The organism is Arthrobacter rhombi, assembly GCF_039526245.1.
GTDB classification, from domain to species: Bacteria; Actinomycetota; Actinomycetes; order Actinomycetales; family Micrococcaceae; genus Arthrobacter_H; species Arthrobacter_H rhombi.
This window is the reverse complement of record NZ_BAAAIV010000007.1, coordinates 37,020-87,231: the sequence shown is the minus strand read 5'-3', so window position 1 is coordinate 87,231 and position 50,212 is coordinate 37,020. Positions and strand designations below refer to the sequence as shown.

Sequence of the window (50,212 nt, the reverse complement as noted above, 5' to 3'; positions counted from 1 at the left end):
TCACCAATTCATAAAAAATCGGTGTCAACAAACATGGCACACTATTGAGTTCTCAAACAACAGACAACTAACGATTCCGAGCAAATCTTCTGATTTCAGATCAGATTTGTTTTTGCTTTTCTCTCGTTGTTACTAAACTAATTTATTGGATTGTTTTCACGTTGTCAAATCGATGTTTTCGATTTGATGACGAGCATCCAGGTCTTCCCCCGCCTTCAAAGTCGTGTTCAAGGCGTAAGAATACGCTCGAGATTATCGATTATTTGAAGGGGTTCGGTCGCTTGCCGGGAAACTTTCGCTTCCCTTGTCCGCTGCAGTAGCGGCGGCGACAAGAGAAAACATTACACGTGGAGCCGGGGCTCCGCAAATCGGCGCTGCCTTGACCCGTCGGCGGGCGCCAGGGACCATCGATCCGCGCCAGATCGGGGCAATCGGGGCGTTTCGGCCCTGCGTTTCACCCTGCCGCGCGGACAAAGAAACGGCTGGCCCCGACGTGATTCACGTCTCGGGCCAGCCGGTCTTGGGTCTTCTAGTTACCTCGAGCAGGTCACCGCCTGCTGTATTGAACCGTTCTAGTCGGATACCTCGACCATCGCGAGGTTCTTCTTACCCCGGCGAATCAAAAGATAACGTCCGTGCAGCAAAACTGAAGGATCGATCACCGCATCTGCGCCGGCCACCTTCGTGTTGTTGACGTAGGCTCCGCCTTCCCCTGCTGTTCGGCGTGCTGCCGATTTGGATTCCGATAGGCCAGTGGCGACGAGGAGCTCCACTATGGAGAGTTCGTTGGCGGCGACCTTCACACTGGGCAATTCGGCAGTAGCCGCGACCAATAGGTCTTCGTCCAGTTCTTCCAGGGCGCCTTGGCCAAATAGTGCTGCGGATGCGGCAATGACCTTTTCCGTGGCGTCCACGCCGTGGACCAGCGAAGTCACGTCATAGGCAAGCTGTCGTTGCCCTGCCCGCGCGAAGGGGCGTTCCGACAGCTCGACTTCGATGGCTTCGATTTCCTGCCGCGTTCGGAAAGTGAAGACCTTGAAGCGGTTCACGACATCGGCGTCAGCAGTGTTGAGCCAGAATTGGTAGAAGGCATACGGGCTGCACATCTCCGCGTCGAGCCAAATGGCGTTGCCCTCGCTCTTGCCGAACTTGGTGCCATCCGAATTGGTGATCAGGGGCGTGCCGTAGGCGTGGACGGTGGCCCCTTCGACCTTGCGGATCAGCTCGGTTCCGCTCGTGAGGTTGCCCCACTGGTCCGATCCCCCAGTCTGCAGGCGGCATTCGTAGGCGCGGTACAGCTCGAGGTAGTCCATGCCCTGCAGGATCTGGTAGCTGAACTCCGTGTAGCTGATGCCCTCGTCGCTGTTCAGCCGCGAGGCAACGATGTCCTTCTTGACCATCGTTCCCACCCGGAAGTGCTTACCGATCTCGCGGAGGAAGTCGATGGCACTCATCGGCGCCGTCCAGTCGAGGTTGTTCACGATCTGCATCGCGTTGGCCCCGTCGGAGGCCAGGAACCAGCTGACCTGGCGTTGCAGGCGCCCCACCCACTCGTTCACCGTTTCCTTGGTATTCAATACCCGCTCGGCGGTTTGCCGGGGGTCGCCGATCAGTCCGGTGGAACCTCCCACCAAGCCCAGCGGCCGGTGGCCGGCCAACTGGAGACGACGCATGTTCAGGAGTTGGACCAGATTGCCCAGATGCAGCGAGGGGGCTGTGGGGTCGAAGCCACAGTAATAGGTGATCGGATGCCCCGCGAGCATCTGTTCGAGCTCGGTTTCATCAGTGGAAACGTGGACCAGGCCACGCCACTTCAGTTCCTGCCAGATGTTGGGAAAGGACGGATCATTTTGCTGTCCCGCAATAGCGGGATTCAATTCACTGACTGACACGCAATTAAACCTAGCAGCATGCCGCCCGGGATCAGGCCCCGGATTCGATTCCCGCGGGTATGTTGCCGCTGGCGAGGACATGCAACCGTTGTGTCGCACGCGTCATCGCCACATACAGGTCCCCTACGGTTCCCCCGGCCTCGTCCACGATGTCCTGCGGTTCGAGGATCATGACCACATCGAATTCCAGCCCCTTGGCTGCGGTGGCAGTGGTGACGACGATGTCCTGATCCAGTGCCCCGGATCCGGTCCCGACGCGCCTCCCGTATTCCTCCACCACGGCGGAGCGCACTTCGCTGATCCTGCCTGACGGAACGATGACGGCCACCAGTCCCCCATCGGCGATCCTGATTTCCTCTGGAAGCGCTGACAGCGTCGCCTGGGCCAGCTCCGCGGGTGCGACCCGGTCGATGACCGGTGGCCAGTCGCCCTCCCGCACGGCCTTGGGATTGGAGACAGCCAATCCAGCTTCCTGGGCCATCCGTGCCGCAGCCTCGGCAATCTGGACGGGGGTGCGATAGTTCACGGTCAGTTCCTCCAGGGCAAAGCGTCCACCCACGAACGGCTTCATCGCCGCACCCCAGCTGCTGGCGCTGGAGGCGGAACTGGCCTGGGCGATGTCGCCGACGACCGTGAAGGATTTCAGGGGGCACCGCCGCATGAGCAGTCTCCACTGCATCGGGGAGAGCTCCTGGGCTTCGTCCACCACGACATGCCCATAGGCCCACGTGCGGTCGGTGGCAGCACGTTCGGCGGCAGTGAGGCGCTGCCCCGTTTCCTCGTTGAGGTCTGCCAGCTCCTCGGCACTGACCGATCCATCAATGCCGATCTCGGCCAAGGTTGCGCTGACGTTCTTCAGCGCCTGTTCGGCGTTGGCCAGGTCCCGCTTGCGGTTCGCTTCGGCCTGGGCCTTCTCCTGCCCGGCGCTGGCGTCGAATGCACCCAGCAGTTCGGCCGCCTCGTCCAGCAACGGGACATCCGCTTCGGTCCACGGTGCATCGACCGGCCGACGCAGGGCACGCCGTTCCGCATAGGAAAGGTCCGGGGCCACCGCCGCCAGGGTCTCCGGTTTGGTGAAGAGATCTGAGACCAGCTGCTCTGGACTCATGGGCAGCCAGCACAGGTTGAGGGCGATCCTGACGTCCCGGGACGCGCGGACGTCCTCGATCAGGTACGACCTGTCGGCGGCATTTCCGCTGCCTGAGGAGTCCTCGAGTTTCTCTTGCAACTGGTCGGCCAGCTCGCGCAACATGACCTTGACGAACGTGGCGCGTGCCTCGTTGTAGGGCTTTCCGGTGGCCCGGGCCTTGTCGCCTGCACGTCGGACCTGTCGAGGCGTGATGGTCAGCGGGGTGCCCTCGACCACGACGCGCCGGGGCCCTGCAGGTACCCGCTGGCGGTTGGCGACGGCGCGCGCGATGACGTCGGCCATCCGGAGCTGGCCCTTGATGCGTGAGGTTTCCCGATCATGCTCGGGGACGGCGTTGATCCCGGGCATCAGACGTCCCACGGAGGACATCACGACACCGGTTTCCCCCAACGAGGGCAGGACACGTTCGATGTAGCGCATGAACGCAGTCGACGGGCCGACCAGTAGCACACCGGCGGTCTTCAGCCGTTCACGATGTTCATATAACAAGAAGGCGGCACGGTGGAGGGCCACGGCCGTCTTGCCGGTACCGGGGCCGCCCTGCACGACAAGGACTCCGGCCAATGGCGAACGGATGATCCGGTCTTGTTCGGCCTGGATGGTGCTGACAATATCCGCCATGTGGCCGGTACGCCGGCTCGTCAGTGCTGCCAACAGTGCGCCCTCGCCCTGGTGCGAGACGCCCTCGGCGAGGAGTTCGGGGTCCAGGACGTCGTCTTCGATCCCGACGACGGTGCGCGACTTGAGCATCAGGTGACGGCGACGGCGGACGCCGTGGCGTTCGAAGGCCGTTGCCTGGTAGAAGGCGCCCGCCTCCGGTGCCCGCCAGTCAACCATGAGTCGTGACTGGTCCTCATCGGTCATGCCAATGCGGCCGATGTAGTGGCTGACGCCAACCCCTTCGGCATCGGACTCTTCCAGATCCAGCCGGCCGAACACGAGCCGGTCCTCGACGGCGTTGAGCTGTGCGAGACGGTCTTCATAGAGGTTGGCGAAGGAGTCGCGTTCGGAGATGTTCTGCAGCGAGCCCACTGCCCCACTGCCCCTGACACGGGACAGCTGCTGGGTCTTCTCCTCACGCAGGGCGTCGAGCCGGCCGTACAGCCGTTCGACGTAGGCCCGCTCTCGCTCCAATTCAGGGGCGGGTGAGGGTGACTGCTGCATGGAATCCTCCTGGTGCGAAATGATGGGCGACAAGTCTACCGGTTGTCCGGTCCCCTGCGGACAATTGCTGATCAGACTTCCTGCAAGGACACGATGCGTTGCCCGGCCAGACGCTGGCGGCCGCCGAGTGCGGTGAGCTCCAGCACGACTCCCACGCCGACCACCTCAGCGGAGGCCTTCTGCAACAGTGCCACCGCTGAATTGATGGTGCCGCCCGTGGCCAGCACGTCATCGAGGACCAGGACCCGGGTTCCGGGGGCGACGTCGTCGCGATGAAGCTCCAGGGTGGCCGTGCCGTATTCAAGGGTGTATTCCTCGGAATGGACCGCACGCGGGAGCTTGCCCTTCTTGCGGATGGTCACCATCCCCGTCCCGCTGGCATAGGCAGCGGCTGCAGCCAGGACGAAGCCGCGGGCCTCGAGCCCCGCAACGGCATCGAAGGTCCCGGCAAATGGCGCGATGATCTCGTCGACCATCCGCTTGAGCCCCACGGCATCGGCGAAGACGGGCGTGAGGTCCTTGAAGGACACGCCGGGCTGGGGGTAGTCGGGGACGATCGCGCAGAGGCGGTCCAGAAGTTCGGGCATGGTCTCGGTCGTGGATTGCACGCATCCATACTAGTCCGTGCCCGGGGCGCCTCCGGCCGATTTCCTGCGTTTTCGCGGCTGGGCGGGACGGTACACCGATACGGAGTCCTCGCCGTCGAGCCAGAACCGCCATGGGTAGTCGGCGCTTCCCCCCGGACCCGCGACCCCCACCCGGGGTCCGGTACGCACGCCGGCCGGTGCCACGGCAGGCAGCGGCGACAACGTGGCACCATCTGGGGTGCCGGCGTTTTGGGCATCGCCAGCGACAGCTGGGTGCCCGGTGGCGATTTTCCATCCGTCACAGTCCAGGGACAGGCCGAGCGCCTGGGCCAGCTTGGCCGGGCCATTGGCGAGGTCCCGCACCCGGGCAGGGTTCCGCCGTCGTGCCCTGGCAGTGTCCTCCCCCGCGATGATCTCCCCACCGCGCAGCAGTACCGCAGAGGCCCGCCCCTCGGTGCCGCAGACGATGTTGGCGCAGTGGTGCATCCCGTAGGTGAAGTAGCAGTACAACGTACCGGGCGGGCCGAACAGGGAGGCGTTGCGCGCGGTGCGACCGCGGAACCCGTGCGATCCCGGGTCCTGGTCCCCCTCGTAGGCCTCGACCTCGGTGATGCGCACCGCCACGCGGACCCCGAAGCGCTTCACCGTCAGGACCGTGCCGAGCAGCAACGGTGCGACGTCGAGGGCGGTCCGACTCAGCTGGGGGTCCGTCGCGGTCACGGTGCGGTGGCCAGCCCCGAGGGCCAGGGAAGCAACTGCGGGAGGTCGACGCCGTCGGCCGCGGCCGTGGCACGCACGGGTCCTGACGGTTCGCGTCCGGCAAGCCAGGCGGCGAGGTCGAATTCCATGCCGGTGACCACGTAGCCGGTGGGGCCCTCGCCCAAGGTGAGCGGCTGGCGACCAGTGGGTTGGAGCATCAGCCGGGCTTCGGAGGGCACCCGGAGGGAGAGGAAATCGAAGAGGTGGGCCGAGAATTCCGTGGGCCAGTCGGCCAGGCTGACGGTGGTGTCCAGGTCGGTGGCGTGGATGAGGACCTCGCGCCAGGCCGCCTTCACGCAGTCGGCCACGGTGCCCTCGCCGCGGAAGCTCGTGGTGGCGTCCCACCCGTCGGCGGGGATGCCGGTGATGGCCCCGTCGATCAGGTCCAGGCCCTCGCGGACCCGGGCGGCGAGGGCAGCTGGCTGTTGGAGCGCGCCGAGTTCGATGCGCTCGTTGCGTCCCTCGAATCCACCGTCGTAGAAGTCGATGCGTTCGCCGCGACCGGCGTAGGTGATTTGGCGGGCCAGGGCACGGGTCACGCCGTCGAGGTGGGCCAGCAGCTGGGCGTGGCTCCATCCGGGAAGGGTGGACGGGGCGTGGTAGGCCTCGGGCGCAAGGGCGTCGACCGCGGTGCGGGCCTGGGCGGTGGCGTCGTGGACTGCAGTGGCCAGCGACGCGGTGGTGGGCTGTGTCATGACAGCAGACTACCGCCGTCGTCCCGAGGGGACGACGGCGGTAGAAACGCGGCGTGGCCGGGTCAGGCCGAGAAGTCGCGCAGGGGTGCCAGCTGTTCCTTCAGCGCCGCCAGCTGTGCGACCACTGCGGACGGCGCCGTGCCGCCCTGCGAGGAACGCGATCCCAGCGAGCCGGCGGTGCTCAGGACCTCGCGGACTGCGGGGGTCAGTTCCGGGGAGATGGCGGCGAATTCCTCGTCGGTCAGGTCCCACAGTTCAACGCCCCGTGATTCAGCCTGGCGAACGGCCGCGCCGGAGAGTTCATGCGCGTCGCGGAACGGCACACCCTGGCGGACCAGCCATTCGGCGATGTCCGTGGCCAGCGCAAAGCCCAGCGGTGCCAGTTCGGCCATGCGCCCGGTATTGAATTTCAACGTGGCGATCATCCCGGATACGGCCGGCAACAGCAGCTCCAGGGTGTCCGTTGCGTCGAAAACCGGCTCCTTGTCCTCCTGCAGGTCCCGGTTGTAGGCCAGCGGCAGGCCCTTGAGCGTGGCCAGCAATCCGGTCAGGTCACCGATGAGGCGTCCGGCCTTGCCGCGGGCGAGTTCTGCGACATCGGGGTTCTTCTTCTGCGGCATGATCGATGATCCGGTGGAGTACGAATCGTGCAGCGTGACGAAGGAGAACTCCTTGGTCGCCCAGAGGATGACCTCCTCGGAGATCCGTGACAGGTCCACGCCGATCATCGCTGCAACCCAGGAGTACTCGGCGAAGACATCGCGCCCGGCGGTGCCGTCGATCGAGTTCCAGGTGGCCGAGTCGAAGCCCAGGTCAGCGGCTACGGCGTTGGGGTCCAACCCCAACGAGGATCCCGCCAAGGCACCGGATCCGTACGGCGAAACGGCAGCACGGCGGTCCCAGTCGGCCAGCCGCTGCACATCGCGCAGCAGCGCCCAGGCGTGGGCCAGCAGGTGATGCCCCAGCAGCACGGGCTGGGCATGCTGCAGGTGGGTGCGTCCGGGCATGGCAGCCTCCGGGTGGGCTTCCGCCTGCTCGATCAGCGCGTCGATGGTGGCCAGCACGCCGCGGGCGATGACCCGGGCGTGGTCCCGCAGGAACATCCTCCCCAGGGTGGCGATCTGGTCATTGCGCGAACGTCCCGCCCGCAGCTTTCCGCCCAGTGCCGGCCCGGCGCGTTCGATCAGGCCCCGTTCCAGCGAACCGTGCACATCCTCATCGGATGCGGCTGCCGTGTAGGTACCGTCCGCGACGTCGGATTCGAGCTGGTCCAGGGCGGCGATCATGCCCTCGAGTTCGGCCGCATCCAGCAGGCCTGCAGTATGCAGGACGCGTGCGTGGGCCCGCGATCCGGCGATGTCGTAGCGGGCCAGTCGCCAGTCGAAGTCGGTCGACTTGCTCAGGGCCGCAAGGGCGTCCGCGGGGCCGCCGGAGAACCGGCCGCCCCACAGCGCACCCTCGTTGGTGCCGTGTGCCTCGGGCATCTACTTGCCCTCGGCCACGCGCTCGTCGCGCTCCGTGGCGACCTTGGCCGAGAGGCCGAAGATGTCGATGAAGCCGCGGGCACTGGACTGGTCGAACGTATCGCCGGTGTCGTAGGTGGCCAGGTCGAACCGGTAGAGCCCGGTCTCGGAGCGACGCCCCTCGACGACTGCGCGGCCGCCGTGCATGACCATGCGGATGTCGCCGTTGACGTGGCGCTGCGTGTCGGCCACGAACGTGTCCAGCGAACGCTTCAGCGGGGAGAACCACTGGCCGTCGTAGACCAGCTCGCTCCAGCGTTGGGAGACGGTCGCCTTGAAACGGGCCTGCTCGCGCTCGAGGGTGATGTTCTCCAGGTGCTTGTGGGCCTCCATGAGGGCCATCGGGCCCGGGGCCTCGTAGATCTCGCGGGACTTGATGCCCACGAGGCGGTCCTCGACGATGTCGATGCGGCCGATGCCCTGGGCGCCGGCGCGGCGGTTCATCTGCTCGATGGCTTCCAACGGGGTGACGGCCACGCCGTCAATGGCCACCGGGATGCCCTGGCGGAAGGTGATGGTGACCTCGTCCGGGGCCGGCGGGAACTCGGGCGAATCGGTGTAGCTGTAGACGTCCTTGGTCGGGGCGTTCCAGATGTCCTCGAGGTAGCCGGTCTCCACGGCGCGACCCCAGACGTTCTGGTCGATGGAGAACGGGTTCTTCTTGGTGGTCTCGATCGGGAGGTTGTTCTTCTCCGCGTAGTCGATGGCCTTGTCGCGGGTCAGCGCCAGGTCGCGGACGGGGGCGATGCACTTCAGGTCCGGGCCGAGTGTCTGGATGCCGACCTCGAAACGGACCTGGTCGTTGCCCTTGCCGGTGCAGCCGTGGGCGACCGTGGTGGCGCCGAACTGCTTGGCTGCCGTGACCAGGTGCTTGACGATGACCGGGCGGGAGATGGCAGAGATCAGCGGGTAGTGGTCCTGGTACAGCGCGCCGGTCTGCAGCGTGGGCATGCAGTACTCGTTGGCGAACTCATCCCGGGCGTCGGCCACGTAGGCCTCGACGGCGCCGCAACCCAGTGCACGGTCACGCACGGTCTCGAGGGACTCGCCACCCTGTCCGACGTCGACCGCCACGGCGATGACCTCGGCACCGGTGGCTTCGCCGATCCAGCCGATGGCCACGGACGTATCCAGGCCGCCGGAGTAGGCCAAGACAATGCGTTCCTTCACGGGTTTCTCCTCTGGGAATGGGGTTCCAACGCTGCTCAGCGCCGGACTATTCACTTCTTATTCACTAGTCTACATAATTATGCAGACGATGCAATGTGGGTGCATCCGCGACGGCGGTTAAGCTGGAAAACATGACCGAGCCAGCAGACCAGCCCGTACCCGAACTCACCGAAGAGGAACTGGCCTTCCTTCATTCCACCTTCGACCTCGCCCGTCAAGGGGAGGCCGATAGGCTCCTGGCCCTCATAGCCGAGGGGCTGCCGGCGGATCTCACCGACCACAAGGGCGACACCCTGTTGATCCTGGCCTCCTATAACGGCCACAACGATCTGGCCCGGGCGTTGGTTGAACGCGGGGCCACCATCGACCGCCTCAATGACAAGGGCCAGTCCGCGCTGACCTGCGCCGTGTTCCGCCAGAACACCGAGCTGACTCGTTTCCTGCTGGACGCCGGAGCCGACCCGAAGCTCGGAGCCCAGAACGCCGTGGCGGTCACCGAGATGTTCGACTTGCCGGCCATGCGCGAACTGATCGGCGAATACCTCTAGGAGGGCGATTGCCGAGGGGCCGGCACGTCGCCGCCGCCCCCGTCAGGTGTCCCTATTGCGGGTTCGCCAGTTCCAGGAAGCGTGCCGCGACGTCCGCACCGCCATCCGGCTCCCGGGTGATGAGCATGACGGTGTCGTCCCCGGCGAGGGTTCCGAGCACGTCCGGCATGACGGAGTGGTCGATCGACAGGGCCAGGAAGTTGGCCGCCCCGGGCGGAGTCCTCAGGATGACGATGTTTGCCGACGACTCGGCGGTGACGATCAGGTCGGCCGAGAGCTTGGCCAGGCGCGCGTCCAGGACCTCCTGGGTGATGCCGGTCTGGGGTGCCCGGTCCCCGCCTTCGGAGCGCAGCGCGTAGACAAGCCCGCCCTCGACGCCGCGGACGCGGATGGCTCCCATCTCCACCAGGTCACGCGAGAGGGTGGCCTGCGTGACCTGGACGCCGTCGGCCGCCAGCAATGCCGCGAGTTCGGCCTGGGAGCGCACCGATCCGGCGCCCAGGATCGCCTTGATGCGGGCCTGCCGGGCGATCTTGGTGGTGGGTTGGGGACCCGGCTGTGCACTCATCGTCGCCCGCCCGCTCGGACCCCGTCGACCTCGGCCAGGCCTGAGGTGGCCATCAGCCAGGCCATGAGGGCCTTCTGGGCGTGGAGACGGTTTTCGGCCTCATCCCACACGACCGACTGGGGGCCGTCGATGACCTCCGCGGCGATCTCGTATTCACGGTAGGCCGGCAGGCAGTGCAGGACGATCGCGTCGTCCGCGGCGTGGGCCATGGCGGCCTCGTCGACGCGGTAGTCGCCGAAGAGCTTCACGCGTTCTGCCTTCTCGTCCTCCTGGCCCATCGAGACCCAGGTGTCGGTGGCCACGACGTCGGCCCCGGCCAGCGCCTGGGCGGCATCGGTGGTGATGGTCACCGATCCCCCGGTCTCCGCGGCGCGGGTCCGGGCAGCGGCGACGACCTCCTCGTCCGGAAGGTAACCCTGGGGGCCGGCGATGCGCACGTGCATGCCGGCTGTCACCCCGGCCAGCAGGTAGGAGTTGGCCATGTTGTTGGCGGAATCGCCCAGGTAGGCCATCGACAAACCGGCCAGCTGGCCCTTGTGCTCGCGGATGGTCAGCAGGTCGGCCAGCAGCTGGCACGGGTGGTAGTCGTCGGAGAGTGCGTTGATCACCGGAACCCGGCTGTGGGCTGCCATCTCCTCCAAACCGGCCTGCGCGTAGGTGCGCCAGACGATGGTGGAGACCATGCGGCTGAGTACGCGGGCGGAATCGGCAATGGATTCCTTGTGGCCCAGCTGGGATTCCCCGGCGTTGATGACCAGCGGCGAGCCACCGAGTTCAGCGATCCCTGCGGCGAAGGAGACCCGGGTGCGGGTGGAGGTCTTGTCGAAGAAGACGGCCACGGTCTGCGGCCCGGTGTAGGGGCGGTAGCCGAAGCGATCGGCCTTCATGGCCGCGGCCAGGTCCAGGACCTCGGTTTGTTCGGCCTGGTTGAGGTCGGTGTCGAGCAGGAAATGGCGGATGTTCTGGTCGCTCATGCGTGGTCCTCCTGGGCAGTGGTGTAGAGGCCGGGCAGGGCGTCGATGAAGACCTGCAGTTGGCCGGCGGTGATGATCAGCGGTGGGGCCAGGCGCAGGGAGCCCGGCCCGGTGGAGTTGATGATGAATCCGGCCTCCAGCGCGGCACGCACGACGGCGGGGGCCACGTCGGAGGCGAGGTCGAAGCCGACCAGCAACCCGTGGGCCCGGACCTCGGTGATGAAGTCCAGTTTCCCGAGCTGCACGGAGAGGAACTGGCCCATCTCGCGGACGTGCTCCAACAGGCCCTGGCTCTCGATGACGTGCAACGTCGCCAGCGCCGAGGCGGTGGCTGCGGGGTTCCCGCCGAAGGTCGTTCCGTGCTGTCCCGCGCTCAGCAGGCTCGAGGTCCGCTCACCGAAGGTGATCAGGGCGCCGATGGGGAAGCCGCCGCCGAGCCCCTTGGCCAGCGTGATGGCATCCGGTTCGATGCCCTCGGAGGCGAACCAGGTGCCCGTCCGTCCGATGCCGGTCTGGACCTCGTCGATGATGAGCAGCGCCCCGGCATCGCGGGTGATCTCCCGGGCGGCCTGCAGGTAGCCGGCAGGATATCCGCGGACCCCGGCCTCGCCCTGGATCGGTTCGATGAACACGGCGGCGACGCTCTCGTCCACCGCGGCACGCAGTGCCTCGACATCGCCGGCGGGCACCCATTCCACGCCGCCGGGCAGCGGCTCGAACGGTTCGCGGTAGGCCTGCTTCCATGTCAGCGCCAGGGCACCCATGGACCGGCCGTGGAAGGCGTTCTCCAGGGCGATGATGCGGCGGCGGGGAGTGCCGGTTCCGGCTCCGTCGTTGCGCCGGGCCAGCTTGAAGGCAGCCTCGTTGGCCTCGGTGCCGGAGTTGGCGAAGAAGACCTTCGACCCCTCCGGCGCCTGGGCCAGGGACAGCAGCTTCTCGGCGAGGGCGATCTGCGTGGGGCTGGTGAAGAAGTTGGAGACGTGGCCCAGCGTGGCCAGCTGGCTGGAGACCACGGAGGTCAGGAACGGGTGGGCGTGGCCCAGCGCGTTGACGGCGATGCCGCCCAACAGGTCCAGGTATTCGCGTCCGTCGGCGTCCCAGACCACGCAGCCGGAGCCACGGACCAGGACCCGCTGCGGCGTTCCGAAGACGCCCATCAGCGAGGCGTTGTAGCGCTCGGTCAGTTCGGCCGACTGCAGGCCTTGCAGGGCGGCCAGTTCACTGCTTTCGGCCAGCGGTTGGGCCGCGGGTGTCGTCGGGGTCTGGTTCATGGTTGTTCCTCCGGGACCACTTGGGTGCCGACGCCCGCCGAGGTGAAGACCTCCAGCAGCATCGAATGGGGTTGGCGTCCGTCGACGATGTGCGCCCGTTCGACGCCGTCCTCGACAGCCTTCAGGCAGGCTTCCATCTTGGGGATCATGCCCGATTCCAGCCGGGGCATCATCCGCCGCAGCTCGGCCACGGTCAGCGATGAGACCAGCGAGGAGCGGTCGGGCCAATCCGAGTAGAGCCCCTCGACGTCGGTGAGGATGACCAGTTTCGAGGCCCCCAGCGCCGAGGCCACGGCGGCAGCGGCGGTATCGGCATTCACGTTGAGCACCTGGCCGGTGGGCTCCCCGTCGGCCCCGACCTCGGGGGCGATGGTGGAGATCACCGGGATGCGCCCGGCGGCCACCAGGTCGACCAGGGCACGGGGTTCGACGCCGGTCACCTCGCCCACCAGGCCCAGGTCGACCGTTTCGCCGTCGACGACCGTGCCGGTGCGGACCGCCTGGAGCAGGGCCCCGTCTTCGCCGGAGAGCCCCACGGCGTACGGTCCGTGGGAGTTGACCAGGCCGACCAGTTCGCGTCCGACCTGCCCGGTGAGCACCATGCGCACCACGTCCATGGCTTCCGGTGTCGTCACGCGCAGTCCGCCGCGGAATTCGGATTCGATGCCCAGTCGTTCGAGCATGGAGCTGATCTGCGGGCCTCCCCCATGGACGACGACGGGGTGGATGCCCACGTGGTGGAGGAAGACGATGTCCTCGGCGAAGGCACGGCGCAGCTCGTCGTTGACCATGGCGTTGCCGCCGTACTTGATGACCATGGTGGTCCCGGCGAAGTGCTGGATCCAGGGCAGCGCCTCGATCAGCCCCTCGGCCTTGCGGTGGGCGGTGTCCCAGGCGTCGCCGGACAACGTTTCCTGGGGTCCGGAGGCGGAGTTCGTGTTCATGGTCGGCAGCGTCCTAGCTGGAGTAGGCGGAATTCTCGTGCACGTAGTCGTGGGTGAGGTCGTTGGTCCAGATCGTCGCTTCGACGTCCCCGGCATGGAGGTCGATCTCCACCAGGACCTGGCGCCCGGAGAGGTCCACCAGCGAACGGTCATCGCCGATGCACCCGGCCCGGCAGACCTGGACCTGGTTGATGGCCACGTCCAGCTGGTCCGGTTCAAAGGCCGCCCCGGTGGTCCCGACGGCGGAGAGCACACGCCCCCAGTTCGGGTCCTGGCCGAAGATCGCGGTCTTGAACAGGTTCGAACGGGCCACGGCGCGGGCTACCTCCTCGGCGTCCTGGACGCTGGCGGCGTTGAACGCACGGATGCTGATCTCGTGGGCCGCGCCCTCGGCGTCGGCAATGAGCTGGCGGGCCAGGTCGGTGCACATTGCGGCCAGGCCGTCGGTGAACTCGCCCACGTCCGGCCGGACCCCGGAGGCACCCGAGGCCATCAGGATGACCGTGTCGTTGGTGGACATGCAGCCATCGGAGTCGGCACGGTCGAAGCTGACCTGCGTCGCGGCCCGCAAGGCGGAGTCCAGTTCCGCTGGGTCGAGCTCGGCATCGGTGGTGATGACCACCAGCATGGTGGCCAGCCCGGGGGCCAGCATGCCGGCTCCCTTGGCCATCCCGCCGATGGTGTACCCCGCACCGGGGTAGCCGGCCTGCTTGGGGATGGTGTCGGTGGTCATGATCGCGGTGGCCGCGGCAGCACCGCCGTCGTTCCCGGCACCCTCGGCCAGGGCAGCTGACAGCGTGGTGATGCCTGCGTGGATCTTGTCCATCGGCAGTTGTTCGCCGATGAGGCCCGTGGAGCAGACCAGCACGTCGCCGGCGCTGATGCCCAGCGCGGCGGCGGTGGCCTCGGCGGTGGTGTGGGTGTTCTGGAACCCCTCGGCCCCGGTGCAGGCGTTCGCTCCCCCGGAGTTCAGGAACACGGCGTCCGCGCGCCCGTCGGAGACCGCCTGGCGCGACCAGTGCACGGGGGCTGCGGCGACGCGGTTGGAGGTGAAGACCGCGGCGGCGTGCTTCAGCGGTCCGTCGTTGACCACCAGTGCAACGTCGGGGGTTCCGGAGGCCTTCAGCCCCGCGGTGGCGCCTGCCGCGCGGAAGCCTGCAGCCGCCGTGACGCCGAGGGGGGATCCGGTGGGTTGGAGGGTGGTGGGGGTGCTCATGGGGCGATGCCTTCCAGTTCGAGTCCGCGGGTTTCGGGCAGGCCCAGGGCGATGTTCATGGACTGCACTGCTCCGCCGGCGGTGCCCTTGACGAGGTTGTCGATGGCGCAGACCACGATCACGCGTCCTGCGTGCTCGTCGAAGGCCAGCTGCAGCGTGGCGTGGTTGGAGCCCTGGACCGCCTTGGTGGCCGGCCACTGGCCCTCGGGCAGCAGGTGGACGAACGGCTCGTCGGCGTAGGCGGCCCGCCAGGCCGCGCGCAGGGCCGTGGCGTCGACGCCGGGCTTGACCCGGGCCGTCGCGGTGGCCAGGATGCCGCGGGCCATGGGTGCCAGCGTGGGGGTGAAGGAGACGCCGACCGGTTCACCGGCTGCGGCGCTGAAGCCCTGTTCCATTTCGGGGGTGTGGCGGTGTCCTCCCCCGACGCCATAGGGGCTCATGCCGCCCATGACCTCGGAGCCGAGCAGGTGCGGTTTCAACGACTTGCCCGCGCCGGAGGTCCCGGAGGCCGAGACGATGACCACGTCCTGGGCCTCGAGCAGTCCGGCGGCGAAGCCGGGGACCAGGGCCAGCTGGGCCGAGGTCGGGTAGCAGCCGGGAACCGCGATGCGCGTGGCCCCGCGCAGCTTCGCGCGCTGGCCGGGCAGTTCGGGCAACCCGTACGGCCAGTGCCCGGCGTGCTCGCCCCCATAGAACTTTCCCCAGGCATCCGGGGATTCGAGGCGGTGGTCGGCCCCCGCATCGATGACCAGCGTGCCGGCCGGCAGCTGGGCGGCGATCCCCGCACTGGCCCCGTGCGGCAGGGCGAGGACGACGACGTCGTGCCCGGCCAGGTTTTCAGCGGTGGTGTCCACCAGGGTGCGGTCGGCGAGCGCGTGCAGGTGCGGCTGCAGGTCGCCCAGTCGCTGGCCGGCGTTGCTGTGCGCGGTGATGGCCCCGATCGTGACGTCGGGATGGTGGGCCAACAGCCGCAGCACCTCACCGCCTGCATATCCACTGGCCCCGGAAACGGCTACCGAAATACTCATGGCACCAGCCTACAACGAACTTATGCACCATGGCTAATAATTATTCATAGTGACGCGGGGCACGACGGCGGTGACACCCGTTGTTCACCTGCACGGCCTAAGGTGGTTGCCATCATCATGCCCGAAGGAGCGACACCATGCCGTATGCACTGCAGATCCCCCAGGCCGGAGGACCCGAGGTCTTCGAGAAGATCGAGGTGGACCGGCCCACCCCCGCCCGCGGACAGCTGCTGGTCCGCATCGCCGCGGCCGGCGTGAACTTCATTGAAACCTACCAGCGCTCCGGCGTCTACTCGGTGCAGTACCCGCTGGTTCCCGGTTCCGAGGGAGCCGGCACCGTCGAGGAAGTGGGCCCGGGGGTGGAGGGCTTCTCCGTCGGCGATCGGGTGGCCACCGCCGAGGGAACAGGCAGCTACGCCGAATACATGGTGCTCGACGCCGAAAAGGCGTTGTCCGTTCCCGCCACGGTCTCCGACGAGGTCGCCGCGGCGCTGCCACTGCAGGGCATGACCGCCCACTACCTGATCAACAACAGCTACCATGTCCAGCCCGGGGACACCGTGCTCACCTACGCAGGGGCCGGTGGGGTGGGCCAGCTGCTCATCCAGCTGCTTAAGCTCCGCGGCGCCACGGTCATCACCACCACCTCCACCCCCGCGAAGGCCGAGTTGGCCCGGGCCGCCGGAGCCGACCACGTCCTGTCCTATGACGAGGTCCCGGACCGGGTCCGTGACATCACCGGCGGGGTCGGGGTGGCCGCGGTCTACGACGGCATCGGCAAGGACACCTTCGAGGGATCGTTGGACTCGCTGCGCACCCGGGGCACCCTGGTCTTGTTCGGCGGCGCCTCGGGCCAGGTCCCGCCGTTCGACCTGCAGCAGCTCAACGCCCATGGGTCGCTGACCGTGACACGCCCCAAGATCGCTGACTTCCTGCTCGACGCCGATGAGCGGCGCTGGCGCTCAGCGGAACTCTTCGATCTGGTCGCCGCCGGCACACTGCAGGTCGCCATCGGCGAGCGCTTCGCCCTCGAGGACGCCGGTGCGGCGCACACCGCCCTGGAATCGCGGGCGACGACGGGCAAGGTCCTCCTGGTTCCGGGAACGTCCGGGACGCCGGCGTGAGCGGAGGTCCGGCTCAGCTTCCCGGTAGCGAACGCACGCCGGAGGCACGGACCCTCATCGACATCCTGCTCGCCAGCGCCCAGGCGCACCCGGAAGCCCCGGCCCTGGACGACGGCGACGTGCAACTGAACTACGCGGACCTGGTGCACGAAGTGAAGGCCCGGGCACAGGAACTCCACGCCCGGGGCCTGGGTGCCGGCGACCGGATCGGCATCCGCATAGCGTCCGGTACGCGGGAGCTCTACATCTCCATCCTGGCGACGTTGTTCATCGGTGCCGCCTACGTGCCCGTCGATGCCGACGATCCCGACGAGCGCGCCCGGACCGTCTTCACCGAGGCGGGTGTCGCCGCCATCCTGCGCACCGGGGGCGACGCCACCATCGCCCCGGATCGCCAGGCACCGCACCCGGCGCCGCGGCCCTGCGGCCCCACTGACGACGCGTGGATCATCTTCACCTCGGGTTCCACCGGCAAACCCAAGGGCGTGGCCGTCACGCACCGCTCCGCCGCGGCCTTCGTGGACGCCGAGGCCCGCCTCTTCCTGCAACAGCACCCCCTGGGCCCGGAGGACCGGGTGCTGGCCGGGCTCTCCGTGGCCTTCGACGCCTCCTGCGAGGAAATGTGGTTGGCCTGGCGGTACGGTGCCTGCCTGGTGCCCGCCCCACGCTCGCTGGTGCGCTCCGGCGTCGACCTGGGGCCCTGGCTCATGACCCGGGGCATCACCGTGGTCTCCACAGTTCCCACGCTCGCTGCCTTGTGGCCGCCCGAAGCGCTGGAGAACGTCAGGTTGCTGATCTTCGGCGGCGAGGCGTGCCCACCCGAACTGGCCGCCCGGCTGGCGGTGCCCGAACGCGAGGTCTGGAACACCTACGGTCCCACCGAGGCAACCGTGGTCGCCTGCGGTGCCCTGATGAGCGGCGAGGGGCCGATCCGCATCGGGCTGCCGCTGGACGGGTGGGACCTGGCCATCGTGGATCAGCAGGGCCACCCCGTCGCCGCGGGCGGGACCGGGGAACTGATCATCGGCGGTGTCGGGCTCGCCCGCTATCTGGACGCCGAGATGGACGCCCTGAAGTACGCGCCCATGGAAACCCTGGGCTGGGAGCGGGCCTACCGCAGCGGGGACCTGGTCACCTACGACCCTGAGGGCCTCATCTTCGTCGGACGCGCCGACGACCAGGTCAAACTCGGCGGACGGCGCATCGAACTCGGTGAAGTCGATTCCGCCCTGCAGGCGCTTCCCGGAGTGGCAGGTGCCGCAGCCGCCGTCCAGACCACCGCCGCGGGCAACCAGATCCTGGTCGGATACCTGGCAGCTCCGGAGGGCTTCGACACCGCTGCAGCCCGCGACGCACTCGCCACCGAACTCCCGGCAGCGCTCATCCCGCTGTTGACCGTCGTCGATTCCCTCCCCACCAAGACCAGTGGCAAGGTGGACCGCCACCAACTCCCCTGGCCCCTCCCCGGAGCCGCTGACGCCGACGACGACGCGGTGCTGCCGGCGCTCGATGCCGACGCCACGTGGATCGTGGGGCAGTGGGAAGCGGTGCTGGGCTCGAAGGTCGGCAGCCTCGACACCGATTTCTTTGCCAGCGGGGGCGGCTCGCTGACCGCGGCCCGGCTCGTCTCGGCCCTGCGCGAGCGCTACCCGACGGTCACCGTCGGCGAGGTGTACTCACACCCCCGGGTCGGTTCCCTCATCGAGGCCCTCGCCGGTACGGCAGCCGTGGGGCCCCCGGTCGAGCCGCGGGTCATCGCCCGCACCACCCGCAAGGCCCAGGTCTTCCAGACGGTGATGGCGGCTCCCCTGCTGATCCTGGTGGGCATGCGCTGGCTGACGTATCTCATGGTGCTCAACAACCTCCTGGCCGCCACCGGGGTGCTCCCCGGCGCTCCGACGCTGTCGTGGTGGTGGGTGGCGGCCTGCCTGCTCGTCTTCGTCAGCCCGGCGGGCCGGATGGTGATCTCGGTGGCCAGCGCCCGGCTGCTGTTGCGTGGCCTGGAGCCCGGTTCCTACCCGCGTTCGGGGAGGGTCCATCTCCGCCTGTGGTTGGCCCAGCACATCGCCGACCTGGTCGATCCGGTGTCCTTGGCCAGCGCCCCGTGGGTCCCGTACTATGCCCGGGCCTTGGGTGCGAAGATCGGCAGCGACGTGAACCTGCATTCGGTTCCGCCGGTCACGGGAATGCTCCGGGTGGGCCGTGACGCGTCCATTGAACCCGAGGTCGATCTCTCCGGCTACTGGCTCGAGGGCGACCGCATCCACATCGGGGCCATCGACATCGGCCGCGGCGCGACCATCGGGGCACGCAGTACCCTGCTGCCCGGTGCAATTGTCGGGGAGGACACCGAGATCGAACCCGGCTCCGCGGTTTCCGGCAGGACCAAGGACCGCGGCCGCTATTCCGGTTCCCCGGCCACCCGCACCGGCAAGGCCCGCCACCCCTGGCCGGCCGAACGCCAGGTGACCCGTGGTGCCGGGACCATCGCCTACGCGCTGGCCGCCGGCCTGCTCTCGCTGATCCCCTGGATCAGCAGCCTGGCCGCCGTCCTCGTCGTGTCTTCCCTGCTCTCCGGCGGCACGTCCCTCTCCGGCGCGCTGCCCACCGTCGCCGCTGCCATCCCGTTGGCGGCCGTTGTCTGGTTCGGCGGAAACATGGTCCTGATCCTGGCCTCGGTGCGGCTGCTCTCGATCGGCATCGTGGCCGGGTGGCATCCGGCGCGCGGCCGGGTCGGCTGGCAGATCTGGGCCACCGAACGCCTGCTGGACATGGCCCGCGACCTCCTGTTCCCGCTGTATGCCAGCCTCTTCACCCCGGTGTGGCTGCGCCTGCTCGGGGCGCGGGTCGGACGCAACGTCGAGGCCTCCACCGTGTTGCTGTTGCCCAAGATGACCACCATCGGGCACGGCGCCTTCCTGGCCGACGACACCATGGTCGCCTCCTACGAGCTCGGCGGCGGCTGGATGCATGTGGCCCCCGCCAAGATCGGCAAGCGGGCGTTCCTCGGGAACTCCGGCATGGCCGGTGCCGGGCGCCGCGTGCCGAAGAACTCGCTGGTGGCCGTCCTCTCCGCCACGCCGTCCAAGGCCAAGGCGGGGACCTCATGGCTGGGTAGTCCGCCCGTCAGACTGCGCCGCACCGCGATCGCCTCCGACGACGAGCTGACGTACCACCCGCCGATGCGGTTGAAGGTCCTGCGCTCGCTGTGGGAACTGTGCCGTGCCGTGCCGGTCATGGTCTCCGTCGGCATCGCCGTGCTGCTGATGCTGGCCATGGATGCGCTGGCCCTGCAGCTGGGCTACCTGGTGGCGGCGGTGCTCAGCGGGTTGCTGATCCTGCTCGCCGGCGCCGTGGCGGCGGGAAGCGCCGTTGTGGCCAAGTGGGTGCTGGTGGGTCCCATCCGCGTCGGAGAGCACCCGCTGTGGAGCTCGTTCATCTGGCGCAACGAGGTGGTCGACGCCTTCATCGAGATGGTCTGCGCCCCGTGGTTCGCCCGATCCGCGTCCGGTACCCCGGCGCTGGTGTGGTGGCTGCGCCTGCTCGGTGCCAGGATCGGACATGGCGTCTGGTGTGAAAGCTACTGGCTGCCTGAACCGGATCTGGTCCGCCTCGGCGACTCCAGCACGGTCAACCGCGGCACCGTGGTGCAAACCCACCTCTTCCACGATCGCGTCATGGCCATTGATACGGTGGAACTCGGCGCAGGGTCCACCATGGGTCCGCATGGCGTCATCCTTCCCGCAGCCTCCTTGGCGGCCGGGGCCACCGTCGGCCCGGCCTCGCTGGTCATGCGCGGGGAGACCGTCCCACCGTCCAGCTACTGGATGGGAAACCCCGTGAAACCTTGGAATCCACCCACCCCATGAGCACCCACACCACCCCCACCCCCGCTGCGCTGCCCGATCCCTACGTGCCCGAATCGGGCAGCGCCGGGTACCGCGTGCTGCACTACGCGCTGGATCTTTCCTGCAAGCTGGCCGGGAACCGTTTGGATGGCCGGGCGGTCATCACCGCGGTGGCCGTCGAGGAGTTGGCCCGTATCGAGGTCGACCTGATCGGCTTGCAGGCCTCCAAGGTCCAGGTCAATGGGAAGAAGGCGGCGAAGTACAGCCAGCGTCGGGGCAAGCTGCTGATCACCCCCGCCCAGCCGGTCGCCGCCGGGGCCGAACTGCAGCTGGACATCCGTTACGGCGGCACCCCACAACCCCGCATGGGGACCTGGGGCGACGTCGGGTGGGAGGAACTCGAGGACGGGGTCCTGGTCGCCGGGCAGCCCAACGGGGCGGCCACCTGGTTCCCCTGCAACGACCACCCCAGCCAGAAAGCCACCTTCGAACTGGCGATCAGCACGGACGCCGGCTACCGGGCCATCTCCAACGGGGAACTGGTCGCCCATGGGCGCACCGCCAGCCAGGAGCACTGGAGGTACCGGCAGGCCGAACCGATGGCCACCTACCTGGCGACCCTGCAGATCGGCAGGTACACGGTCCAGCCGCTGGAACCGGAGCGCGAGGAGGACCCGCACCAGACGGCCTTCACCCCGGCGGTGCTGGCCCGTCGGACGCGCACCGCGCTGAAGGACCAGCCCCGGATGATGGCGACGTTCATCGAGGCGTTCGGCCCCTACCCGTTCGACGCCTATGCAGTGGTCGTCACCGAAGACGAGCTTGAGATCCCGTTGGAGGCCCAGGGCCTGTCGATCATCGGCCGCAACCACCTGGCCCCCGGCTGGGAACAGCAACGGCTGATTGCCCACGAGCTCTCCCACCAGTGGTTCGGCAATTCGCTGACCGCTTCACGCTGGCAGGACATCTGGATGCACGAGGGCTTCGCCTGCTACGCCGAATGGATCTGGTCCGACGCTTCCGGCGGGCTGGACTGCGCCGCGCAGGCCAACGCCGCCTGGGAACTGCTCGCCGCCGGGCCACAGGATCTGGAAGTGGGCCGTCCCGGCGCCGAGGACATGTTTGATGACCGGGTCTACAAACGTGGCGCCCTGGCGGTCCACGCCCTGCGCTGTGCCGTCGGCGATGCGGAATTCTTCTCCACGGTGCGGGCCTGGGTGGCGCAGAACCGCCACGGATCCGTCGACTACCCGGCGTTTGCCGCCTTCCTGGAAGCGCGGGGCCCCGCAGGCTTCGACGCGGACGCCGTGCTCAGCCCGTGGTTGTTCCAGCCGGAGCTGCCGCCAATGCCGGCAGCAGCACCAACGCCGCGGTAAGGGTGGCGGGGACGTCGGCTGGAAGTGCCGGCCAGTCCACCAGTGCACCCGCGGCTTCCAACGCCGGATCGCTGCCAGCGCCGGCCACCACCGGCGGGGCCGCGCCACCGGTGATCCCGGCGCCGAGCGCCTTGCCCAGGGCTTCCTTGGCGGCCCACCAGTGCGCCCGCTGGCCGGCCCGTTCATGCGGTGGCACGCGGCCCAGCAGCTCCCGTTCCCCCGCCGAGAGCACCACCTCATCCAAGGCCGACCCCACGTCCCCGGCGAACCCCGGGTCCGCGGCGTCGGCCAGGTCCACGCCCAGGCGCACCGGCCCGCCCGCCGCGTGCGGGCGTCCGGCCAGTAGGAACCACCCGGCACACCGGCTGTAGCTGAGGTCCAGCGCAACGCGTGGGGAGTCCCGGTGCAGCGTCGGCCCACCGTGCGCCCCCGAACCGCACGCCGGGCACCATTGGTGCACGTGTAGTCGCCCCGGCGCACCCAACGCCCAGGCGTCGGCGGCCAACTGGCGCAGCAGCAACCGGCCGGCCAGGAACCGGCCCCGGGGCGAGTCGGCTTCGCGCAGCACCGCACCACCGTGGAGTGCCGGCACATCGCCGTCGTGCCCCGGTCCCGTGTAGGCGGCAGCCCGGGCGCGTTCGCCCTCCCCCAGCCAGGCCAGCGGCAGGCCGACGGCCGCTGACCAGGGCGCCGCGCTGAGCACCGTGTGGCGCGGTCCTGCCACCGTCATCGTTCCCCCTTGCCGTGTCCAGCCCGTCCGGACCTCCAGTTTATGGTGCCGGTGGGGTCCCACTCCGCCGGGGATAGGCTGGCACCACCACTGCACCAACCACCCGGGAGACCCATGACACGGCACGACGACGGGGCGGCACCTGCCGCCGATGGCTGGCGGCCCGTGATCGCGGCCCTGGCCAACGCGGAACAACGCCTGCTGCTGGCCGAGGTCATCGCCGAGGAGGCACGGCGCCGCGAGGCCACGGTCACGGACCGGCGCCGGGAGAAAGGGCTGGCACAGCTGGCCTCCGCCGGGCTGCTGGCAGCAGAGGACGACGGCGGATGGCGCGTCGACGCCTCCGGGCTCCGCGCGCTGCTGTCCGCCCCGGCCGCCGCGGCGCGCCCGCGCTCCGGCGACGAGCTGATCGACCGGTTCGTGCGGGACGGCCGCATCCACACCTACCCCGCCAAACCGGCCCAGCGGCACGCACTGCTGCAATGGGCGGCCCGGCAATCGATGGCGGCCGGCGAGGTCCTGACGGAACCGGGGATCACCGCCCGCCTCGGCCAGCTCACCGACGATCCGGCGACCCTGCGCCGCTATCTCGTCGACGCACACCTGGTGTCCCGCTCCCCCGACGGATCCGGATACCGGCTCGCCGGGAGCGGTGCCGCGAGTCTGCCGGAAGCCGGCGCGGCGGCGGAAGTTCCGCCGGTCGGTGGCCACGACGACGGGCCGGCGGCAGCGGCGGCCCGCGCCGCCGGGCTGGAGGTCACGGTGACCCGCCACGGCCAGGTGTCCAGTCTGGCCGAGGCCGCGGCTGCCCGGGGCATCGCACCACGGGACCTCATCAAGACGCTGGTGGTGCGCCGCAGCGATGACGACTACGTCTTCGTGCTGGTGACCGGGGATCGGACGTTCTCCTGGCCCAAACTCCGTGCCCTGCTGGGCACCAACCGCCTGTCCATGCCCGATGCCGCGGAAGCGAAGGACGTCACGGGGTATGAACGCGGGACGATCACCCCGTTCGGCGCGGCCCGTCCCCTGCCGGTCTACGCCGATGCGGAAATGACCGGGCGGAGGATCTCGATCGGCGGCGGTGCCCACGGTGTGGGCCTGACACTGGATGCCGACGCCGCCCTGGGTGCCCTCGGGGCGACAGTTGCCGATCTGTCGGATTCGCCCGGCGCCTGAGCCGGGCCCAGGCCCAGCCCACGAAAAACGGGGCAGGAACCCCGCTGGGAGGTTCCTGCCCCGTCGTCGTCCGGGGTGCGCGTCGGCGCTGCGCGTCAGCGCTGGACGGCACCGAACTTCTCGGCAGCAGCGGCGACTGCCGCCGCCCGTGAGGCCGAGGCCTCGTCGGCCGTCAAGGTCCGGTCTGCGGCACGGAACCGCAGCCCGAACGCCAATGACTTCTTGCCGTCCTCGATGCCCGGGCCCTGGTAGACGTCGAACAAGGCGACATCCTCCAGCAGCTCGCCGGCACCCAGGCGCAGGGTCTCCAGCACGTCGCCGGCCACCACGTCGCGGTCCACGACCAGGGCCACGTCCTGGGTGGAGAGCGGGTAGGTGGACAGCGGGCGGGCGACCACCAGATCGGCCGCCGCCTCGAACAGGACGTCGACGTCGATCTCCATGGCCACCGTGCGGGCCGGCAGATCCAGCTCGGTGAGCAGCTTCGGGTGCAGTTCGCCGGCACGGCCGACGTACTCGCCGGTGCGCAACGTCAGGGCAGCGGTCCGCCCCGGGTGGAACGCCGGGTGGCTGCCCTGGGCGATGACCAGCTCGACGCCGAGGATGTCCCCGACCAGGCGGGCCACGTCCAGTGCCGAGGCCCAGTCATGCGGGCGCGGTGTGGTCCCGGCTGCGGGGGCCGAGTCGTGGCCGAAGAGCACCGCACCGATGTGCTGCGGTTGGTGGGGCAGGCCGGCGTCGAGCCCGTCCAGGACCTCGTCGGAGGGGCGCACCCCCAGCGGCGGGATCTCGGGGCTGCCGAGCGTGCCCTCACCGGGCAGGTACACCAGCCCGGATTCGTAGACGGCCAGGTCGCGGAACCCCCGCGAGAGGTTCCGGCGTGCGGTGTCCAGCAGGCCGGGCAGGATGCTGGTGCGCAGGAACCCGAATTCGGCGGAGAGCGGGTTGGCCAGCTTCACCGCGGCGACCGTCCCGTCCGATCCCGCAGTGCCGAACATGTTGTTCTGCGCTGCGGAGACGAACGGGTAGCTGAGCACCTCGACCAGACCGGCGTCGGCCAGGCCCTGCATGACGCGGCGGCGCTGCTGCTGCACGCGGGTCAGCCCGCGGCCCGGAGCGGCCACCGGCAGGGTCGCGGGAATGTGCTCGTAGCCGACCAGCCGGGCGATCTCCTCGACCAGGTCCTCGCGGATGCGCAGGTCCGGCCGCCAGGACGGCGCGGTGACGCGCAGCGCGCCGGACACCCGTTCCACGGTGGCGCCCAGGTCGACCAGCGCGGTCTGGACCTGCTCGGGGGTGTATTCGACGCCGATCAGGCGGGACGCGTAGCCCTCCGGCAGGTCGATGACCGCCGGCTCGGGGCGGGTGCCCACATCGGTGGCGGTGTCCTCGGCAGTGCCGCCGGCCAACTCGACCAGCAGGTCCACGGCGCGCTGGGCGGCCTCATCGGCCACTTCCCAGTCCACTCCGCGTTCGAAGCGCTTGGACGCCTCGGAGGGCAGCTTGTGCCGGCGCCGGGACCGGGCGATGGCCACGGGGCTGAAGTGGGCAGCCTCGATGAGCACCGTCGTCGTGCTGGAGGAGACCTCGGTCTCGGCACCACCCATGACGCCGGCGACGCCGATGGGACCGCGGTCATCGGCGATGACGACGTCCTGTTCATGCAGCGTGCGGACCTTCTCGTCCAGGGTCTTGAGCTGCTCGCCCGCGGCGGCCCGGCGCACGACGATGTCCCCGCGCAGCGCGTCGGCATCGTAGAAGTGCAGGGGCTGGCCGAGTTCGAGCATGACGTAGTTGGAGATGTCCACGACCAGTGAGATCGAGCGCATCCCGGCCAGCCGCAGCCGCGAGGCCATCCACGGCGGGGTCGGGCGGGAGGAGTCGACGCCGGTGACGGTGCGGGCGACGAAGCGGTCGCAGCCCGGGGCGGCGTAGGCTCCTGCGTCGTCGGCGATGACCACCGGGTAGCCGGGCCCCGACGCCGTGGGGACGGTGATCCCGGCCGCCGGGTCGGTGAAGGACGTTGCCGTGGCGTGCGCATATTCGCGGGCCACCCCGCGGATCGAGAAGCAGTAGCTGCGATCCGGGGTGACGTTGATTTCCGCCGCCTGGTCGTACAGTCCCAGCAGCTCCATCGCGTCGGAGCCGACCTCGGGATCCAGGCCCAGGGTGGACAGGACCAGGATGCCATCGTGGTCATCACCGATGCCCAGTTCGCGGACCGAGGCGATCATGCCGGCCGAGAGGTGGCCGTAGGTCTTGCGGGCGGAGATCGCGAAGTCACCGGGCAGCACGGCCCCGGGAAGCGTCACGACGACCTTGTCGCCCTCGACGAAGTTGTGGGCGCCGCAGACGATGCCCTGCACTCCGGAGGGGTCGATCCCCTCGTGCGTCAGGGTCTGTGGCTGGCCCTCGGGCACCACGCGGACCTGGCACCAGTTGATGGTCTTGCCGTTGGACTGGGGTTCCTTGACCAGCGAGAGGACCTGGCCCACCACGATGGGCCCGGACAGCGAGTCGGTGGGACGGTGGACGTCCTCCTCCTCGAGACCGACCTTCACCAGGTCGGCCATCACGTCTTCGGCCGAGGCGTCGGCCGGTACCTGCGCGTATTCGCGCAACCAGGACAGGGGAATGCGCATGTCTAGATCTCCATCCCGAAGTGTTCGCTGAAGCGGATGTCGCCCTCGATCATGTCGTGCATGTCGGGGACGTCGTTGCGGAACATGAGCGTGCGCTCGATGCCCATGCCGAAGGCGAAGCCGGAGTAGACCTCCGGGTCGACGCCCGCAGCGCGCAACACGTTGGGGTGCACCATCCCGCAGCCGCCCCATTCGATCCATTGCGGGCCGCCCTTGGCGCCGGGGTGGAAGATGTCCATCTCGGCCGAGGGCTCGGTGAAGGGGAAGTAGTTCGGGCGCAGTCGGATGGCGGCTTCGGCGCCGAACATCTGCCGGGCGAAGTGCTCCAGCGTGCCCCGCAGATCGGCCATGGTCAGGCCCTTGTCCACTGCCAGTCCCTCGAACTGGTGGAAGACGGGGGTGTGGGTGGCATCGAGTTCGTCGGTGCGGAACGTCTTGCCGGGGCACAGCACGTACACGGGGAGGTCGCGTTCGAGCAGCGAGCGCATCTGCACCGGGGAGGTGTGCGTGCGCAGCACCAGATGCGATGCGGGCGGGTCGATGAAGAACGTGTCCTGCATTTCGCGGGCCGGGTGGTCCGGGGCGAAGTTCAGCGCGTCGAAGTTGAACCACTCGGATTCGACCTCGGGGCCCTCGGCGATCTCCCAGCCCATGCCCACGAAGATGTCGGAGACACGGTCCTGCAAGATGGAGAGCGGGTGCCGGGCTCCGGCACGACGGCGGTGCGGGGCCGCCGTGACGTCGACGGCCTCCTCCACGAGGATGCGGGCTGCGTGTTCCTCCTCCAGCACCGCGGTGCGCGCTGCGAGTGCCTGGTTCACGCGGCCGCGGGCACCGCCCATCAGCTTGCCGGCGGTCGCCTTCTCGGCCTTGTCCAGCCGGCCGATCTCGCGGTTGGCCAGTGACAGCGGGGACTTCTCCCCCGTGTGCGCCAGGCGTGCCGCCTTGAGCGATTCGAGGTCCGTGGCGTCGACGAACGCCGTCAGGGCCGCATCAACGGCGGCCTGGACGGCCGCCTCGTCGGTGGGATGGGGCGCCGGGCTCGCGGCCTCGGTGGTTCCACCGTTCGGTGGCGTGGGTTCAGACATGGGGGTGTACAGCCCTTTTCACAATCGCGGTGTGGTCCTGTTGCTGTGACCCAGTCTAGTAGTTCGATCCCCCCGCCCCGAATGCGGGTCCACCTGCCCGTTCCCGACACGGCCCCCCTCCTCTGCCACGCCTTGTGATCGGCTCCACACCCCGGCAATAATGATCACCATGCATGTAGCCCGGCGCCTGGCGCTGACGACCGTCCTGTCCACGCTGGCTCTGGGGGGCTTGTCCGCGTGCACCCCGGCGGTACCTGATCCCCAGCCCACCGCCGAATCGCTGGCCCGTGCCCTGGGGACCTTCGACTTCTCCTCCGTGGCGTTGCGGGGTGAGGACCCGTCGGCCGCGTCCACCGCCCTGTCCGAGGCGTTCGCCCCGCTGAAGGACATCAAGCACACCACCACCGTCGAATCGGTGCAGACCGCCCAGAACCAGGACACCCCCACGGCGACGGCGAAGCTCAAGACCGTCTGGGACATGGACGCCACGGAGAAGGACTGGGCGTATGAGAGCACCGCCCAGCTCACCTACGACTCCGGCGCCAAGGCATGGCAGGTCGACTACTCCCCCACGATCGCCCTTCCCGGGCTCGAGACCGGCCAGTACGTGGCCCTGAAAACCAGCAAGGCGGCGCGCGGACAGATCCGCGGGACCGACCAGGAGGCGCTCGTCAAGGACCGGCCCGTGGTCCACGTCGGCATCGACAAGAGCCGGTTGACCTCCGGCCAGGAGGCCTCCGCCGCCCAGAAGCTGGCGAAGCTGGTCAAGATCGATGCTGCCGGCTATGCCGCCCAGGTCAAGGGCGCCGGGGCACAGGCCTTCGTCGAGGCCATCACGCTGCGCGACGACAACCACCGGACCGCCACCGACGCCCAGATCGGGGCGATCCCCGGCGGCCGGGCCATACCCGATACCGAACCGCTGGCCCCCACCCGGACCTTCGCGCGCCCGATCCTGGGAAGCGTCGGGCAGGCCACCGCGGAGATCGTGGAGAAGTCCCAGGGCAAGACCAAGGCGGGCGACGTCGTCGGACTCTCCGGCCTGCAGGCCCAGTACAACGACCAGCTCTCCGGGACCACCGGTTATTCGGTGGATGTCTACGATGCATCGCGCCAACAGGTCAGGCAGCTGTTCAACCGCAAGCCCACCGACGGGAAGAACATCGTGGTCACCCTCGAAGCGGCGCAGCAGGAACTCGCGGAAAAACTGCTGGGCTCCGTCGACCCGGCCTCGGCACTGGTCGCCATCCGGCCCTCCGACGGATCCATCCTGGCCGCCGCCTCCGGCCCCGCGGACCAGGGGATGAACACCGCAATGCTTGGAAAATATGCGCCCGGGTCCACGTTCAAGGTCATCACCGCACTGGCCATGCTGCGCGACGGGGACACACCCTCCAGCAAGGTCAAGTGCCCGGCCACGCTGACCATCGACGGCAAGAAGTTCAAGAACTACGACGGCTACCCTGCGGCCAAGCTGGGCACCATCCCCCTCTCCGAGGCGATCGCCCAATCCTGCAACACGGTCTTCGTCCGCGGCGCCTCCTCGATGAAGGCCAGCCAGCTCACCGAAGCCGGCGCCTCCCTCGGGCTGAATGCGCGGCCCTCCGTGGGCGCTGCCGCCTTCCTCGGGTCCATTCCCGATGATTCGACGGGCACCACCCTGGCCGCCAACGGGATCGGCCAGGGCGTCATCGAAACCTCACCGCTGGGCATGGCCACGGTCGCCGCCTCGGTGGCCGCCGGCCGGACGGTATCCCCGCACCTGTTGGCCAGCCCGAAACCGGACACTGCCCAGGCACCACCCCAGAAGCTGGCCTCCGGTGAAGCCGCCGCGCTGAAGAAGATGATGGCCGGCACGGTCACACACGGGACCCTGGTGGACCTGCAGAAGGTTCCGGGGCCCACCGTCTACGGCAAGTCGGGTACCGCAGAATACGACGCCGACCACAATGCCCATGCCTGGGTCATCGCCATCCAGGGTGACCTGGCCGTCGCGGCGTTCGTGGCAGAAGGCAACGGGGGCGCGCAGACCGCCGGCCCCCTGGTCCGCGATTTCCTGACCGGTGTCCAGCAGGCCGGAGGCTGAGATGGACGGGCCGCGGCTGCGTTCGGTGGCCAACTGGGTCAACCTCTCGACCCCGGGAGGGCTCCTGCTGGCGCGGGTCGCGCGGTGCCGAGTGGTCTCCGGTAATCGTGGCCTGTACCTCGCCCTGGGTTATCGTCCACGGCTACCGGCGGCCGGCGCCTTCACCGTCGGCAACGTGGTCCTCTTCCGCCCGCGCTTCGATGACCCCTCCCGCTTCCCGGAACTACTCGCCCACGAGGAGCGCCACAGCACGCAGTACGCGATCTGCCTGGGGCTGCCGTTCCTGGTCCTCTACGCGGCGGCCGCGGGATACTCCTGGTGGCGCACCGGCGATCCCGCATCACGGAACATCTTCGAACGCGGCGCCGGGTTGGCGGCCGGCGGATACACCGAACGACCCCTGAGGCCGACGGCCGACGTGCTGCGCGGGCTCAGGCCAGGGAACCGGCGCCGAGGCTGACGTCGGCGGCGGGGTCCAGGGCCTCGCGTGCTGCCAGAACCAGGGCACGGGCCAGCTGCCCGGGGTCGGCACCACCGGGACCGGTCGCCGGGACGTGGATGAACCCTCCGCGCACTCCGGTCCCCTCCAGCTCGTGCATCACGGTGTAGAAGACCTGGTTGCAGGCAAACGTGCCGGCGCTTTGGGAGACCCGCGCGGGCAGGTCGGCGGCGTGCAGTCGCGCCAGCATGCGTTTGATGGGCAGGGTCGTGAAGTAGGCGGCAGGTCCTCCGGCGACGACCGGCACGTCGAGGGGCTGCTCCCCTGCATTGTCCGGAATCCGGGCATCGATGACGTTCAGCGCTGCGCGTTCCAGCGTGATCTCCGCGGTTCCTGCATTCAACCCGGTGCAGATGACCACCTCCGGGCGGTGGGTCAGCAGTGCCTGCCGCAGGGCTTCCGGGGCCGTGGCGAAGACGCAGGGAAGTTCGACGGCGGTGGCCGCCAGCCCGGCAGCGCGGAGCTCCGCCGCTGCCTGGCGTGCGGCGACGATGGAGGGGTTCGTGGCGTCGCCGCCGAAGGGCTCGAATCCGGTCAGCAGGATCATCGGTGGCCTGCCCCGTGCCCGGACCGGGTCGCCTGGCGTGCCACGATGGCGTCGACGATGGGCAGGTCGGCGGGGATCCATTCCAACGCGTCGATCTCGGTGCCCGCCAGGTCCACCCAGCGCAGCTCGTCATGGTCCTCCAAGGGTGCCGGGTCCCCCGCGGTCACCGCGGCCAGCCACACACGCATTGCTGCCGGGCCGGCCAGCTTCCACCCCTGGTCCGTCGGGCCGGTGACCTCGTGCCCCAGCGCGGCGTCGATGCCCAGCTCCTCCCGCAGTTCACGCAGCAGTCCGGCCTCACATGATTCCCCGGGTTCGACCTTGCCGCCCGGGAACTCCCACATCCCGGCCAGGGAGGGCGGGCTGGTCCGGCGGGCGGCCAACAGCCGGGTCGGGGCGTCCAGGTCATCCACCAGGGCAGCCCCGACGATCTGTTTCAGCCCGCTCATAGCTCGGCACCGCCGTCGTGCAGGGTGTCCGCCCCGGCGTCCTTCCCGGCGGCGGTCCCGGCCCGGGGGATGTCGGGTTCGAGGTAGATCACCGTGGCGGTCGGGACGGCGTCGCGGATCCTGGACTCGGCATCGTCGATGGAATCGGCGATCTGCTCACCGGTGGCTCCTGCAGTGATGCCGATCTTGGCGGCCACGAGGATCTCATCAGGGCCCAGATGCAGGGTCTTGAGGTGGATGATGGGCGTGCCGTCGGCGGCGATGGCGGCCTCGATCTTGGCGATGTTCTCCCGGGAGGCCGATTCGCCGAGCAGCAACGACTTCGTTTCGATGGCCAGGATGATCGCGATGCAGACCAGCAGCAGCCCGATCATCGCTGTTCCCGCGGCGTCGAAGATCCCGTTGCCCGTCAGCAGCGTCAGCCCCACGCCCAACAGGGCGAAGAACAGCCCGACCAGCGCGCCCAGGTCCTCCAACAGGATGACCGGCAGCTCAGGGGCCTTGGCCCGGCGCACGAACTGCACCCAGCTGGCCTGCCCCCGGGTGTGGTTCGATTCGCGGATGGCGGTGCGGAAGGACAATCCCTCGGCGATGATCGCACCGACGAGCACAGCCAGTGGGACCCACCACCAGCGGCCCTCGATGCCGTGCGGGTCCTTGAACTTCTCGTACGCCTCGTACAGGGCGAACAGCCCGCCGACGCTGAAGAGGATGATGGAGACGATGAACGCGTAGATGTAGCGTTCGCGTCCAAAACCGAAGGGGTGCTCGGCGCTGGCCTGCCGCCGGGAGCGCTTGCCGCCGACCAGCAGCAGCACTTGGTTGCCCGAGTCGGCCACCGAGTGGATGGCCTCGGCCAACATCGACGATGACTGCGTCAGCAGCCAGGCGACGAACTTGAAAAGTGCAATGGTCAGGTTGGCCGCCAAAGCCGCCACGACCGCCTTGCTCCCACCGGATGCTGCCATGGTTTCCGCCTTTGTCCTGGCGCGGGTGCGCCGTCGGGAATCGTCTACGCACACGCTACTATGCCGGGGTCCTGCCCGCTGCCGTGGGTTCTCGTGGACGGCTCGGGCAGAAGCGGCACCTGACGTTCAGGCCCTCCGGCGTTGCGCGCGCGCCGAGGCGTAGAGGCAGACGGTCGCCGCGGTGCCGACATTCAGAGACTCCGCCACCCCGTACAGGGGCACGGCCACGCGGTGCCCGGCGGCAGCGAGCTCCCGCTCGTCCAGCCCCTGGGCCTCGTTGCCGAACAACCACGCGGTGGCATCCTCCAGCCTCGGTGTCTCCCCGGGCACGACGGCGGTGCCGGACTGATGGCCGATGTCGCCCCCGGTGCTCGGCTGGGCCCCGCCCCGCCGTGCGGCGCTTTCATCCTGCAAGGCGTCCAGATCCACCGCCCCGTAGCCGTCGGCGGCCAATAGCTGGGACCCTGCTGCCGCGGCGGCCTCAACCACCTGTTGGAAGGCCACCCCGGTCACGATCGGCAGATGGAAGACCGACCCCACGGTGGATCGGACGGCCTTGGGATTGTAGATGTCCACGCTGCCCTCGGTCAGCACGATGGCATCGGCCCCGGCAGCATCTGCGGCCCGCAGAATGGTCCCGGCATTTCCGGGGTCCTGGACGCGGCAGAGCACGGCGACCAGACGGGGAGCGGCGCCGAACACCGCATCCAATGTGGTTTCTGGAATGCCGCAGACGGCAAGGATGCCCTGCGGAGTCACCGTGTCGGCCATCGCCGCAAGGACTTCTGGAGTGACGCTGCGCCAGTGGATCCGCCCGCGCCCCGTCGTCAGGTCGGGGTGCCGGTGGATGGCATCGGGAGTCGCGAACACCTCCTGGACGATCCCCTGATGGCCCGCCGAGACGGCGGCATCGTGGGAACGGAGGGCTTCCCGTACGGCTTGCGGTCCCTCGGCCAGGAATGCGCCGCGCTTCGACCGGCCGGAACGGGTGGCCAGCCGGGCCACCTCCTTGACGCGCTCGGCGCGGGGGTTGGCCATTTCTGGTTCGAAGCCATGCTCATCGTTCATGGGAAAACCTTATCGGGGTCGAGGTCCTGGTGCTTAAACGGGGGAAGGGACGGAATCCCTGGGGATTCCGTCCCTTCGACCGACGGGCCAAGCCCGTCAAGCAGCGCTTGCTACTTGGAGAACTGCTGGCGGGATTCTCCGCCAGCCGGCTCGAAGCCGGCGGCCTTGGCGGCCTCGACCGAGTTGAACCAGAACTCCGGCTGGGTCTGCTCGAACCAGGTCGAGCCCGGCACGTGGTACTTCATGGACTGGTTGCCCTTGATGACGTAGCCCTCGGGGGCGTCCTCGCCCTCAACGGCCTTCACGACGCCTTCGCCCTCGGTGGCGGCCTTGGGGGCAGCAGCCTTCGGGGCAGCAGCCTTGGGGGCGCTGGCCTTCTTGGCGGCCGGTGCGGCGGCAGCCTTCGGGGCGGCCGCAGTTGCCGGGGCGTTGACGTCTGCCGGGAGCGCGTCCTTGGCGACCTTGACCAGCGCGGTGAAGGCGTTGGCGTCGGAAATCGCCAGCTCGGAGAGCATGCGGCGGTCGACCTCGACCTCAGCGGCCTTCAGGCCCTGGATCAGACGGTTGTACGTCAGGCCGTTGGCGCGGGAGGCAGCGTTGATGCGCTGGATCCAGAGGCGACGGAAGTCACCCTTGCGCTTGCGGCGGTCGCCGTAGCTGTAGACGAACGAGTGGAGCAGCTGCTCCTTGGCCTTGCGGTACAGGCGCGAACGCTGACCGCGGTAGCCCTTGGCCCGCTCGAGAACGACCCGACGCTTCTTGTGGGCGTTGACCGCCCGCTTCACACGTGCCACGTGTGTACTCCTTAATATCTAGCCCTCGCTGTGCCTTGAATACGGCGACCAGCCCGGGGGAACTCCATGGATGGGTGGGAACGCAGGGTTCCCGGTGCGTCTACTTAGATGCCCAGCATCCGCTTGATGGTCTTGGTGTCCGCCTTGGCAACGATCAGGTCGCCCTTCAGCTGGCGCTTGAGGCTGGAGGGCTTGTGCTCCAGGTAGTGGCGGCGGTTGGCCTGCTGGCGCTTGAGCTTGCCGCTACCGGTGAGCTTGAAGCGCTTCTTGGCGCCACTGTGGGTCTTGAACTTCGGCATATCCGCCGTTCTCCTTACGTGCTCCCGTTGCCCTGTTCGGACCGGGGATCTTTGAGGTTTCCGGTGTTGGAAACCCGTGGGTCAGGTGTGCCGCCCCGAGGGGCGTACCGCAGCGGGCTACTTGCCCTGACGCGGTTTCGGGGTAGTGCGTGGTGCTGGTTTCGGAGCAGGCTTCGGAGTCGCTGTGGGCTTCGGAGCAGGCTTCGGAACCGCAACGGGTTTGGGAGCGGCTGCGGGCTTCGCCGCGGCTGCCTTGGGAGCTGCGGCCGCCGGCTTGTCTGCCGCTTTGGCCTCAGCAGCCTTGGGCGCTGGTGCCTTGGCGGTCTCCGCCTTCGGAGCCGCTGCCTTGGGTGCCGCCACCTTGGGCGCTTCGGCCTTGGGGGCTTCGACTACGGGAGCGGCCTTCGCTGCCTCCGCGTCCTTTTTGGCCTGCTCGGCATCCTTTTTGGCCTGCTCTGCGTTGTCGGCCTCGACCTGCGCCAGACGTGCCTGGAATTCCTCCGGCAGGTTGTCGCCCAATGACTGGGTCATGGCGGGCTTGTCGTCCGAGGTATCGACGCGGCCTTCCTTGACTGCAGTGGCCTTGGCCTTGTCCGTCTCGCGCTGCGCCTGGCGGCGGGCTTCGGCCTTGGCCTCTGCCTTGTTCTTCAGCGGTCCGACAACCATGACCATGTTGCGGCCATCGATGCGCGGGCTCGACTCGACGACGCCAACTGCAGCGACGTCCTCTGCGAATTTGTTCAGCAAGCGGATGCCCATCTCCGGACGCTGCTGTTCGCGGCCGCGGAACTGGATCATCGCCTTGACCTTGTCGCCGGCTCCGAGGAAGCGCAGGGCATGGCCCGTCTTCGTCTCGTAGTCGTGCTTATCGATCTTGAGTCGGAAGCGAACTTCCTTCAAGATCGTGTTGGTCTGGTTCTTGCGTGCCTCGCGTGCCTTTACAGCGGCTTCGTACTTGTACTTGCCGAAGTCCATCAACTTGCACACGGGGGGCTTTGCCGTCGGCGCCACCTCAACCAGATCAAGGTCGGATTCAGCGGCCAGACGCAATGCGTCCTCAATGCGGACAACGCCCACTTGTTCGCCATTGGGTCCAACCAGCCGCACCTCGGGGACGCGGATTCGATCATTAATGCGTGGATCGCTGATGTGTAACTCCTGCTGTTCGTAGTCCGAAACCGCCGACAACATGGAGAAGGCCTCCAGCTGCGGGGCAGATGAAGGCCTGAATGTTCGGCTGACGTACAACAGCACGCCACGGAACCATGGTTCCGATCCGAATGACCCGGCAACCTTGAACGGTTACAGCGGGTGGGAGTAGGCCTCCACTTGCGTACTGGCCGTGTCTACTCCTTGCATCCTGCCAGGTGGGGCGGAACACACGGAATAAGCAAAACCAGTCGGTCTGTGAAAAGCTTAGCAGCATGAGTACCCCTGAAACCAATCCGGACGCCACGTTCGGCGAGACCAATCATGTCCGCGACATCGCCGAAGTTGCTGCCGTGGAAGTCATCACGACCGCGGCTGTGCACCTGATGAGTGCTGCAGCGGTCAAGTGCGGGCTCGCCGAGGGCGAGGACGCAGAAGATCTGAAAGACCTGGACGAAGCGCGCAAACTCATCACAGCCCTCGCCGGCCTGATCACCGCAGCCGCTCCTGAAGTAGGCTCCCAGCATGCGGGTCCATTGCGCGACGGGCTGCGTTCGTTGCAGCTGGCCTTCCGCGAAGCATCCTCGATCCAGGATCCCCCGGGCCAGGGTCCGGGCGAGAAGTTCACCGGTCCGGTGAACTGACTCCCATCCCCTTGCTATCCAGGAGGCCGTCACTGTTGTGACGGCCTCCTTTTTGTTGGATTAAGCGCGAAGCCCCAGTTCGAGTGAATCGACCCGTCCCGCAAATTCCGCGTTGGTCCCCAGGGTCCGCTGCAATTCTTGGAGGATCGCCGTCGCCTCTTCCCTGCTGGTTTCCGGACGCAGCGTGACATCGATGCGCAGCTCCGGGCCAGGCCCTCCCCCGGGCACTACGCTGCCATCGGCGGCGCGCGAGGCAACCCCCCTGCCGGGCGCTGCGGCAAGTCCAACGATGGCCGACTCCGCGTCTGCGGCGGACTGCAGCACGGGGAGAAGCTCGGAGTCCGCGTAGCTGGGCGTCCACTCCCGCTGCTGGGCCAACGCCCACACGGCCGGCCGTCGGAGGACGAAGGTCAGCTCTGCGCCTGGATCGATCACGAGGAGCTGGGCTTTTTCCGCCACCGCCGACAGTGCGGCACGAGGGGCATATACGGCGACGGGACGAGCCTGTGCATGCCAGGACTGCATCCGGTCCACGCTGCTGAAGACTGGAAGTGCGGGCCGGCCGTCCGGGGCCTTGATGGTCACGAGCGCCATGTCGGCTTCCTTGTCCTCGGCGAATCCATGTTCGCCAATTCCCCCGTCCGCGAGTGTGGCCACAACGGGGACGAACACGCGGGCGTGTGCCAAGGCGCGATGGACCGCCTGCTCATCGCCGGTACCTGCCTTCAAGGCGGCGATCGCCGCCACGTAGGCAGGATCCGGCGATCCGTCGTCGGCGTCGAAGTTGTGCAGCGGGTTGCCCTCACCCGAAAGGTCCCGGCCCGACCACGCCTGTCCCGCAGAGTCGGATTCCTGGCCCGCCCTGAGGAGTGCCGCTTCGATATGCCCCGGAAGGTGACGGCCGATCTGTGGCCGTTCCCGGGCAAGGCCACCGTCGGCAGCGCCGCCCGGAACGGAGTGGTCATCGTGCGGCATCGGCTACCGGCGCCCGGCGATGTCGAGGGCCTCGGGCAGGGTGAACTGTCCGGAGTAGAGCGCCTTGCCGACGATGGCGCCTTCCACACCCTCCGGCACCAAAGCGCGTAGCTCCCGCAAGTCAGCCAGGCTGGAGATGCCACCGGAGGCGATGACTGGACGGCTCGTCCGTTTGCACATTTCGCGCAAGAGGTCCACGTTCGGCCCCCGCAGCGTCCCATCCTTGGTCACGTCGGTGACCACGTAGCGGGCGCACCCTGCATCTTCCAAACGAGCGAGTACGTCCCACAGGTCCCCGCCCTCGCTGGTCCAGCCTCGCCCGGCCAACGTGGTGCCACGAACGTCGAGACCGACGGCAATCTTGTCGCCGTGACGGGCAATGGCACGGGCCGTCCATTCAGGGGATTCCAACGCCGCTGTCCCGAGGTTCACGCGTGCCGCGCCGAATTCGAGGGCCCGTTCGAGTGATTCATCGTCGCGGATGCCTCCCGAAAGCTCGACCTTGATGCCCAATTCCCGGGAGATTCGCGACACGGCTTCGGTGTTGTTCCCACGGCCGAACGCCGCGTCCAGGTCAACCAGATGAACCCACTCCGCACCGTCCTGCTGCCACGCCAGGGCCGCCTCCAAGGGGTCTCCGTAACCGGTCTCGCTGCCGGCTTCGCCTTGGACGAGTCTGACTGCCTGGCCATCTGCGATGTCGACCGCCGGCAGGAGTTCAAGGATGCTGTGCTGGTTCATGGTGTAGGTCTCCGGTCATCGTCGGGGTGGGCTGCCGCGCCGCCGCTGTGGGCGGTCCCGTGCCCTGCTGTCTAGTCGAGTGTCAGGATGTAGGCCGCCAGCAGGGACATGCCCGCCAAGACCCACACGGTGATAATCCAGGAAATATGTGCCTTCTGCTGGCGCAGTGACAGCGCTCCACCGGCCAGTACACCACCGAGGGCCATCAAGAGGATGCTCCACATCAGGCGAGTGTCCCCAACCAGTTGGCGAGCAACTGTGCTCCGGCGTCGCCAGACTTCTCGGGGTGGAATTGGACTGCCGAAAGCGGCCCGTTCTCCACTGCGGCGATGAATCGGCTGCCGTGTTCGGCCCACGTGACCGAGGGGGGCGTCATACGGGGCTGGGCCACTGGGAAGTCCCACTTCTGCACGGCGTAGGAATGCACGAAGTAGAAACGTTCCTGCTCGACACCGGCAAAAAGCCGTGAGCCCGGCGCAGCATCGACCGTGTTCCACCCCATGTGGGGTACTACGGGCGCATCCAAACGCTCGACGACGCCGGGCCACTCGCCGAAACCGGGGGTGCGGATGCCGTGTTCGACGCCCTCATCGAAGAACACCTGGTGCCCGACGCAGATGCCCAGCACAGGGCGCCCACCGGCGATGCGCCGGCCAATGAGCGGGCCGGCTCCGGCCTCCTTCAGTGCCTGCATGACGGAAGCGAATGCTCCCACTCCCGGAACCACGAGGCCATCCGCTTCACGGATGTCCTTGGCATCTTTGCTGAGGGTGACCGTGGCACCGACATGCTCGAGGGCGCGTACAGCGGAGCGGATGTTCCCAGACCCGTAGTCCAGGACGGTGACGCAGGGCCGGGCCACCTAGAGCGCACCCTTCGTCGACGGAATGGCGCCGCCGGTCCGGAGATCGGGCTCGACTGCTTCCCGAAGCGCCCGCGCGAAGGCCTTGAACTGTGCCTCGACGATGTGGTGCGGGTCGCGGCCCGAGATGACGCGCATGTGCAGGCAGATCTGGGCGTGCAATGTCAGTGCTTCGAAAACGTGGCGCGTCAGGGATCCGGTGAAGTGTCCGCCGATGAGGTGGTACTCCTGTCCGGCTGGTTCGCCGCCGTGGACGAGGTACGGGCGACCTGAGATGTCGACGACGGCGTGTGCCAGCGCTTCATCGAGCGGAATGGAGGCTTCGCCGAAGCGGCGTATACCCTCCTTGTTGCCCAGTGCCGTGCGCAGTACTTCGCCGATGGTGATGGCAACATCTTCCACGGTGTGGTGTACGTCGATGTGGGTGTCACCCGTGGCCTGGACGGTGAGGTCGATCAAGGAGTGCTTGGCTAGCGCCGTCAGCATGTGGTCGTAGAACGGGACGCTCGTGCTGATGTTGGCAACGCCGGTGCCGTCCAGATCAAGCTCGACGACGACGGTGGACTCGCTGGTGGCACGCTCCATGCGGGCGCGGCGACCACTGAGTAGTTCTGCAGGCACAGACATTCCTTCGGTGTGGAGGGGCGGGCAACAGGTATGTCAGCCCGGGATCAAGTCTAGCTGCCGTGCCCTGACGGGGCGGAGCTCCGGGGTGACAACAGTGCTTCCAGGGCGTCCAGGAAGGCGGTGGTCTCGGTCTTGGTCCCGGCAGTGACCCTCAAGTGGCCGGGGATGCCAACGTCGCGAACCAGCACCCCGGCGTCCAGCAGACCCTGCCAAGTGTGCCCAGCGTTCTCGAGCCCACCGAAGAAGACGAAATTCGAATCGCTGACCGCGGGGTCGAGTCCCAGTCTGGTGAGCTCGGAAACTATGCGGTCACGCTGCCCCTTGATGTCCTCCACCGTGGCCAGTAGTGCTTCTACCTGCTTGAGTGCGGCGTTTGCTGTCGCCTGCGTGACCGCTGAGAGGTGGTAGGGCAGGCGGACAAGCCGCAGGGCATCGGAGATCTCCGGGGCCGCCGCAAGATAACCGAGCCGGGCCCCAGCCAGCGCAAACGCCTTGCTCATGGTCCGCGTGACAATTAGGCGTTCCCGGCCGGGGAGCAGCGTCAGGGCGGACTCGGTGCCTTCGAGGGCGAATTCCGCATAAGCCTCGTCGACGATGATGACCGCGTTGCTGGCGCGTCCGGCCTCGTAGACGGCTTCGACGACGTCCAGCCCCAAAGCTGTTCCGGTCGGATTATTAGGAGAGCAGAGGATCACCAGGTTGGGGGCGGCGGCAGCGACTTGTTCTGCAGCGGAGGCGGCACTCAGCCCGAATCCGGCATTGCGCTCACCGGCGATATAAGCAGTATCGGTCCCACTGGCCAGCAAGGGATACATCGAGTAGGTCGGCGGGAAGCTCATGACGCTTCGGCCGGGACCGCCAAAAGCCTGGAGGATCTGCTGCAGGACTTCGTTGGACCCATTTGCAGCCCACATGTTCTCCGCAGTGAGCCCGTGGCCCAGGTATTCGGCGAGGCGTTCGCGCAATTCGGTGAATTCGCGATCTGGATAGCGGTTCAGGGTGAGTGCCGCCGCGTTAACATCCTCGGCGATGGCCCGGCATACAGATTCGGGCAGTGGATGCGTATTCTCGTTGACATTCAGCAATACTGCGACGTCAAGCTGCGGTGCCCCGTAGGGTTCGATCCCACGCAGGTTCTCCCGCAACGGCAATTTGGCCATTCTTTCCAGCTGATTACTCACGGCACCATTCTAATTCGGCACCCTGCATGCCAGGGAATCCGGTGGTGGCGCGCTGTCACATTAGAGTTTCAGCTGCCGGTCGGCACGAAGATCTGCTGGCCCGGGATCAGCACCGACCCACGCAGGTCGTTCATTTCGGTGATTTCCTTAACGACTTCCCTGCGGTCACGCTGCGGCGCAAACTCGGCAGCGAGATTCCAGACGGTATCCCCCTCCATGACGGAGACAGTGGTTGCCTCCACGGGTGCCGTCCCGGAAGAACCCGCTGCCATCACCGGCGCAGTGAAGATACCTGCGAGCACCAGCAACACGGTCGCCGCCAGCATCAGTGGAAGGCCAATGCAAACGAAGCGACCTCGCCGCGTGAGCTCGAGACGACCTGAAGTTGAGACTCGATGGGTGTCGCGGACCAACCGCGTGGTGGCGTGGTCCGTAGTCAAGAACGCCGGAGCTGTCATTGCGATCTGAGCCATGGTCTTGCCTTCCTGTAGACCCGTCGTGGCGGGTATCGGTCGCGATTACCGCGATTCAGGTTCGAACTCATGTTCGAACCTCTGAGTCATTTTTAGCATCTTTGTCCGAATGTTGTCGAGACACGTTCGAATAAATCTTTGAATGACCGCCTCCGCTGCCTTAGGGTGGAAGCAACGGCTGAACGGATGTGAGTCCACCAGCCGCATCCGACAGATTGCGGACAGGCCCGGTACGCCGGCGATTTACCAGGACGGGATGGACCATGAGCTCAGCGGAGACTCCGGCGCCGAAGAAAGCGCCCAAGGGCCTGACGGCTCGGCAAAAAAAGATCCTCGAAACGATCCAGCGTGCCGTTGCCGATAAGGGCTACCCGCCGTCGATGCGAGAAATAGGCGACACGGTCGGGCTGGCAAGCCTGTCCAGCGTCACCCATCAGCTGAGCCAGTTGGAGAGGCTGGGGTACATTCGCCGTGATCCCCGTCGTCCGAGGGCCATGGAAATCCTGCTGCCGCTGAGCCTTGGCGCGGTTCCCGGCCAGGAGGCGCCGGGGGCGGCGCCTGAGGAAACGGGCAGGGAGCGGGCCCATCTTTCCGTGGTCGGAATGGACTCGTCCTCCGACGTGGCTAAAGTCCCCCTGGTCGGCAGAATCGCCGCGGGTGGACCGATCCTGGCCGACCAGTCAGTCGAGGATGTCATGACGCTGCCCCGGCAGCTGGTGGGCCATGGCGAACTCTTCATGCTCAAAGTCAGCGGCGATTCCATGGTGGAAGCCGCGATCTGCGATGGCGACTGGGTGGTTGTACGCCGCCAGCAACACGCGGAGAATGGCGACATCGTGGCCGCACTGCTGGATGACGAGGCCACCGTGAAGACTTTCCGCCAGCGTGACGGACATACCTGGCTGCTGCCGCAGAACCGGCAATATGAGCCCATCCTCGGAGATCATGCCACCGTCATGGGCAAGGTCGTCTCCGTGATGCGTTCGATCTAGGACCAATTTCCGACAGAACCCCCGCCTGTACCTACAGACGGGGGTTCCGTGCGTCTAGGACCCGTCGGATGCAAGCCTGGACAGTGCACCCAAAACCACGTTCTTGTCCGTCGTCGCCCACATGGGCGGAAGCGAGGCACGCAGGAAGTTTCCGTACCGTTCGGTCGCCAACCGCGAGTCCAAGACCGCTACGACACCGCGATCAGTGGTCGACCGGATCAGCCGCCCCGCTCCCTGGGCCAACCTCACCGCGGCATGTGACGCCGAGACGGCCATGAAGCCGTTTCCTCCATGCCTGGCGACGTCCCGGCTGCGAGCCGTGGATAGCGGGTCGTCAGGCCGTGGAAAGGGGATCCGGTCGATCACCACGAGTCGGCACGAGGGTCCGGGCACGTCAACGCCTTGCCACAGGGTCATGGTTCCGAACAAGCAGGTGTCTCGTTCGTCAGCGAATTGTTGGACGAGCGTCGACATGCTCGATTCGCCTTGGCACAGGATGTCGGGATCCACCCGTGGGCGAAGCGCCTCCGCTGCTTCCTCGGCGGCACGGCGTGACGAGAAGAGCGCCAGCACTCCCCCACCCGAGGCCCTGATCAGGTCGGCAAGTTCGTCCAATGCCTCCGGGGAGACGCTCCGGGACGGCTTCGGAAGATGGCGCGCGACGTAGAGCATGCCTTGCCGCGTGTAGTCGAACGGGCTGCCCACGTCGATGCCGGTCCAGGCAGGCGCCCCATCACCCAGGAGCCCCAATGAACCGGCCACGGGTTCAAAGGCTGCCCCGATGGCCAGGGTAGCCGAGGTCAAGACCACGGTTCGGCCGTCGAACAGTCCCTCCCGGAGTTTGCCGGCGACGGACAGGGGCGCAACGTTGATCGTGGCCGGTGAGGATTCGTCGGGGGGCGTGTAACCGGCTCCGGGCGTGAAGTCGCCCTGGCGCGAGATCCAGACGACCTCGCGGTCATCGGACGGACCATCGAGCCGGTCACACTGCTCCATCAAGTACTGCAACTGGGATCGCGCCATTTGTCGCCCGCCGTCTGCGGTATCTCCGTTAACGGGCTTCGAATCCGACAGTGCAACCCTCGCGGCTTCTCGGATTGCCGCCACGGCAGCACGCTGGTCTTCGTTCAGTCCCTTCGGAAGCAGCCCCGTGGGAACACCCTCGAGGGAGTCAGACAGGGCTTTACCCGCTCTGCTCAGGGCCTCAACGGCAACTCCTTTGCAATTTCTACGGGTCGCCGTCGCCGCCCCCGTGACCAAGGCCGCCGAAAGGGGGCGGGTGACCGAACTGGTCACCCGGTCCTGGAGTTCGTGGGCCTCGTCAATGATCACCGTGTCGAATTCCGGCAAGACGGCCAGGCCTTCAAACGCGGATACGGCAAGCATCGCGTGGTTGGTGATGACGATATCTGCATCACCGGCCCTCTTCCGCGCCAGTTCGCTGAAGCACTCTTCAGCCATGGGGCACTTTTGCGCACCGAGGCAGTCCATGGCGCTGACGGAGACCTGCCGCCAGGCTCGTTCACTGACTCCGGGAACGAGATCGTCCCTGTCTCCAGTGGTGGTCTCCTCGGCCCATTCCCTGACTCGAACCACTTCCTGGCCTAGGGCAGAGGAAGGACCAGCTCCCGCCGTCAGCGCGCGTGCGGAACCATCGTCGTCCAGCGCGAAAAGGGCCCCCTCGTCCTCATCGGGATATCCGCCCCCCAACTTGTATTTGCACACGTAATTCGAGCGGCCCTTGGCCAGGGCGACGTCGAGCTGTCGCGGCAACTCCTCGGCGAGATTTTCCAGCAGACGCGGAACATCGCGCCCGACAATCTGCGCTTGAAGAGCCAGGGTGGCCGTTGAGACCACGACGGGCTTGTCCGCGTCGAGAGCGTGGGCGATCGCCGGGACGAGATAGGCCAAGGACTTGCCCGTTCCTGTCCCAGCTTGAACCAGCAAGTGGCGGCCCGATTCCAGGGACTCCACCACTTGACGTGTCATTTCATGCTGCCCGGCACGGCTCTGTCCGCCCATGCGTTCCACGGCCCGGTCTAGTAGGGCCACCACGTCTTCTACTTCAGCCATGGACGACGAATTGCTCCAATTCCGCGGCGAGTACGCCACGCACCTTGACGGACAACCGGGTTCCCTCTGCCGTGTGCTCGATCGAGAGAATCTCGGCATCTGTGCCATGCAGACGGTTCACCAGATCCCCACGTTCGTAGGGGATGAGCAGTTCCATGGCAACATCGGGCCGCGGGATTGATGAGCTGATCCGCTCCAACAATTCGGCGATCCCCCCACCAGTGCGGGCGGAGACAACCACGTGGTTCGGTTCGCGTTGGCGAATCCGCTCAACGACGAAGGGGTCGGCGATGTCGGCTTTATTCAGCACGATGATCTCAGGGATGTTCTGCGCATCGACCTCCGTGAGGACTTGTCGAACGGCGTGGATCTGGCCCTCGGGGTCCGGGTGGGAGGCATCGACGACGTGGAGGATGAGATCCGCATCGGCAATTTCTTCCAGCGTTGATCGGAAGGCCTCTACCAGCTGGGTCGGCAACGACCGGACGAAGCCGACGGTATCGGCCAACGTGTAGCCGACTCCGTCCTCGGTTTCCGTCCGCCGTACCGTGGGGTCCAGCGTGGCGAACAAGGCGTTCTGGACCAACGCCCCGGCGTCTGTCAGGCGGTTGAGCAGCGAAGACTTCCCGGCATTCGTGTAGCCGGCGATGGCCACTGCTGGAACTGAGTTGCGCTTGCGATTTGAACGTTTGGCCTCACGCGCCGGTTTCATTCCCTTGATCTCACGGCGGAGCTTGGCCATGCGGTCGCGGATTCGTCGACGGTCCAACTCGATCTTTGTCTCGCCGGGTCCACGGGAGCCGATGCCGCCGCCAGCCGCACCAACACGTCCACCTGCCTGGCGCGACATCGATTCACCCCACCCGCGCAGTCGGGGCAGCAGGTATTCGAGCTGGGCGAGTTCGACCTGTGCCTTGCCTTCGCGGCTCTGGGCATGTTGCGCGAAAATATCCAGGATCAGGGCCGTTCGGTCGATCACCTTGACGCGAACGATGTCCTCCAGCGCTCGACGCTGCGACGGTGCCAGCTCAGAGTCGATGACCACGGTATCCGCCCCGGTGCTGGCAACGATGTCACGCAGTTCCTGTGCCTTGCCCGAGCCTAGATAGGTCCCGGGGTCAGGTTTCATGCGCCGCTGGACCAGACCGTCGAGAACCTCGGAACCTGCGGTCTCGGCCAGTGCTGCCAATTCGCGCAGCGAATTCTCCGCGTCCTGAGCAGTGCCCTCTGTCCAAATGCCGGCCAGGACCACGCGTTCGAGACGCAGTTGCCGGTATTCGACCTCGGTGACGTCTTCGAGTTCGGTGGAAAGTCCGGCGACGCGTCGAAGCGCATTGCGCTCCGCCAGATCCCGCTGCTCGCCATCCGACGTGGATTGCCCGGCCCCATCCGCGTCGAGCGCCAGGGCCCTTCTGCCCAGCATGGACTGCGGTTCCGGGGTATCCCCGGGCACGGCGCGACCTGCTGCGTCATCGCTTGCCAGGATGCGGTCGATGACCGACTGGATCTCGTCCTCGTTGAGGTCGCGGTCGCGTGGATTGGGCTCGTTGTGAGTGGTCATGTTCCCCTTTGAAGGTCTTCCATCAATTCTAGTCCGCCCCACCGACACGTCGAGGCTTTCCTCCAGCGGCCGAAAACACGACGCACATCGACGAACAAAGTGATTGGGATAAGCGTATCACTTGTCAGGAGGCCGCCGGGAGTGCGTGATTCGCTTTGGAGTCCCCTACCCGGTTAATCTTCCATTCATGGGTTCGGACCACTATTTCAGCGCACAACCGTCCACGCCGTTCACCCGTAAACACATTCGGGTGACGCTTGCTGGCGAAGAACGTATGGTCAGCACGGCCGGCGGCATCTTCAGCCCCGAAGGGATCGACAAGGGTACAGCAGTACTCCTGAACGAAGTCCCAGCCCCACCCTCAAGCGGAGATCTGCTGGATATCGGATGCGGATGGGGGCCGATTGCCTTGAGCATGGCCCTGGCGTCGCCCGATGCAACGGTTCACGCGATCGACGTGAACGAACGCAGCCTCGAGCTGACCCGAGAGAACGCCAACGCACTTTCCCTGCAAAACGTCGTGGCCACGACGCCCGATGCGGTCGATGAGGGTGTCCGTTTCCAGACCATCTGGTCAAACCCCCCGATCCGTGTCGGCAAGGAGGTCCTGCACCAGATCCTCTTGCAGTGGATTCCGCGACTGGCCCCGGGGGGAACTGCGTGGCTCGTCGTGCAGAAGAATCTCGGATCCGACTCCCTGCAGTCCTGGCTCAAGCGTGAGCTACCTGCAGGATTCTCCGTGACCCGGCATTCGACGGCCAAATCATTCCGCATCCTGCGTGTGGACCGCCCTGTAGTGGACGAGGCAGCCGGAAGCTAGCTCAGGGAGCCCTCGGAAACCAATACCGCTGGACCATCCAGAACCACGTGTTCCCTGCCATCGGGCCCGTTGACGAATACCACCGACACTGTTCCACCCGGCACATGCACGTCCCACCGCTCCGCAACGGTGTCACCGGCCCAATGTCGTGTCGCCACGACCGCCGCACAGGCCCCTGTGCCACACGAGCGGGTTTCTCCTACTCCGCGCTCGTGGACGCGCATCCGAATCGTCCCGACACCGGCGCTGACCAGCGGATCAGACGGAAGGACGAATTCGACGTTGGTACCGTGTGGCGGAACGGGTTCCACCAAGGGCGCATGGTGCAGGTCCAACTCGTCGAGTTCGGATGCTTCGGACAACGCGACGACGGTATGCGGGTTGCCCATGCTCACGCTCAGCGCCGGGCGGGGCACCGCCATTCCAGCGTCCACGATCGAATCCAGAGCACGTTCGATGGCCCGATCCGGGAAGATGAATTCCCACGGCCCCATGTCCACTGCATAGCCGACTGCAGAACGGGTGATCACCTTGACGCCGGCGCGCGTCCCGATGGTGAGCGCCGCACCGTCATCCAGGGTGACGAATCCTCGACTGATCAGGAAGTGGACGAATACCCGAACCCCATTTCCGCACATTTCCGAGACAGATCCGTCGCCATTGCGGTAGTCCATGAACCATTCCGCGGCAGGGTTCTCCCCCAGCAGGGCACGCCCTTCCGCCACTGTCTCGGATTTGATGGCTCGTATGAAGCCATCCGCGCCGATGCCCAAGTGCCGATCGCAGACGGCGGCAACCTGTTCGGGCAAGACATCGCGGGTATTGTCCGGGTCCGCAACCAAGATGAAGTCGTTGCCGGTCCCATGGCCTTTCGTGAAGGCCAATCCGGAGAGTTCGCGGAGTCGGTCGGCTTGCTGTTCGGGCCCAGTAGTGCTCATGTCTCTAGCCTACGTGTCCGCGGCAGACTCGAATTCACGAACCTGGGCGCCGATCGCATCAGCCGCCCCGGGAACGGAGGGATCGAACCAGGCGACCCTGGGGTCAGCGCGGAACCACGTGATTTGCCGACGTGCAAAGCGGCGGGTGGCGACGACCGTGGATTCGATGGCCTGCTCGACGGTACTGATGCCGTCGATCACCTCAAGGAACTGTGAATATCCGATGGCGCGCGCGGCGGTCTTGGTTTCGCGCAGACCGCGCACGGCCAGTTCACGGACTTCCTCGAGGAGACCCGCCGCGTACATCCTCTCGACCCGGCGTTCGAGGCGTTCGTGCAGAAGTGGACGTTCCAGGTCCAGACCGATCTGGAGAGTTGGTTGCACATAGTTCCGTTGGGGCATGTAGGAGCTGAAGGGACGCCCGGTGATCTCGTAGACCTCCACTGCGCGTATCAGCCGCCTCACGTCCAGACCACGTGCGGCTGACACCGGGTCCACGGCAGCCAGCCTCTCCTGCAGCCCCGCCGTCCCGTGCTCCCCCGCCTCCGCTTCCAGCCGCCGCCGGGTCGGAGGATCGGTGGGCGGGAACTCGAGTTCATCGACAGCCGCACGAACGTAGAGACCGGAGCCGCCAACCAGGATGGGCAGGCGCCCTCGTTCCTGGATTCCGGAGATTGCCTCACGCGCTTGGTGTTGGAATGTCGCCACGCTGGCTTCTTCCCCGATATCCATGATGTCGAGGAGGTGGTGGCGGATACCCCCGCGTTCATGTACCCCGAGTTTGGCGGTACCGATATCCATTCCGCGATAGAACTGCAAGGCATCGGCATTGACGATTTCACCGTCGAAGTGCTGGGCCAGCTGAATCGCTGTGTCCGATTTTCCGGTTCCCGTCGGTCCGACGACAGCAATGAGTGGCCTCACCAGAATCTACTTACGTGGTGGGAGCACCGGCATGCCCAAGGAGACTCCCTTGGCGCCGGCGGCGGACGGGGAACCGCTGCCAACGCCACAGGACTCGGCCTGCGAGCGATCCCAGGCGTCGCCGGCACGTGAACGTCGGAGTTGGTACTCCCCAGTCGTCGCCGGGTCCGCAACGAGGTGGAAGGCTGCCGCCCCGGTGACCCGCACCGTCACCAAATCGCCAGGTCGGGGCTGTTCTGCTCCCTCGGGAACGGAAAAGTGCACCAGACGCTGGTCGCGTGATCGGCCAGAGAGCCGGTGGGTCTGCTCGGACTTGCGACCGGACTGTGCCGTGACCATGACTTCAATCTGCCGCCCGATTTGCCGGGAGTTCTCCTCGGCGCAGATACGGTCCTGGAGAGCCGTCAGGCGCTCGTAGCGTTCCTGGACGACTTCCTTGGGCAGCTGGTCCGGAAGTTCGGCAGCGGGGGTGCCGGGGCGTTTTGAGTACTGGAACGTAAAAGCGCTCGAGAACCGGGACTTCTCGACGACGTCCAGGGTCGCTTGGAAGTCCTCTTCGGTTTCCCCGGGGAACCCCACGATGATGTCGGTGGTGATGGCGGCATCGGGCATGCGTTCTCGGACGCGGTCGAGGATGCCGAGGAACTTCTTGGACCGATAGGAACGACGCATGTCCTTGAGTACTTTGTCAGAGCCTGATTGCAGCGGCATGTGCAATTGCGGCATGACGTTCGGCGTCTCGGCCATCGCATCGATGACATCGTCGGTGAAGGCCGCAGGGTGCGGGCTGGTGAAGCGAACACGTTCCAGGCCCTCGATCTGCCCGCAGGCGCGCAGCAACTTTCCGAAGGCCAACCGATCGCCGAATTCGACGCCGTAGGAGTTCACGTTTTGGCCCAACAGGGTGACTTCGATGGCGCCGTCATCGACGAGAGCCTGGACCTCGGCGAGGATATCGCCCGGACGCCGATCACGTTCCTTGCCACGCAGCGACGGGACAATGCAGAACGTGCAGGTGTTGTTGCACCCCACGGAGATCGAGACCCAGCCCGAATAGACGGAATCCCGTTTGGTCGGCAGCGTTGAGGGAAAGACATCGAGGGACTCGAGGATTTCCAGCTGGGCCTCGTTATTGTGCCGGGCACGCTCCAGCAGGGTGGGCAGTGAGCCGACATTGTGGGTGCCGAAGACGACGTCTACCCACGGGGCCTTGCGCAGGATGGTCTCCCGATCCTTTTGCGCCAGGCAACCTCCCACGGCAATCTGCATGCCTGGGTGCTTTTCCTTGACGTGGGCCAATCGCCCGAGGTTGCCGTAGAGCTTGTTATCTGCATTCTCGCGCACGGCACACGTGTTGAAAACGACGACGTCGGCTTCTCCCTCGGCGGCGGTGTCCTGCCGCGGAACCATCCCGGCTTCCTCCAGCAAGCCAGCGAGGCGCTCCGAGTCGTGGACGTTCATCTGGCAGCCATAGGTACGGACCTCGTAGCTGCGCTGGGAGGTATCGGTGGCCGGGGCGGATTCAGTGCTGGGAATGGTCAAACTCACCCACCTAGAGTACCGAACCAGCTTGGCGTGGCGGAACTCGGTGCGCGGGTTCAGCCGTGTTCGACGGGCCAGACCTCATTGACCACCCGGAAGGCGACTCCTGGGCCGTAGCCTTTCCGACCCAGCATCGATACGAGACGACGGACACCCTTGTCGCGATCGAGGCTCGGCGGCATGGACCTGACCTTCTTTTCGACGAGTTCCCGAGCCATGTCCAGCTCGTCAGCGTCACTGAGCTGTTCGAGGGCCTCAGAGGCCAACTCGTCAGCGACGCCCTTGGTACGCAGCTCCCGTTTCAGGGCACTGCGGGAGAGACCCCGCGTGCGGGCCCGCCCTCGAACCCAGGAATCCGCGAAGGCAGCGTCGTCGATCAGTTGGAGTTCCTCGAAGCGGTCCAGGACGCGCTGCGCCGCCTCGGGGGGTACATCGCGGTCGTCCAGCTTGTCCGCCAGTTGCTTCCGGCTCTTCGCGGATCCCGTCAGCTGCCTCAGAACGATGGCCCGCGCCACGGCGTCCGG

Annotated in this window: 46 protein-coding genes and 1 pseudogene; 11 read left to right on the top strand and 36 right to left on the bottom strand. The window is 67.2% G+C overall.

The window, feature by feature from the left end; all coding sequences use genetic code 11:
* Positions 1–572: 572 nt before the first annotated feature.
* The 7 genes from tyrS to ABD088_RS07035 all read right to left on the bottom strand — a co-directional run bounded on the left by tyrS (position 573) and on the right by ABD088_RS07035 (position 8,940).
* Positions 573–1,892 carry a tyrosine--tRNA ligase gene (tyrS, locus tag ABD088_RS07065; RefSeq protein WP_343901056.1) on the bottom strand — a complete coding sequence of 440 codons (1,320 nt, stop codon included), beginning with the start codon at positions 1,890–1,892 and terminating at the stop codon, positions 573–575.
* Positions 1,893–1,923: 31 nt separating this feature from the next.
* Complete coding sequence (locus ABD088_RS07060) at positions 1,924–4,206, bottom strand: HelD family protein (RefSeq protein WP_343901054.1); 2,283 nt, start codon at positions 4,204–4,206, stop codon at positions 1,924–1,926.
* Between the two features lie 71 nt (positions 4,207–4,277).
* Positions 4,278–4,793 (bottom strand): adenine phosphoribosyltransferase, encoded by a 516-nt coding sequence (locus ABD088_RS07055; protein ID WP_343901067.1) that lies wholly within the window; start codon positions 4,791–4,793, stop codon positions 4,278–4,280.
* Between the two features lie 30 nt (positions 4,794–4,823).
* Positions 4,824–5,513: a DNA-3-methyladenine glycosylase gene (locus ABD088_RS07050; protein WP_343901052.1), complete on the bottom strand. Its 690-nt coding sequence runs from the start codon at positions 5,511–5,513 to the stop codon at positions 4,824–4,826.
* Positions 5,510–6,247, bottom strand: a complete 738-nt coding sequence (locus ABD088_RS07045; RefSeq protein ID WP_343901050.1) for a maleylpyruvate isomerase family mycothiol-dependent enzyme — start codon at positions 6,245–6,247, stop codon at positions 5,510–5,512. Before ABD088_RS07045 ends, ABD088_RS07050 begins: the two co-directional genes overlap by 4 nt.
* Before the next feature lie 62 nt (positions 6,248–6,309).
* Complete coding sequence (gene argH, locus ABD088_RS07040; RefSeq protein WP_343901048.1) at positions 6,310–7,731, bottom strand: argininosuccinate lyase; 1,422 nt, start codon at positions 7,729–7,731, stop codon at positions 6,310–6,312.
* On the bottom strand, positions 7,732–8,940 hold the full coding sequence (locus tag ABD088_RS07035; protein WP_343901046.1) for an argininosuccinate synthase: 1,209 nt from the start codon (positions 8,938–8,940) through the stop codon (positions 7,732–7,734).
* A 131-nt stretch (positions 8,941–9,071) separates the two neighbouring features.
* Between ABD088_RS07035 and ABD088_RS07030 the strand changes: the two genes are divergently transcribed.
* Entirely contained in the window at positions 9,072–9,488 is a 417-nt protein-coding gene (locus tag ABD088_RS07030) for an ankyrin repeat domain-containing protein (RefSeq protein WP_343901045.1), read from the top strand.
* Between the two features lie 52 nt (positions 9,489–9,540).
* Here ABD088_RS07030 and ABD088_RS07025 read toward each other — a convergent pair whose 3' ends face one another.
* The 6 genes from ABD088_RS07025 to argC are packed head-to-tail and all read right to left on the bottom strand — an operon-like array spanning position 9,541 to position 15,489.
* The gene (locus ABD088_RS07025) at positions 9,541–10,056 is read right to left on the bottom strand and encodes an arginine repressor (protein ID WP_343901044.1); all 516 of its coding nucleotides are present in this window, start codon (positions 10,054–10,056) and stop codon (positions 9,541–9,543) included.
* On the bottom strand, positions 10,053–11,030 hold the full coding sequence (argF, locus tag ABD088_RS07020; RefSeq protein WP_343901042.1) for an ornithine carbamoyltransferase: 978 nt from the start codon (positions 11,028–11,030) through the stop codon (positions 10,053–10,055). The genes ABD088_RS07025 and argF overlap by 4 nt, the downstream gene beginning before the upstream one ends.
* Positions 11,027–12,301 (bottom strand): acetylornithine transaminase, encoded by a 1,275-nt coding sequence (locus ABD088_RS07015; protein ID WP_343901040.1) that lies wholly within the window; start codon positions 12,299–12,301, stop codon positions 11,027–11,029. Before ABD088_RS07015 ends, argF begins: the two co-directional genes overlap by 4 nt.
* A complete protein-coding gene (gene argB, locus ABD088_RS07010) occupies positions 12,298–13,245 on the bottom strand; it encodes an acetylglutamate kinase (RefSeq protein ID WP_343901039.1) in 948 nt (315 codons plus the stop codon). Before argB ends, ABD088_RS07015 begins: the two co-directional genes overlap by 4 nt.
* A gap of 13 nt (positions 13,246–13,258) precedes the next feature.
* Positions 13,259–14,461 carry a bifunctional glutamate N-acetyltransferase/amino-acid acetyltransferase ArgJ gene (gene argJ / locus ABD088_RS07005; RefSeq protein ID WP_343901038.1) on the bottom strand — a complete coding sequence of 401 codons (1,203 nt, stop codon included), beginning with the start codon at positions 14,459–14,461 and terminating at the stop codon, positions 13,259–13,261.
* Positions 14,458–15,489, bottom strand: coding sequence for an N-acetyl-gamma-glutamyl-phosphate reductase (gene argC, locus ABD088_RS07000; RefSeq protein ID WP_343901036.1), 1,032 nt, complete (start codon positions 15,487–15,489; stop codon positions 14,458–14,460). Before argC ends, argJ begins: the two co-directional genes overlap by 4 nt.
* 137 nt (positions 15,490–15,626) lie before the next feature.
* On the opposite strand from argC, the gene ABD088_RS06995 reads away from it, so the two are divergent.
* The 3 genes from ABD088_RS06995 to ABD088_RS06985 are packed head-to-tail and all read left to right on the top strand — an operon-like array spanning position 15,627 to position 21,837.
* Entirely contained in the window at positions 15,627–16,613 is a 987-nt protein-coding gene (locus ABD088_RS06995; RefSeq protein ID WP_343901035.1) for a quinone oxidoreductase family protein, read from the top strand.
* Entirely contained in the window at positions 16,610–20,482 is a 3,873-nt protein-coding gene (locus ABD088_RS06990; protein ID WP_343901034.1) for a Pls/PosA family non-ribosomal peptide synthetase, read from the top strand. The genes ABD088_RS06995 and ABD088_RS06990 overlap by 4 nt, the downstream gene beginning before the upstream one ends.
* Positions 20,479–21,837 carry a M1 family metallopeptidase gene (locus tag ABD088_RS06985; protein ID WP_343901033.1) on the top strand — a complete coding sequence of 453 codons (1,359 nt, stop codon included), beginning with the start codon at positions 20,479–20,481 and terminating at the stop codon, positions 21,835–21,837. The genes ABD088_RS06990 and ABD088_RS06985 overlap by 4 nt, the downstream gene beginning before the upstream one ends.
* Here ABD088_RS06985 and ABD088_RS06980 read toward each other — a convergent pair.
* Positions 21,773–22,567 carry a 4'-phosphopantetheinyl transferase family protein gene (locus ABD088_RS06980; RefSeq protein WP_343901031.1) on the bottom strand — a complete coding sequence of 265 codons (795 nt, stop codon included), beginning with the start codon at positions 22,565–22,567 and terminating at the stop codon, positions 21,773–21,775. The two genes, ABD088_RS06985 and ABD088_RS06980, sit on opposite strands and share 65 nt — an antisense overlap.
* A 42-nt stretch (positions 22,568–22,609) precedes the next feature.
* Between ABD088_RS06980 and ABD088_RS06975 the strand changes: the two are divergent.
* A pseudogene (locus ABD088_RS06975) lies at positions 22,610–23,194 on the top strand (DUF2087 domain-containing protein); the annotation flags it as partial.
* Between the two features lie 36 nt (positions 23,195–23,230).
* Positions 23,231–23,746, top strand: coding sequence for an aminoacyl-tRNA deacylase (locus ABD088_RS06970; RefSeq protein WP_372711264.1), 516 nt, complete (start codon positions 23,231–23,233; stop codon positions 23,744–23,746).
* 95 nt (positions 23,747–23,841) lie between these two features.
* On the opposite strand, the gene pheT is transcribed toward ABD088_RS06970, so the two are convergent.
* Together pheT and pheS are read right to left on the bottom strand one after the other, a co-directional pair.
* Positions 23,842–26,388, bottom strand: coding sequence for a phenylalanine--tRNA ligase subunit beta (gene pheT, locus ABD088_RS06965; protein ID WP_343901029.1), 2,547 nt, complete (start codon positions 26,386–26,388; stop codon positions 23,842–23,844).
* A gap of 2 nt (positions 26,389–26,390) precedes the next feature.
* On the bottom strand, positions 26,391–27,476 hold the full coding sequence (pheS, locus tag ABD088_RS06960; protein ID WP_343901028.1) for a phenylalanine--tRNA ligase subunit alpha: 1,086 nt from the start codon (positions 27,474–27,476) through the stop codon (positions 26,391–26,393).
* Positions 27,477–27,645: 169 nt separating this feature from the next.
* On the opposite strand from pheS, the gene ABD088_RS06955 reads away from it, so the two are divergent.
* Positions 27,646–29,562 carry a penicillin-binding transpeptidase domain-containing protein gene (locus ABD088_RS06955; RefSeq protein ID WP_343901027.1) on the top strand — a complete coding sequence of 639 codons (1,917 nt, stop codon included), beginning with the start codon at positions 27,646–27,648 and terminating at the stop codon, positions 29,560–29,562.
* Position 29,563: 1 nt separating this feature from the next.
* Positions 29,564–30,022, top strand: a complete 459-nt coding sequence (locus tag ABD088_RS06950) for a hypothetical protein (RefSeq protein WP_343901025.1) — start codon at positions 29,564–29,566, stop codon at positions 30,020–30,022.
* Here the strand turns inward: ABD088_RS06950 and pcp are convergent.
* The 7 genes from pcp to infC form a co-directional block, all read right to left on the bottom strand.
* The gene (gene pcp, locus ABD088_RS06945; RefSeq protein WP_343901024.1) at positions 29,994–30,608 is read right to left on the bottom strand and encodes a pyroglutamyl-peptidase I; all 615 of its coding nucleotides are present in this window, start codon (positions 30,606–30,608) and stop codon (positions 29,994–29,996) included. The genes ABD088_RS06950 and pcp overlap by 29 nt on opposite strands.
* The gene (locus tag ABD088_RS06940; RefSeq protein ID WP_343901022.1) at positions 30,605–31,057 is read right to left on the bottom strand and encodes a (deoxy)nucleoside triphosphate pyrophosphohydrolase; all 453 of its coding nucleotides are present in this window, start codon (positions 31,055–31,057) and stop codon (positions 30,605–30,607) included. Before ABD088_RS06940 ends, pcp begins: the two co-directional genes overlap by 4 nt.
* A complete protein-coding gene (locus ABD088_RS06935) occupies positions 31,054–32,025 on the bottom strand; it encodes a cation diffusion facilitator family transporter (protein WP_343901021.1) in 972 nt (323 codons plus the stop codon). Before ABD088_RS06935 ends, ABD088_RS06940 begins: the two co-directional genes overlap by 4 nt.
* 126 nt (positions 32,026–32,151) lie before the next feature.
* Positions 32,152–33,093 carry a TrmH family RNA methyltransferase gene (locus tag ABD088_RS06930; RefSeq protein WP_343901020.1) on the bottom strand — a complete coding sequence of 314 codons (942 nt, stop codon included), beginning with the start codon at positions 33,091–33,093 and terminating at the stop codon, positions 32,152–32,154.
* A 110-nt stretch (positions 33,094–33,203) separates the two neighbouring features.
* A complete protein-coding gene (gene rplT / locus ABD088_RS06925; RefSeq protein WP_343901019.1) occupies positions 33,204–33,887 on the bottom strand; it encodes a 50S ribosomal protein L20, sunset domain variant in 684 nt (227 codons plus the stop codon).
* Positions 33,888–33,991: 104 nt separating this feature from the next.
* Positions 33,992–34,186 (bottom strand): 50S ribosomal protein L35, encoded by a 195-nt coding sequence (gene rpmI, locus ABD088_RS06920; protein WP_343901017.1) that lies wholly within the window; start codon positions 34,184–34,186, stop codon positions 33,992–33,994.
* A gap of 117 nt (positions 34,187–34,303) precedes the next feature.
* Entirely contained in the window at positions 34,304–35,377 is a 1,074-nt protein-coding gene (gene infC, locus ABD088_RS06915) for a translation initiation factor IF-3 (protein ID WP_343901016.1), read from the bottom strand.
* A gap of 233 nt (positions 35,378–35,610) precedes the next feature.
* Between infC and ABD088_RS06910 the strand changes: the two genes are divergently transcribed.
* Positions 35,611–35,979 (top strand): DUF1844 domain-containing protein, encoded by a 369-nt coding sequence (locus tag ABD088_RS06910; RefSeq protein WP_343901015.1) that lies wholly within the window; start codon positions 35,611–35,613, stop codon positions 35,977–35,979.
* A gap of 60 nt (positions 35,980–36,039) precedes the next feature.
* On the opposite strand, the gene ABD088_RS06905 is transcribed toward ABD088_RS06910, so the two are convergent.
* From ABD088_RS06905 to ABD088_RS06875, 7 genes are all read right to left on the bottom strand, one after another.
* Positions 36,040–36,954, bottom strand: coding sequence for an SseB family protein (locus tag ABD088_RS06905; RefSeq protein ID WP_343901014.1), 915 nt, complete (start codon positions 36,952–36,954; stop codon positions 36,040–36,042).
* Between the two features lie 3 nt (positions 36,955–36,957).
* Positions 36,958–37,695 (bottom strand): bifunctional 1-(5-phosphoribosyl)-5-((5-phosphoribosylamino)methylideneamino)imidazole-4-carboxamide isomerase/phosphoribosylanthranilate isomerase PriA, encoded by a 738-nt coding sequence (priA, locus tag ABD088_RS06900; protein WP_343901013.1) that lies wholly within the window; start codon positions 37,693–37,695, stop codon positions 36,958–36,960.
* 71 nt (positions 37,696–37,766) lie between these two features.
* A complete protein-coding gene (locus ABD088_RS06895) occupies positions 37,767–37,919 on the bottom strand; it encodes a hypothetical protein (RefSeq protein ID WP_343901012.1) in 153 nt (50 codons plus the stop codon).
* Positions 37,919–38,557, bottom strand: a complete 639-nt coding sequence (gene hisH, locus ABD088_RS06890; RefSeq protein ID WP_343901011.1) for an imidazole glycerol phosphate synthase subunit HisH — start codon at positions 38,555–38,557, stop codon at positions 37,919–37,921. Before hisH ends, ABD088_RS06895 begins: the two co-directional genes overlap by 1 nt.
* Positions 38,558–39,184, bottom strand: coding sequence for an imidazoleglycerol-phosphate dehydratase HisB (hisB, locus tag ABD088_RS06885; protein ID WP_343901010.1), 627 nt, complete (start codon positions 39,182–39,184; stop codon positions 38,558–38,560). It lies immediately after the preceding gene.
* Between the two features lie 50 nt (positions 39,185–39,234).
* Entirely contained in the window at positions 39,235–40,365 is a 1,131-nt protein-coding gene (locus ABD088_RS06880; RefSeq protein WP_343901009.1) for a histidinol-phosphate transaminase, read from the bottom strand.
* A gap of 68 nt (positions 40,366–40,433) precedes the next feature.
* Positions 40,434–40,838: a LysM peptidoglycan-binding domain-containing protein gene (locus ABD088_RS06875; RefSeq protein ID WP_343901007.1), complete on the bottom strand. Its 405-nt coding sequence runs from the start codon at positions 40,836–40,838 to the stop codon at positions 40,434–40,436.
* Positions 40,839–41,101: 263 nt separating this feature from the next.
* On the opposite strand from ABD088_RS06875, the gene lexA reads away from it, so the two are divergent.
* Positions 41,102–41,830 (top strand): transcriptional repressor LexA, encoded by a 729-nt coding sequence (gene lexA / locus ABD088_RS06870; RefSeq protein ID WP_343901005.1) that lies wholly within the window; start codon positions 41,102–41,104, stop codon positions 41,828–41,830.
* Between the two features lie 54 nt (positions 41,831–41,884).
* On the opposite strand, the gene ABD088_RS06865 is transcribed toward lexA, so the two are convergent.
* Together ABD088_RS06865 and hflX are read right to left on the bottom strand one after the other, a co-directional pair.
* Complete coding sequence (locus tag ABD088_RS06865; protein ID WP_343901004.1) at positions 41,885–43,903, bottom strand: ATP-dependent DNA helicase; 2,019 nt, start codon at positions 43,901–43,903, stop codon at positions 41,885–41,887.
* On the bottom strand, positions 43,896–45,464 hold the full coding sequence (gene hflX, locus ABD088_RS06860) for a GTPase HflX (protein WP_343901002.1): 1,569 nt from the start codon (positions 45,462–45,464) through the stop codon (positions 43,896–43,898). The genes ABD088_RS06865 and hflX overlap by 8 nt, the downstream gene beginning before the upstream one ends.
* 187 nt (positions 45,465–45,651) lie before the next feature.
* Here hflX and ABD088_RS06855 point away from each other — a divergent pair, with 187 nt between their 5' ends.
* Positions 45,652–46,284 (top strand): class I SAM-dependent methyltransferase, encoded by a 633-nt coding sequence (locus ABD088_RS06855; protein WP_343901000.1) that lies wholly within the window; start codon positions 45,652–45,654, stop codon positions 46,282–46,284.
* Here ABD088_RS06855 and dapF read toward each other — a convergent pair.
* The 4 genes from dapF to ABD088_RS06835 all read right to left on the bottom strand — a co-directional run.
* On the bottom strand, positions 46,281–47,222 hold the full coding sequence (gene dapF / locus ABD088_RS06850) for a diaminopimelate epimerase (protein ID WP_343900999.1): 942 nt from the start codon (positions 47,220–47,222) through the stop codon (positions 46,281–46,283). The genes ABD088_RS06855 and dapF overlap by 4 nt on opposite strands.
* A gap of 9 nt (positions 47,223–47,231) precedes the next feature.
* Positions 47,232–48,152, bottom strand: coding sequence for a tRNA (adenosine(37)-N6)-dimethylallyltransferase MiaA (gene miaA / locus ABD088_RS06845; protein ID WP_343901063.1), 921 nt, complete (start codon positions 48,150–48,152; stop codon positions 47,232–47,234).
* Entirely contained in the window at positions 48,153–49,694 is a 1,542-nt protein-coding gene (gene miaB, locus ABD088_RS06840; RefSeq protein ID WP_343900996.1) for a tRNA (N6-isopentenyl adenosine(37)-C2)-methylthiotransferase MiaB, read from the bottom strand.
* Positions 49,695–49,744: 50 nt separating this feature from the next.
* Positions 49,745–50,212: regulatory protein RecX (locus ABD088_RS06835; protein ID WP_343900995.1), on the bottom strand; the 468-nt coding region annotated here is incomplete at its 5' end.

Coding starts and splice junctions, on each gene's coding strand:
- infC (WP_343901016.1), bottom strand. CDS start 35,377: ATGTTGTCGGCGGTTTCGGACTACGAACAGCAGGAGTTACACATCAGC.
- ABD088_RS07015 (WP_343901040.1), bottom strand. CDS start 12,301: ATGAACCAGACCCCGACGACACCCGCGGCCCAACCGCTGGCCGAAAGC.
- ABD088_RS06950 (WP_343901025.1), top strand. CDS start 29,564: ATGGACGGGCCGCGGCTGCGTTCGGTGGCCAACTGGGTCAACCTCTCG.
- ABD088_RS06995 (WP_343901035.1), top strand. CDS start 15,627: ATGCCGTATGCACTGCAGATCCCCCAGGCCGGAGGACCCGAGGTCTTC.
- argH (WP_343901048.1), bottom strand. CDS start 7,731: ATGCCCGAGGCACACGGCACCAACGAGGGTGCGCTGTGGGGCGGCCGG.
- argJ (WP_343901038.1), bottom strand. CDS start 14,461: ATGAGCACCCCCACCACCCTCCAACCCACCGGATCCCCCCTCGGCGTC.
- ABD088_RS06955 (WP_343901027.1), top strand. CDS start 27,646: ATGCATGTAGCCCGGCGCCTGGCGCTGACGACCGTCCTGTCCACGCTG.
- ABD088_RS06855 (WP_343901000.1), top strand. CDS start 45,652: ATGGGTTCGGACCACTATTTCAGCGCACAACCGTCCACGCCGTTCACC.
- argC (WP_343901036.1), bottom strand. CDS start 15,489: ATGAGTATTTCGGTAGCCGTTTCCGGGGCCAGTGGATATGCAGGCGGT.
- ABD088_RS06985 (WP_343901033.1), top strand. CDS start 20,479: ATGAGCACCCACACCACCCCCACCCCCGCTGCGCTGCCCGATCCCTAC.
- pcp (WP_343901024.1), bottom strand. CDS start 30,608: ATGATCCTGCTGACCGGATTCGAGCCCTTCGGCGGCGACGCCACGAAC.
- argB (WP_343901039.1), bottom strand. CDS start 13,245: ATGAACACGAACTCCGCCTCCGGACCCCAGGAAACGTTGTCCGGCGAC.
- hisB (WP_343901010.1), bottom strand. CDS start 39,184: ATGTCTGTGCCTGCAGAACTACTCAGTGGTCGCCGCGCCCGCATGGAG.
- ABD088_RS07055 (WP_343901067.1), bottom strand. CDS start 4,793: ATGCCCGAACTTCTGGACCGCCTCTGCGCGATCGTCCCCGACTACCCC.
- ABD088_RS07025 (WP_343901044.1), bottom strand. CDS start 10,056: ATGAGTGCACAGCCGGGTCCCCAACCCACCACCAAGATCGCCCGGCAG.
- ABD088_RS06940 (WP_343901022.1), bottom strand. CDS start 31,057: ATGAGCGGGCTGAAACAGATCGTCGGGGCTGCCCTGGTGGATGACCTG.
- ABD088_RS06935 (WP_343901021.1), bottom strand. CDS start 32,025: ATGGCAGCATCCGGTGGGAGCAAGGCGGTCGTGGCGGCTTTGGCGGCC.
- pheT (WP_343901029.1), bottom strand. CDS start 26,388: ATGCGCATTCCCCTGTCCTGGTTGCGCGAATACGCGCAGGTACCGGCC.
- rpmI (WP_343901017.1), bottom strand. CDS start 34,186: ATGCCGAAGTTCAAGACCCACAGTGGCGCCAAGAAGCGCTTCAAGCTC.
- ABD088_RS06905 (WP_343901014.1), bottom strand. CDS start 36,954: ATGCCGCACGATGACCACTCCGTTCCGGGCGGCGCTGCCGACGGTGGC.
- ABD088_RS07045 (WP_343901050.1), bottom strand. CDS start 6,247: ATGACACAGCCCACCACCGCGTCGCTGGCCACTGCAGTCCACGACGCC.
- ABD088_RS06895 (WP_343901012.1), bottom strand. CDS start 37,919: ATGTGGAGCATCCTCTTGATGGCCCTCGGTGGTGTACTGGCCGGTGGA.
- pheS (WP_343901028.1), bottom strand. CDS start 27,476: ATGTCTGAACCCACGCCACCGAACGGTGGAACCACCGAGGCCGCGAGC.
- ABD088_RS06910 (WP_343901015.1), top strand. CDS start 35,611: ATGAGTACCCCTGAAACCAATCCGGACGCCACGTTCGGCGAGACCAAT.
- lexA (WP_343901005.1), top strand. CDS start 41,102: ATGAGCTCAGCGGAGACTCCGGCGCCGAAGAAAGCGCCCAAGGGCCTG.
- priA (WP_343901013.1), bottom strand. CDS start 37,695: ATGAACCAGCACAGCATCCTTGAACTCCTGCCGGCGGTCGACATCGCA.
- ABD088_RS06865 (WP_343901004.1), bottom strand. CDS start 43,903: ATGGCTGAAGTAGAAGACGTGGTGGCCCTACTAGACCGGGCCGTGGAA.
- ABD088_RS07060 (WP_343901054.1), bottom strand. CDS start 4,206: ATGCAGCAGTCACCCTCACCCGCCCCTGAATTGGAGCGAGAGCGGGCC.
- dapF (WP_343900999.1), bottom strand. CDS start 47,222: ATGAGCACTACTGGGCCCGAACAGCAAGCCGACCGACTCCGCGAACTC.
- ABD088_RS06875 (WP_343901007.1), bottom strand. CDS start 40,838: ATGGCTCAGATCGCAATGACAGCTCCGGCGTTCTTGACTACGGACCAC.
- ABD088_RS07030 (WP_343901045.1), top strand. CDS start 9,072: ATGACCGAGCCAGCAGACCAGCCCGTACCCGAACTCACCGAAGAGGAA.
- ABD088_RS06980 (WP_343901031.1), bottom strand. CDS start 22,567: ATGACGGTGGCAGGACCGCGCCACACGGTGCTCAGCGCGGCGCCCTGG.
- hflX (WP_343901002.1), bottom strand. CDS start 45,464: ATGACCACTCACAACGAGCCCAATCCACGCGACCGCGACCTCAACGAG.
- argF (WP_343901042.1), bottom strand. CDS start 11,030: ATGAGCGACCAGAACATCCGCCATTTCCTGCTCGACACCGACCTCAAC.
- ABD088_RS06930 (WP_343901020.1), bottom strand. CDS start 33,093: ATGAACGATGAGCATGGCTTCGAACCAGAAATGGCCAACCCCCGCGCC.